Source organism: Marinobacterium sedimentorum (genome assembly GCF_024267675.1).
Classification (GTDB): Bacteria; Pseudomonadota; Gammaproteobacteria; order Pseudomonadales; family Balneatricaceae; genus Marinobacterium_A; species Marinobacterium_A sedimentorum.
In genome coordinates this window covers 1-57,671 of sequence record NZ_JALDYX010000013.1, presented here as the reverse complement: position 1 = coordinate 57,671, position 57,671 = coordinate 1, and the positions used below count along the sequence as shown (strand labels likewise).

The window sequence follows — 57,671 nt, the reverse complement described above, 5'->3', positions numbered from 1 at the left end:
ATTCAGTTCGTCGATAAAGTGCAGGCTGCAGCCAAAACGTACGGTTGCTGCCGTGGTGCTGGCGGGCTCCAGAACCTGGGCTGTTTTCAGCCGCGCACGGTAGTAGCGCAGATCCCGCTCCAGGGCTGGCAGTCGGGTACTGGCGGCCCAGTCATCGCCGGCCTTTAGGGCCGTGATTTCCTGTTCGCACCGCTGCAGCGAGGCCTGCATGTGGCGGTGGCCTTCGACAGTCATATAGTTGGGGTGCTCGCTCAGCGGCCGATCCGGCAGGCGCTCCGGCTGGTCACTGTCTTCTTTTACAAAGGCTCGGCTCATGGCAGGCTTCACTGGGTTAAAACCTTAAGCTAAATCCTGGCTGCTCTGTTGGCCAGTCGCAAAGTACCGCAGGGCGCGATTGGTTACTTTGATGTCGCTCTTTAACCGTAACCTGGCGCCCCTGAGATTGAGCGCTGGAAACCTTTGGACTGAACGCATGAAAAAATGGTTGTTGCTGGTGCTGCTGGCAGTGGGTGGATTCAGCGTGCTGGAGCGCATGGCTCCGACCGGTGCTGTGGCTGAATCTGCTGCTGTCTCGAACGCGGCTCTGATGCAGGTGATCGCCAGGCGGCAAAGCGATACGCAGGTGCAAGGCAGCGGCCGGGTGTCGCGGCTGCTGGCGGATGATCTTAAGGGCAGCCGGCACCAGCGTTTTATCCTGGATCTGCCCGGTGGCGGCACCCTGCTGATTGCCCACAATATCGACCTTGCGCCGCGTATCGACAGCCTGAGAGAAGGTGATGAGGTGGAGTTTTACGGCGAGTATGAGTGGAATGACCGCGGTGGCGTGGTGCACTGGACGCACCATGATCCAAGGGGAAATCATGCAAGCGGCTGGCTGCGCCACAAGGGCCGGCGCTACGAGTAAATACCCAACGCGTATCACTTATAGCTTACAGCCTGCAGGGCAGGTCACTGGTCCCAGCATCGGGCTGCAACTGGTTCTTCGGCTACCCGAGCCCTGATCGTTATAGTATTAGCCCTCTGCTGGCCGGATGCCCGCTTTTGCGGTGCTACCCGGTTGGGGCCTTCACTCCTAACAAGAACAACTTTCGGGAGCCAGCCCAATGACCTGTAAACCTGTTGCCTGTCTACAGGCGGACCTTCGTGTCCGCCGTATCAGACGTTTTCGCATCATCCAGCCCCTCGGGCTGCTGCTACTGCTACTGGCGCCTCTGTGCCGGGCCCAAGGGCTGGATGCCCAGGTCAATGCACTGCTTGCGCCGCTGAGCGAGCTGTTTTCCAGCCTGGTGTTCTACAGTGTTGAGCTGCTGGGCGTGCAACTGCCGCTGGTGGTGCTTTGGCTGGTGGCCGGAACTCTGTTCTGTACCCTCTATCTGGGCTTTATCAACCTGCGAGGCTTGCCCCATGCGCTGCGACTGGTGCGTGGTGATTTCTCTACCCCCGGTGACGCGGGGGAGGTATCCCATTTTCAGGCATTGGCAACGGCACTGTCCGGCACCGTAGGTATAGGCAATATCGGTGGTGTGGCGGTGGCGATTGCCATTGGTGGCCCGGGCGCTGTCTTCTGGATGCTGGTGGCGGGCTTTCTCGGCATGTCCACCAAGTTTGTCGAATGCACCCTGGCGGTGATGTTTCGCCAGCACAATAAGGACGGCTCAATTTCCGGTGGCCCCATGTATTACCTGCGTGATGGCCTGGCCCGCCGGGGCTTGCTGCGCATGGGGCGGCTGATGGGGCTGCTCTATGCCTGGGGCATCGTTATCGGTGCCATGGGAATCGGCAATATGTTTCAGTCCAACCAGGCATTCGAGCAATTTGTGGCGGCCACCGGTGGCCAGGAGCAGAGCTGGTTCAGTGACAAGGGCTGGCTCTTCGGTGTGGTCACGGCCGCGGTGGTGGGATATGTGATCATCGGCGGCATTCGCAGCATCGTGAAGGTCACCGAGAAGGTGGTGCCCTTTATGGCCGTGCTCTATGTGGGGCTGGCGCTGTTGCTCATTCTGCTGAACCGTGAAGCTCTGCCCTTTGCGCTGCAGGCCATCTGGGACGGCGCTTTCACCTCGACAGGCGTTTCCGGCGGCGCCCTGGGCGCCATGATCGTCGGTTTTCAGCGCGCCGTGTTTTCCAACGAGGCGGGCCTGGGGTCGGCGGCCATCGCCCACTCGGCGGTGCGCACCCGAGAGCCTGCGACCGAGGGCTACGTGGCCCTGCTTGAACCCTTTATCGATACGATCGTGATCTGCAGCCTCACGGCGCTGGTCATCATCACCACGCTCTATTACCAGCCGGGCCTGACCGACATAGAGGGCGGCGTGGCCATGACCTCGGCGGCGTTTGAGCGCCAGCTGAGCTGGTCGCCACCGCTGCTGGCCTTTGCCGCCATGCTGTTTGCGTTCTCGACCATGATTTCCTGGTCCTATTATGGCCTCAAGGGCTGGACCTACATCGTGGGGGAAAAACCAGGGGCGGATCTGGGCTTCAAACTGGTGTTCTGCATTTTTGCGGCGCTGGGCTGCATGATCCAGCTGGAGGCCGTACTGAGCTTCTCCGATGCCATGGTGTTTCTGATCTGTGTGCCCAATGTGCTGGGAATTTACCTGCTTGCACCGCTGGTACGGCGGGAACTGCGGGCCTACCGGAGCCGGTTGCAGCAGCCGGCCGCGGAGCCTGCACAGAGCGCGGAATCGGCTGTGCCATTAGCAAAACTGCGTTAGGTACCGGACTTTAGCTGCGCCAGCGGCCGGTCGGACTTCACACTGATCTACCCGGCTCGGGCATCCTGCTGCGCCCTGGCTGCTGTATCCATGCCGTCGTGCGCAAGGGCCGATTCTCCTGGGCAAAGAGGGGGGCATTTTCCAGGCTCTTTTTATACTTTTTATAGAAGCACTATTCGCAAGCGGCATCCTTGTAGCTTGCTAGGTGTAAATCGGCGATACTGCCGATTTATCGCTTTAAAAGAGCTTAAAAACTGGCGCACATCGGTCTTTCCCTCGCCAGGTTCGGTCAAGCCAGACAGGCTGCCAGGGCCGCGGGGTGTCGCATTTGCGCGCTGGTAATTAGGCGATGCCGCCGTCGGTCATAGAGTGCTCTCTTCTGTCTGGCAGGGTAACGCAAGGGTAAACAGGGCGCCTTTGCCCGGTCCATCGCTGTGGGCCTTCAGGCTGCCCCCCATCTCCATTGCCGCCACCGCGCAACTGTGCAGGCCGAAGCCGTGGCCATCTTTGCGGGTGCTGAATCCATGGGTAAAGATGCGAGTCAGGTTGTCCGGCTCAATGCCTTCGCCATCGTCCTGTACGCCGATCTGCAGTGTGTCCGTATCGACCATGGTCACGCTCAGGGTCAGTGTGCGGGCATGCTCGGCCAGGTCGGCCATCGCGTTCTTGGCATTACTGATCAGGTTGATCAGGATCAGCAGTAGTCGGTGCTTATCCAGTAACAGTACCGGCACCTCGGAAAATTGCTTGACCACGGTGACCTGATGGCGGTCGAGCGCGCTGTTGTTCATGCGCAGGGCATCCTCGATCAGGCTGCCTATCTGCAGGGGTTCGACCAGGTTGGCGGCGCCGGCATAGGCTTGCTGGGTGGAGACGATCTCCTTGATGTGATCGACACTGCGGGATAACTGCCCAAGCTCGTCGAGGATGCTTTGCTGTTCGGTCTGCAGCGCCTCGGCCAGCTGATTCAGATATCCTGGCAACAGTTTGCCCTTGTCGTCATGGGTGATGAAGTCGCCCAGATCCGTGGCGTGCTGATTCAGCATCTGCATGGCCCTGGCCAGGCCCTGGACCTTGGATGTGCGCACCTGGCGCATGGTCAGCTCGGCCGAGATGTTCACGCTGTTGAGCACATTCCCCACGTTATGCAGCACATTGGTGGCGATTTCCGCCATGCCTGCCTGGCGTGCGGAGTCCACCAGCTTGCCCTGTGCCTGCTGAAGTTCGAGGGTACGCTCCTGCACCCGCTGTTCCAGGCTGTCATTGGCCGTCTGGAGCTGCTGATTGACCCGGTTGATCACCGCATAGCTGCGTACCAGCCGGCTGGCCACGTAGAGCAGCAGGCCCGCCAGTATGGCGGAGAGGAAGAGCAGGTACTGCCGGTACTGCAGGGTGCGTGCCGCGGCCTGCTGCTGTTCCTGGCTGAGCAGGTACTCGAGATCGTCAATGTGTGCCGCGACCGGCACCGAAGTAATACCGCTCAGGAGCCCGTTAACCCGTTTTTTCTCGTCTATGAGGGTACGTACATGGGCCATGAAAATTTCCAGCCCGGAAACGATGGCGGGGGGCAGGGACCCAGACACAGCGGCCAGCTCATCCAGCTCCGTGATGATTTCCGACACCTTGCCTTCGGTGTCGGCCTGGCTGAAGACCAGGCTGCTCAGCAGCACGCTGTCTACCTGCGCCGCTATGTGCTCCAGTGCCTCCCGCTTGCCGCCTTGCTCCTGGTGGGCCAAATGGTAAATAGCATCCTGAACATCGCTTGCAGCTGTGGGTAAAAAAGCCAGGGAGTTGCGTAACACGGCATTATGGGTTTTGAAGCCTTCTATCAGGCTGGTTTTGTGTTCGGTGATGTCCTGGTAGGCGCCGAAACTGCGGTTCCAGTCGGCGGCTGTGCCCTGAAGTTGCTGGATGCCGAGCCTGTTCACTTGCTCGCGCAGTCTGTCCAGCTCGCTGAGCGGGTTGACCAGCGGGTCGTAGCTGGTGTTTACGCCGATCTTCGATTTCAGTGCGTCGAGCTCCCAGCGGGCATCCAGCTGCTTGATCTGGCGCAGCAACGCGATGCTTTCGAAGTAGGCTGTTGCGTCATACGCCGGGTTTTTGATGTACAAAAACACCAGGAGCGCCGCGAATACCAGCCCCAGGCTGGCCGTACGAAGCTGTAGGGGCATTTTCATTGCAGGCTAGTCTCCTGTACACCGGTGAGCGTTTTGAGAAATCGGATGATCGACCCCTTGTCTTCCGGTGATGCGGCACGGCCCAGCTGGTACCTGAACATCACATCGACGGCGTCCTCCAGCGTCTTGGCCGATGCATCGTGAAAATAGGGCGCAGTGAGTGCAACATTGCGCAGGCTTGGTACCTTGAAAACGTGCCTGTCTTCTTCGTCCCGGGTGACCAGAAATCGGCCCAGATCGGCGTCGGTCGGGTTACCGCGTTGCTTGAAGTAGTCCCCCATGACGCCAAATTTCTGGTACATGTTGCCGCCGATGTTCACCCCCTGATGGCAGGCAACACAGCCGTACTGCTTGAACTTGAGATAGCCGGCCTTCTCGTCGGCGCTGATGGCGTCGGTATCACCCAGCAGATAGCGGTCGAAGGGCGAGTTTGGAGTGAGCAGCGTACGCTCGAACGTAGCGATCGCATTGCGGATATTTGCCTGAGTTACCCCGTCGGGGTAAGCCTCGGTGAAGCCCGTCTTGTAGCTGGCGTCCTGTGCCACCTTGGCGACCACGTCCGGCCATGTTGAGCCCATCTCGTCGGGGTTCTCGATCACGGCGTCAATCTGGGCCTCCAGCGAGTCTGCGCGGCCATTCCAGAACTGCCTGAAGTTCAGCGCCGCATTGAACACGGTCGGGGTATTCACGGCCGTTGGCTTGCCACTGATGCCCAGCGAATGGGCCCGGCTGTCGGCGCCACCGTGGGTCAGATCATGACAGCTAACGCACGCCACACGGTTGTTGGCAGACAGGCGAACATCGTGAAACAGTCGGCTACCCAGCTCGGTTCGCGCCGGATCTGCGGTTCGAGTCAAGGATATCGGCTTGATCGGTTCATTGCGCGGGGACGCGTCCAACGGACACGGCAGTGCGAGCAGTAAGGCGAGGCTAAATGACAGAGGGCGCATGGGCATTCGGATTCTTCCTTGCTCCTGGCCAAACATGAATGGCGGGTTTGTGTTCATTAGCCCACTGCCGTCGCAAGGGACGGCCCCGGCCCGGTTCGATACCGCCTGGAAATACCCCTGTTGATGGAGTTTACCCACCAGCGGGCCGCCCTAAACGTCCGCCCCCACTATAATGCCGCCTGCCAGCAGCGCGGCAAATGCCTCAGCGGTAACCGCCCGGCTAAAGTAATAGCCTTGGCCTTCTTCGCATTGGCGGGCCTGAAGAAAGTCCAGCTGTTCCCGTGTTTCGACGCCCTCGGCGATGATTTTAAACCTGAGACTTTGGCCCATGCTGATAATGGCGCTGACGATGGCATCACTGTCCGATTTGCCTATATCTTTCACAAACGACTGGTCGATTTTCAGTACATCGACTGGAAACTGCTTCAGATAACTCAAGCTTGAATAGCCGGTGCCAAAGTCATCAATCGCCATCCGCACGCCCAGGTCTTTGAGTGCCAGCAGGATCGAGACTGTAAACTCGACATTTTGAATCAGCGCACTTTCAGTGAGCTCGAGCTCGAACAGGCGAGGCTCCAGCTGGGTTTCCTCTAAGACCGTACGAATACTGTCCAGGAAATCCGGCTGTCGAAACTCGACGGCGGAAATATTGACCGCCATGATCAGTTGCGGTAATCCGGCCTGCCGCCAGGCTCTGGCCTGGCGGCAGGCTTCGTGCAGTACCCAGCGACTGATGGGTATAATCTGGCCACTGTACTCGGCAACGGGGATGAACTGGCCGGGGGGCACGGATCCCCGCTCCGGATGCTGCCAGCGGATCAGTGCCTCGACTCCGGTAATAGTTCCGGTTTTGAGATTCAGCTTCGGCTGGTAGTGCAGTATGAATTCCTGCCTTTCCAGGGCCTTGTGCAGCCCGGCTTCGATTGATTGCTGCTCGCGGGCACGCCGGTTTATGTCCGGGCTGTAAAACTGGAAATTATCGCGTCCATTTTCTTTGGCATTGTGCATCGCGGTTTCCGCGTTCGCGACCATGGTTTCCGCGTTCGCGACCGGGGTATCCGCGTGCTTACCTGTGTTCGTATAGGTACTGATACCCAGGCTGGCGGTGATGTTGAGGTTCTGCCCATCGATAGATTGTGGCTTTCTGAGTGTGGTCAGTAGCTTGTTTGCAATAGAAATGGCTTGTTGCGGGAGTCTCAAATCGGGCAGCACAATCACGAATTCGTCCCCGCTGTTGCGAAAAACGGAGTCGGATTTGCGCACCGTTGCCACCAGACATGCAGCAACCGATGTGAGCAAAAGATCACCGGACGTGTGCCCCAGAGCATTGTTGATGAGTTTGAAGCGATCCAGACCGATGTACATCACTGCCAGGCTTTTACGCTGACGGCAGGCGATGGCCACGGCCTGTGCCATGCGATCCTGCAGCAATACGGCATTTGGCAAGCCGGTGAGGTCGTCGTAGTGGAACAAATGGACCAGCTCCTGCAACTCGCAAGCGCTTTGCGCAACGGTTTTCTCAAGGCTGTCGATCTTCAGAGCCGCCTTTTGTGCCATCTGCCACTTTGCCACCAGCGCGCTGGCCATTTGGCGAATCTCGATCGATTCGAATGGCTTTTTCAGGATGAGCAGCCGGTCACCCAGGTCGAGGCGCTCCGTCATATCTTCCCAGGAATAATCGGAATGGGCGGTGCAGAGGGCAACCTGCAGCAGCGGCTGGACCCGCCAGAGGTGCTCCAGGGTCTCGACGCCATCCCATCCGGGCGGCATGCGCATGTCGATAAATGCCATGGCATAGGGCCTGTTGTCCTGCAGCGCGCGCTCGACCATGTTCAGCGCCTCTTGCCCCTGAAATGCAAAATCGAGTTCATAGGTCGGGCGCGTAACGCGGGTCGTGCCGAACAGGGCCGCTTCGGTTGAGGCGAGCGCCTCATCTTTATCGAAACCCGGATCGAGTATCTTGCGAAAATCCCGGTGAATGGCGGGGTTGTCATCGATCACCAGGATGCGGCGGTTGCCTGCGTGGGCCTGGATATTCATGGGAATACCTTTGGCGGCGCTTTCGGCCTGCTGGCGGAGCGCCCACCCAGCTCAGTTGGCAGGATGCTACCAAACTGGAGAAGTTCGCTGGCGCGGGCGCTGTCTACCGCTGCACTGAAGTAGAAGCCTTGCGCCTGGGTTGTGGCACCTGCCGAGATCAGGAGGGCGCGCTGTTCCTGGGTTTCGACGCCTTCGGCGATGATGCCGATGCCAAGTTCGCGGGCAAAGTTGATAATGGCGCGGACCGTCGTGGCGCTGTCGGCGTCGTCGGTGGCCGCGTTAAGAAAGCTCTGGGCAATCTTGAGGTGGTTTACGCGATAGGTTTTGAGGTAATCGAACGAAGAGTATTCGGTGCCGAAATTGTCTATGGCGATCTTTACGCCAAGCTCGTGCAGTTGCGGCAGCACGTCATTATGTGTCCATTTGGTTTGGGCCAGCGTGGCTTCGGTCACGTCAAACTTCAGATCGGATGGCTGCAGCCCCCATTTGGCAAGGGTGGTGGAGACATCCCGTACCAGCTCGTTACCGCTTTTGATCTGTGCCAGCGACAGATTTACGGTGATCACCGGCGGCGCCGTGCCCTGGTTGCGCCACAGATGCATTTGCTGGCACGCCTGTTCGAGTACCCAATGACCGAGCGCCACTATGGCGCCGGTTTTCTCGGCAATGGGGATAAACGCATCTGCGTCCAGCAGGCCGTGCTCGGGGTGGTTCCAGCGCGCCAGTGCCTCCATGCCGAGGATTTTTCCGGTCGACAGCTCCACCTCTGGCTGGTAATAGAGTTCCAGCTCGTTCTGTTCGATCGCTGTGCGCAAATCGTTCGCCAGGGTCATCCGATCGAACACTTCCTGGTCGAGATCTTCGGAATGGAAATGGTACTGATTGCGGCCCTCTCCCTTGGAGCGGTAAAGCGCCAGGTCGGCCTGTGCCAGCATGGCGTCCGCTGCAGTGCTGCTGGGCACATACGGGCATATACCGATGCTGGCCGAGATGCGGACATCGTTGCCGTTAAGCAGGTAGGGTAGCGCCAGCGTGGTTTGCAGTTTGGCCGCCAGTGCGGCGGCGTTCGCAGGTTCAATCATGTCCATTTGCAGTATGGCGAACTCGTCACCGCCCAGGCGCGCAATTACATCATCCTTGCGGGTGCAGTTGCTTAGGCGCACCGACACTTCCTGCAGCAGCAAGTCACCCACGGGATGGCCAAGGGTGTCGTTAACCTGCTTGAAATGATCGAGATCCAGGTAAAAGATTGCGAAAGACGCAGCCCCGCGTTTGCTGGCGGCGAAGGCCTGGCTGAGGCGTTCGAGAAAGGTCGCCCGGTTAGCCAGGCCGGTGAGTCCGTCGGTGCGGGCGAGCAGCGCGATTTTCTCCTCCGCGACCTTGCGCTCGGTGATATCGAGGATGATGCCTTCGACCTCAATCAACCGGCCGTCCTTGTCACGTACCGGAATATAGCGGTTCTCGACCCAGCGGTGATCTCCATCGCCGGTGCGCAGGCGAAATTCGATCGAGGCGCCCTCGGCGTCTTTATCCAGTACTCGTGCCATGGCCGTATCGACCATGGCCAGATCGTCGGGATTGATCAGTGCTTGCGCCCAGTCGGGTGATGCCACCAGTTCGGCGGCATCGTGGCCGAATTTGGTGATGTTGTGGGAGATGTACATGAGCGGAAAGGAGGGTTCGCCACGCAGGCGATAAAGAATCGTTGGGCTGTTCTGAACGATGATGTTGGCGTCCGACAGCTCCCTGGTTCGCTCCTCGACGGCCTGTTCCAAAGAGCTCATCTTGAAGGCTGCATCCTGGGTCATTTGCCACTTCACGGTCAGTGCGCAGGCCATCTGGCGGATCTCGATGGAGTCAAACGGCTTCTTCAGAATCAGCAGTCGGTCACCCAGCTCCAGGCGTTCCGCCATCTGTTCCCAGGAGTAATCGGAGTGGGCGGTACAGAGGGCGACCTGCAGTCGAGGGTCGACCTGCCAGAGGCGCCCAATGGTTTCCAGACCGTCCCAGCCGGGAGGCATGCGCATGTCGATGAAGGCCATGGCATAGGGCCGCTTTTGCTCCAGCGCGGAGGTGACCCTGGTCAGGGCCTCCTGTCCCTGAAATGCCGAGTCGAGCTCGAAGCACTGCCGCTGTACGGCAACATCGCCGAACAGCGCCGCCTCGGCCGAAGCCAGTGCCTCCTGAGTATCCGGGCTATCGCCGAGTATCTTTTGGAAGTCCTGGTGAATCAACAGGGTATCGTCGACCACCAGAATGCGCTGGTTGCAGCTAGTCGGCGGTCGATTCACAGGATTAGCTCCCGGCACAGACGGAGTATTTCCTGTCGATGGGATCTATTCGAATTGACGTCGGCTCTATTGAACCGGTATTGCAGCCATACAGAGTGTCTATGCCCAGACAGAGGCTGTTCGGGTTTGATTCCTGAGGCCGCAGGGCTTGGATCACTGATGCGGTGAGCTGTGCTTCCATTGGGCAGGGCTTGGTTACTCTTTTCCCATGAAGAAAAGGCGGCCGCTATCGCGTCTTCGCGTGGCAAAAAACGTAAAGATTTGATGCTGGAATTTTTGCGCTCGCAGCTCCTGTCCCTTACCTGGGTAACAACGTGCATCCTGCAAGTCCCTTTGGTTTGGTAGGTCGAAATAGCTTTGTAGTACTAAACTTCATGCTTTTAGTTAAGCACAACAGTATGGGTTGCTCCATTATGGGCCAATATATGATGGATCGCGTTTGCGCCCGGTAAAAGGCATAAGCATCATTCGGCTATTCTGCACACTTGGGTGGTCATATCAGACAAACTGCTGCAGCTGTCGGTCCTGCATCCGCGACAGCGTCAGCAGTGCGGTAATGGCCCCGATCAGCGCCATGAGCATGTCGGACTGGGTATCCCAAACGTATCCCTGGGTACCCAGAAAAGAGTCGGCGGCTTCTTCGCTCAGCAGAGCGACCCACCATTCGATCAGCTCGTAAAAGGCGCTAAACGCGAGACAGAAACAGACGATCAGAAAGGCGCGCCAGTAGTTTCCATTGACGACGTCCCGACGCAGCAGAATCTCCCGCGCGGCAATGGCCGGTACAAAGCCCTGGGCGAAATGTCCGACCTTGTCGTAGTTGTTGCGTGAACTGCCGCTCCATTGCGCAATCTGATCGAATAACGGCACCTCGGCATATGTATAATGCCCCCCTACCATCAGGATGATGCAATGTAGCAGGATCAGGCCGTAACACAGCGGCGTGAGGGGGAAGCGTTGCCGTGTGGCGGCGAGCAGGGCCAGGGCGGCCAGCGCCGGCATGACCTCCAGCCACCAGGTCAGGCGGTCCTTGGGCTCAATGCCGGACCACAGCAGCACGGCGCCAAACACCAGCAGCCACAGCAGTGCCGCGGTCTTGCGTTCAGTAACGGTATGCATAGGCGGCTCCTTGGCAACGAGCTCATAACATGAGGGTGCGAACATGATAGCAGTCAATGGCGATATGGCCCGGCGTGTCCATATCCACACAGACGCGGAGCCCTGGCTGCCAAGCCCCGGGGGCGAAGTACTGCGCAAGCGGCTGCATCTGGTGGGTACGGCCGAGGGCGGAGAGGTGACATCCCTGGTGCGTTATCCCGCGGGGGCAGAATTTCCGCTGCACTCCCATCCGGATGGGGAAGAAATCCTGGTGCTGGAGGGCGTCTTTACCGACCAGGAAGGCGACTGGCCCGCGGGCAGCTACCTGCTCAGCCCGGCGGGCTTTGAGCATGCGCCCTCATCGAAGGAGGGTTGCCTGCTGTTCGTCAAATTACGGCAGTACGCAGGATCTCGGCACCATTTTTCGGTCATCACCAAGGCGCTCGACTGGCAGCCGAGGGAGGCTGGCGTGGAGTTCAAGATGCTGTATAAGGAGCAAGATTATGCCGAAACCATGCGGCTGGAGCGCTGGAGCCCGGACACTCTGCTGGCGCCACGCGTCTATCCCGGCGGCGTTGAAATACTGGTGATCGAAGGCAGTTTTAACGACGACCAGAGTGACTATCAGTGCCATGACTGGTTGCGTCTGCCGGCCGGGGCCAAGCACCGCCCGGCCAGCAAGACCGGCTGCAAGTTGTATATCAAGGAAGCGGGCCTGGCGGCGCTGCGCTCGGTGTCGGCGGCGGATTAAAAGCGCAGGTTTAACTTTCAAGCAGGAAGGTGACGGGGCCATCGTTGGTCAGTGTGACCTTCATGTCTGCACCAAAGCGGCCGCAGGCCACCTCGGGGTGGCGCTGACGCGCCTGCTGTACAAAGTAATCGTACAGCTGCTCGCCCAGTGCAGGGCTGGCGCCGGAGGAAAAACCGGGGCGCAGACCCTTGCGGGTATCCGCCACCAGGGTGAACTGGGATACAACCAGCAGGCCACCACCGGACTGGGGCAAATTCAGGTTCATCTTGCCGTCTTCGTCGCCGAAAATACGATATCCCAGTACCTTGCTCAGCAATTTGTCGGCCGCTGCCGGGTCATCGTTGCGCTCGACGCCCAGCAGCAGCAGAATGCCGGCGCCTATGCGCCCGGTGCATTCGTCACCCACCATCACCTGGGCCTGACTGACCCGCTGTATCAAAGCCTTCATTATTGTCATCCCGGAATAAAAATAGGGCATGCTAAGGGTGCCGATGTGCCAGAACAAGTGGGAGCCCGGTCTCCGGGCGAATGGCTTCGGTACCGCCAGCAGCCTGTCGGACTTGACCGGTTGTAGCGAGGGAAAGTTCGTTTTGAGTCAGTTTTTGAGAGATTTTGCGGCGAATAGTGGTTCTATTTAACAATAAAACGCTCAAAAAATGGCCAAAATCGGCTTTTCCGCAGTAGAGCAGTGTTAAGTCCTACAGGCTGCGAGGGTGCCCGAATGATTCGCTCACAGAGTGAGCTCCCACAGGCAGCTCCGCTCAAGCGAGGCTGCGGGCGAAGTCGTCGGTGGCTTCCACCAGGTTGCTGATGATACCGGGCTCGAACGCCGAGTGACCGGCGTCGCGCACCAGGTGCAGTTCGGCCTGGGGCAGCGCCTTGTGCAGGGCGTGGGCCTGCTCCGGCGGGCAGACCACATCGTAGCGGCCTTGCACGATAACGGTGGGAATATCGCGGATTATGTGGGCATCCCGCAGAATCTGGTCGGGCTCAAGGAAAGCCTGATTGACGAAGTAATGTGCCTCGATACGGGCCATGGCCAGGGCAACGTGCGGATCACCGCAGTGATCGACAACCTGGCTGTTGGGGTCCAGCGTCGAGCAGCGGCCTTCCCAGATGGACCAGGCCTTGGCGGCGGACAAGCGGCCAATTTCGTTGTCTGCGGTCAGTCGGCGGTGATAGGCCTTCAGCATGTCGCCGCGCTCTGCCGGCGGAATCGGTTGCTCGAACTGCGCCCAGTAGTCCGGGAACAGGGCATTGGCGCCGCGCTGATAAAACCACTGTAAATCCTGATCGCGGCACAGAAAAATGCCGCGCAGTATCAGGCCGCACACTCTTTCGGGGTGTGTCTGTGCATAAACAAGGCTGAGAGTAGATCCCCAGGAACCGCCAAACAGCAGCCAGCGATCGATGCCCAGGTGTTGGCGAATCTGTTCCATGTCGACCACCAGATGCCAGGTGGTGTTGGCTTCAAGGGAGGCGTGGGGCCTGGAGCGGCCGCAGCCGCGCTGGTCGAACAGAATGATGCGGTACTTGGTGGGATCAAAGAAGCGCCTTTGGGACGCACTGCAGCCGCCCCCCGGCCCGCCGTGCACGAACAGCACTGGAATCCCCTGGGGATTGCCGCTCTCTTCCACATACAGATTGTGGATTTCGTCTACCTGCAGACGGTGTTCTGCATGGGGTGGAAAGTCGGGATACAGGGTGCGCATTCTGATGCCTTTTTACCTAGCAAGGGGCGATGGTGTCGCTCAAGTATAAGACCGGCAGCCCTATCCTGCATGGGGCTGGCGGCGTCATTCGTTGCAACGCTCAATAATGCTGCGTACCGCCAGTGTCTCGGCCTCGCTGGCACCGGCGATCAGACCTTCCTCGATCAGGCTGTTGATGCGCTCCTTGTGCAGCGAGAACAGGTCGTGCAGTGAGCGGGTGATTTCGAGGCGCTGCTCTGGATAGAGTTCGACCAGCAGCCGCATCAGGTGGCCCGATTGCTTGGGCAGTGTCAGTACCATCTTGGTAGCGACATCGCTGGGCTGCAGGTCGGCGTTATCCAGGGTGACGCGAATCAGTTCGGCCGGATCTCTGGGCTGCTGGCGCAGTGCCACCAGCAGCAGCTTGAGCGCCGGCTCTTCGATCTGGGCCAGGCTGTAGTCGATACCGGGGTCGAGTTTGGATGAGCCCAGCGAGGTGGGCTGGGTGGTAACCCGGTAGGGCGCACTGGCGCTCAGGCGCTCCGTGCGGATAAAGAACTTGCGTACCAGCAGGAAGATGATCACGGCGGCATGGACAGCGATCAGGTAATAGTACAGCCAGATGCTCTCGAAGGCGCTCATGAGAAAGCCCGCGACAATCGGGCCTATGACGCCACCTATCCCCAGCAGGATCTGCAGCGTGCTGGTGGCCGGCATGGCGTCTTTGAGGTCGATGTGATCGAACACCTGAGTGACCGCCAGCGGGAACAGCGCCACGCCGGAGCCACCCGATGCGAGGAACACCAGCACCAGCAGTCCGGTGGGCATACCGACAAAATAATCGAATACAATCAGCAGGTTACTGGTGATTCCCAAGGCCATCAGTCCGGCTGCCACGGAGCGTTTGTCATAGCGGTCGGCAAGCCAGCCGGTGGGGTACTGGGTTAGCAGGCCGCCGAGCTGATAGGAGCCCAGAATCAAGGAAAGCCAGACGCCGGTGAAGCCGCGCTCATAGGCATAGAGCGAGATCAGCGACACGCTGGCGGCGCTGATGAGGCCGGCACAGAAGCTCGACAGGGTGCCGGACGGGGAATAGGCCCAGAGTGTTTTGAGCGACATGGCGCGGGCGCGCTCGGTGGCTTCCGGTACCGGAATGCGACTCATGGACATGATGATCAGTGAAATGCACAGGAATATGCTGATGACGCCGAACAGGCGCGGGTCGCTGTCAACCGACAGGTTCAGCAGAAAGGGCGCGCTGCCAAAACCCAGGGCGATGCAGATCTGATAGATGCTGAAAATCTTGCCGCGGTTGGTACTGTCGCTCAGCACGTTGAGCCAGCTTTCCAATGTAATAAAGCCGGTTACAAAGCTGAAACCGGCTAGCAGGCGCAGCAGTCCGGTGAGCCAGATATTGGTCAGGTAACTGTGGGCAACCGCGATGATGGCCAGGGTCGCGGCCATGCTGGCGAAGGCGCGAATATGCCCGACCCGGTGCACCGCCCGTGAGGCGAAAAGCCCCGCCAGTACGGCGCCGGCGGCATACATACTCATGGCGATGCCGATTTCCGAGGTGGCTATGCCCTGGTCATTCATGCGAATGGGCAACAGCACGAAGAACAGGTTAAGGCTGGCGGCGTAGGCGGTGATGGCGAACAGAATGGGGCTGATACGGTACAGAAGCTTTTGCTGCATGGGTTTAATCCTTTTCGACGCTGAACACCCGCCAGACAGCCCTCTACGATACGCGAGAACCCCTGGTGAGCGTAGCCCTCAGTGCCGCTGTACCCTCGCAAATTAAAGCGGAGTCGCTCAGTCCTTCAGATGGCTGCAGCGCAGTACCTCATGGCAGGCGCCCATGCTGTGGTAGTCGCACTTGCCGCCGGGCGGGCTCTTGATATCGTCATGGCGCTGATTGTCGGCATCCAGCAGGCGGTACCAGGCGCCGTGGCGGTGATCGATCATGTGCTGCCAGCTGTAGTCCCACAGGCGTTCGTACCAGCGCCAGTAGCTGGCGTCACCGGTACGGTCGGCCAGCAGGGCGGCGGCGGCCATGGATTCGGCCTGTACCCAGAAGTACTTGTCGTCATCGCAGATGCTGCCATCGGGGGCAAAGCCGTAGTAGATACCACCGCGCGCTTGATCCCAGGCGGTGGCCAGCGCCACATCGAACAGCCGCCGGGCGCAGGGCAGCAGCCAGTCTGCCGGCTGGTGACGCTCGAGCATCAGCAGCAGCTTGGCCCACTCGGTGAGGTGGCCGGGCTGGAAGCCCCAGGGGCGGTAAAGGTTTTTGGGATCTTCCCTGTTGTAGTTCCAGTCGACCTGCCAGCTGGCATCGTAGTGCTCCCAGATCAGACCATCGGCCAGCGATGCCTGGCGCTGACAGATATTCTGCGCCAGGGTCAGGGCGCGTTCGAGGTATCTGGAGTCCTGCGTCGCCTCGAAGGCGGCGATCATGGCTTCGCAGCTGTGCATATTGGCATTCTGGCCGCGATAGGGCGCAACGGTGTTCCAGTCGGCGCTGATCTCGTCGCGATACAGGCCGTATTCGGCATCCCAGAAGTGCTGCTCCATCAGCACGAAGGTCTCTTCGATCCAGGGGGCGGCCTCCTGGATGCCGGCTTTCAGAGCACTGGCGTAGGCCAGCAGCACGAAGGCCAGGCCATAGCAGTGATTAGTGTCATCTGCCGTAGTTTCACCGTTGAGCACCCAGCGGTACCCGCCGGTGACCGGATTCAGGTGCTTTTCCCGCACAAAGGCGAGGCCATGGCGCACCGCATCCAGATACTCGGGCTCCTCGAACTCGATGGCGGCCATCGCATAGTTGAAAATCATGCGGGTGCTGCTGACCAGATGACGGCTCTGGGTATCGTAAATGCTGCCGTCGTCGCGGTAGGCCTGGTAAAACCCGCCCAGGTCGTTATCGATGCACTGCGGGTGATAGAAGCCCATGATCTCGTGGATATGCGTTTGCAGAAAGCGGCGTGAACGAAAGTCACCTTCAACGGAGGGTGCTGTATGGAAGCTCTGATTTTGCATGGTGTCTCGTAATAGCTTAGGTACGACACCCACGAGTATAGGTGCGCCGGGCTGCTTTCGAGTGGCCACCGCCCAAGGCTCAATAGTGGCTGGCGAATTGTGCATAGCAAGAAAGTGAAGTTTTGTGCGGTATAACGAAATAGATCAAGCGCTGAATTGAGTGCAATCTATCTGGCCGACCTAATCAGCCGGTCGTTTTCTATGTTTCTAGTTTATTGAAAGTGAAATGATATTTATAAATTTTTACTCTGGACGGGGGCTTTTAACCTGCTTTTTGATGGCCCGATTTCAGGGTAAGAGAGAACAAGAATACAAAGGCAGCAGGGCGCCTGGTTTGGTTAAATATGGGTTGTTCAAGCGACATAGGGTAGCTGCTTCACGCCAGGTTTATTCAGCGAATCCGGACTGTTGTTGCAACCTGTCGCATCTGTGCAGACATCATGTTTACCCCTTCCGAGGCACGATAATGAGTATAAAAATTTCCAGTGCACCCTGCTGCTGGGGCGTCGACGACCCCAGGAATCCCTATCTGCCGCCCTGGGAAAAGGTGCTCGATGAAGCGGCCGCCGCCGGTTACAAGGGCCTTGAGCTGGGCCCCTATGGCTACCTGCCGCTGGATATCGAGACGGTGAGCGCAGTCTGGTGGCCGGTCATCCCGACGAAGCGCCGCGCCTGAGCCCACAGCGCTGGGCTCAAACCATGGGTCATATCCGCGCCATTGCCGAACTGGCCCGTGACGAGTACGGCATCCGCGCCGTGGTGCACCCCCATGCCGGTGGCTATATCGAGTTCGCGGACGAAACTCTCAGGCTGCTGGCCGACATTCCGTACGAAGTCGCGGACCTATGCCTGGATACCGGGCACCTGTACTACTCGAAAATGGATCCGGTCGAATGGATTCGCGAGCACCAGGATCGCATCGACTACCTGCATTTCAAGGACATCGAGCCGTCGGTGTACACCGAGGTCATGCAGCACCCCATCGACTTCTTCGCCGCCTGTGCCCAGGGGGTCATGTGCCCCATCGGCCAGGGTGTGGTGGATTTGTGTGAAGTGATGCTGCCCGAGCTGAAAATCAGCCGGCTGATGTGCAGCCGGCAGAGCTTCGTCAAGAGCCGGGCGCCGCTGGAAGACAACGCCTATGTCGTGATGGAGTACGAAGGCGGGGCGATCGGCACGCTCTGGGCATCGGCCGTCAATGCCGGTTCCATGCACGGTCAGAAAATCCGGGTTATCGGCTCCAAGGCCAGCCTGGAGTGGTGGGACGAGCAGCCCAACCAGCTGAGGTACGAAGTGCAGGGAAGGCCGGTGCAGGTGCTGGAGCGGGGCATGGATTACCTTCATCCCGACGCGCTGGAGGACGACCGTATCGGCGGCGGCCATCCCGAAGGCCTGTTCGAGGCCTGGTCCAATCTGTATTACCGTTTTGCCCTGGCCATGGAGGCCATGGACAAGGGCGACAAGACGATAGCCCGCACGCTGGGCATTCCGGATATCGACGCCGGATGCGAGGGCGTGCGCTGGGTCGAGAACGGTGTGCGTTCCGCCGAACTGGGGGCCGCCTGGATCGACTACGCATAATGTCCTGCCGCATAGGGCGTTGCCGGTCCGTATGGACCTGAGCACAGCACAGTTGCGTCACCCCCGGGGCTCTGCGAGCCTGAGTGCAGGCGGCATAGCACCACCGCCTGCGCCGGCAGCGTCCCCGGCCATGACCTTCAGCCCTGGCATTGCGGAGACAGGCCATATGATGCAGCGGTTCGTAAACCGGAAATCCCTCAGCCGGCTGGAGATCGAAAGACGGGCCGAGCTGATGTACATGTGCGAAGCCGACGCCAGCCATACCCGGCTTCCGCGTGCTATGCACCGGCACGAGGATTGTATCGAGATCGTGTTTATCCGCGAGGGCAGCGGCTCCCACATTATCGATGGGCGCCTGTACCAGACTCACAAAGGCGATGTCCTTATCTATAACAGCGGCGTGCTGCGTGACGAGTCCGCCACGCCCTATGCCGACATGAGCGTCTACTGCTGCGCCTTCAAAAACCTGAAGCTCAGGGGCCTGCCCAGGAACACCCTGACGCAGCCCGACGAACGCGTTGTGCTGCAAAGTGGCGAACTTTACCCGGAGTTCGACCAGCTGTTGCAGATGCTCTATACCCGGGTCAGCTCGGAACACCGATACGCGGCCGAGTTTTGCAACCAGCTGCTGCAGGCATTGATCGTCCTGATCGTCAGCCTGAGCCGTGACAATGAAACCGCCACCCAGGTGCAACGCTTCGATATCGGCCAGCAGGTCAAAAACTACATCGACGAGCACTACCGCGAAACCATCGATTTGAAATCCATGGCGCAGGATTTGCGCATCAGCCACTACTACCTGGCGCACAAGTTCAAGCATGCCGTTGGCTGCTCGCCCATCCAGTACCTGATCAGACGGCGCATAGGCGAAGCCCAGTCACTCCTGATCAATACGGACCTGAGCGTAACCGAAGTCGCGACCCGGGTTGGATATGACAATTCCAATTACTTCAATATGGCCTTCAAAAAAGTGGTTGGCCTTACGCCAAATGTTTATAGAACGCAGTGCGTTAAGTAGAGCATCAATCCGGCAGCGCAATGACAGCATAAAAAAAGGAGCGCCTTGCGGCACTCCTTTTTTGTAGCAACGGTCGCTGCTGTTGCAGCGAAGGCAGCTTACTTCTTGTTGCGCTTGCGCTCGTTTTCTTTCAGCAGCTTCTTGCGAATACGCAGGCCTTTGGGAGTCACTTCCACCAGCTCGTCGTCTTCGATGAAGTCCAGCGCCTGCTCCAGAGTGAAGCGGATCGCCGGTGTCAGCTGAATGTTTTCGTCGGTGCCGGAGGCACGAACGTTGGTCAGCTGCTTGCCTTTGGTCGGGTTCACGGCCAGATCGTTGGTACGGCTGTGGATGCCCAGGATCATGCCTTCGTAGACATCGGTGTTGGGCTCGATGCACAGACGGCCACGTTCCTGCAGGTTCCACAGGGCATAGCCCAGGGCCTTGCCGGTGACCATGGTGACCAGTACGCCGTTCATGCGCGAGGTGACTTCGCCTTCCTTGATCGGACCGTAGTGGTCGAAGGTCGAGGTCAGGATGCCGGTGCCGGACGTCATGGTCAGGAAGATGGAGCGGAAGCCGATCAGACCACGGGACGGAATCATGAAGGTCAGGCGCACGCGGCCCTTGCCATCCACTTCCATGTTGGTCATGTCGCCCTTGCGCTTGCCCAGCTCTTCGATAACCGAACCCTGGTGCTGCTCTTCAACGTCCAGCATGACCAGTTCGTACGGCTCTTCCACCTTGCCGTCGACGACCTTCTGGATAACTTCGGGGCGGGACACACCCAGCTCGAAGCCTTCGCGACGCATGGTTTCGATCAGTACCGACAGATGCAGCTCACCACGACCGGAGACCTTGAACTTCTCCGGTGATTCGCCCTGTTCAACGCGCAGTGCCACGTTGTGAATCAGTTCGCGCTCGAGGCGGTCCTTGATGTTGCGGCTGGTGACGAACTTGCCGTCCTGGCCTGCGAACGGCGAATCGTTGACCTGGAAGGTCATGGAAACGGTGGGTTCGTCGACGCTCAGCGGCGGCAGGGCTTCTACCTGGGACGGATCGCACAAGGTATCGGAGATGTTGAGTCCATCGATGCCGGTGATGCAGATGATGTCGCCGGCCTTGGCCTGCGGCACTTCAACGCGTTCCAGACCCATGTAACCCATGATCTTGAGGACCTTGCCGCTACGGACCTTGCCTTCGTGGTCGATAACCTTGACCTGGGCATTGACGGCGATCCTGCCGCGCTTGACGCGACCGACACCGATGACGCCAACATAGCTGTTGTAGTCCAGTGCGGAGATCTGCATCTGCAGCGGGCCATCCATGTCGACATCCGGCGGGCTGACGTGCTCGACCACGGCTTCGAACAGCGGTGTCATGTCTTCGGCCATCTGATCGACTTCAAGACCCGCGATGCCGTTGAGGGCAGAGGCGTACACGATCGGGAAGTCGAGCTGCTCGTCGGTGGCACCCAGGTTATCGAACAGGTCGAAGACCTGATCTACAACCCAGTCCGGGCGCGCGCCCGGGCGGTCAACCTTGTTGATGACCACGATCGGGCGCAGGCCCTGGGCGAAAGCTTTCTGGGTTACAAAGCGCGTCTGTGGCATCGGGCCGTCAACGGCGTCAACCAGCAGCAGTACGGAGTCAACCATGGACAGAACGCGTTCCACTTCGCCACCGAAGTCGGCGTGCCCCGGGGTGTCGACGATATTGATCCGGTAACCGTTCCATTCAATGGCGGTGTTTTTCGCCAGAATGGTAATACCGCGCTCACGCTCCTGATCGTTGGAGTCCATGATGCGCTCAGCGCCTTCATCGCGACGGCCCAGGGTGCCGGACTGCTGCAGCAACTTGTCGACCAGTGTGGTTTTACCGTGGTCAACGTGCGCGATGATGGCAATGTTTCTAAGCTTCTCGATCACCAGTTCTTACCTTCAAGAAAATCGGAAAGCCGGCATTATACGGGAGCGGAGCCTAACAAGCGATCTGGATATGATCAAAATGTGGCCAGTTGGGTAACTGTTTCTGTTTGCAGGGGGCTGGGCATGAAAAATAGCCTGGGGCTCCTTTTTGAGGCAGACAGCTTTGGAAAGGTTGCAGTATGATTGGGCTCGCAGATGCCCGCGTGGGCAGAATAAAGCTGCAAATGACCTAGTGTGGTGCGTTGTTGTGCCTTTGTGCGCTATCTTGGTGCGCCATGGGGGCTTTACCGGGTCTGGATTGACCGGAAATGAAGCACTTAGGGCTCTTGTAGTGCTGGCACGGAGATTGCTCTTGCTACAGCCATGAGGTTGTAGGCCGTTTTTAGCAGGACTGCAGAACCACGGATCTGACAGTTTCAACAGAGTGGAGAAAGGCAAATGTCAGAGAATACTCTGAATCTGATTAAAGAAAGCGAAGCTCGCTGGATCGACATGCGCTTTACCGATTTCAAAGGTAAAGAGCAGCATCTCACCATTCCGGTTTCGGACATGGGTGATGAATTCTTCGAAGACGGCAAAATGTTCGATGGTTCTTCCATCGCAGGCTGGAAGGGAATCAACGAATCCGACATGATCCTGATGCCGGATGACAGCGCTTCCGTGCTGGATCCCTTTGCTGAAGACGCTACTGTTATCGTACGTTGCAACATCGTTGAGCCTATGACTGGCCAGGGTTACGACCGTGACCCGCGTTCTGTTGCATCCCGCGCTGAAGAATATCTGAAGTCTACCGGCATTGCCGACAGCTGCATGCTCGGCCCAGAGCCGGAATTCTTCGTCTTCGATTCTGTTGAATGGCACGCCGGTATCGGCGGTTGCGGTTACAGCATCGGTTCTGAAGAAGCGTCCTGGTCGTCCGACAAGCAGTTCGAAGGCGGTCGTAACACCGGTCACCGTCCGCGCGTTAAAGGCGGTTACTTCCCGGTTCCGCCAATCGATTCCCTGCACGACCTGCGCGCCGCCATGTGCGATGCCATGGAAGCCATGGGCCTGACCATTGAAGTTCACCACCACGAAGTTGCGACTGCCGGCCAGTGCGAAATTGGCGTGCGCGGTAACAGCCTGGTGAAAAAGGCGGACGAAGTTCAGATCCTGAAGTACTGCGTGCACAACGTGGCTCACAGCTACGGCAAGACGGCGACCTTCATGCCCAAGCCGCTGGTGGGTGACAACGGTTCCGGTATGCACGTGCATCTGTCCATGAGCAAGGATGGCGTCAACATCTTCGCTGGCGACGGCTACGGTGGTCTGAGCGAAACCGCACTGTTCTACATTGGCGGTATCGTCAAGCACGCGAAAGCGCTGAACGCGATCTGCAACCCGGCTACCAACTCCTACAAGCGTCTGGTCCCGGGCTTCGAAGCGCCGGTTATGCTGGCATACTCTGCCCGCAACCGTTCCGCGTCGCTGCGTATTCCTTACACTACCAGCCCCAAAGGCCGTCGTGTGGAAGCACGCTTCCCGGATCCAGCTGCCAACCCTTACCTGTGCTTCGCGGCACTGCTGATGGCGGGTATCGACGGTATCAAGAACAAGATTCACCCTGGCGACCCGGCTGACAAAGACTTGTACGACCTGCCGCCGGAAGAAGCGAAGCTGATCCCGACCGTTGCCGAGAGCCTCGACGAAGCGCTGCTGGCGCTGGAAGCGGATCGTGAGTTCCTGACCGCTGGCGGAGTCTTCTCCGACGACATGCTGGATGCCTACATCCGCCTGAAGCGTGAAGAACTGGCGCGCGTCAACATGACGACTCACCCGGTAGAATTCGACCTCTACTACTCCGTGTAAGAAAGGCGCCGCTGCGGCGGCACCGATCTGACGGAACGCAAAAAACCTCCTTCGGGAGGTTTTTTTGTGCCTTCTTTTCGCCGTTGCTTTGTATCCGGCGGCCCAGTTCATTTTCTTGTCCCTTGTCCCTTGCCCCCCTTCTTATCTTGCGTCCTTGCGCCGTGCAGCTTCAGTGTGCGGACCTATGAGGCTGTCCGACAATACTCAGCCTACTGCGAACCACCTGAGTTTGGCTGTTTTTTGTGCTGTTTTTCGTTAAATAGAACCACTATTCGCCTTGAAACACCGCAAAAAACCGCTCAAATCAGCCGGCTCTCGCTACGGCCAGCATTCTCGGACAGCCTCCTGGTGTTGTTGTGGAGCGTCATTGTGGGGCGTCATTGCGGGGGTGGATGGCTGTTGTAGTGCCGCGGGCTGTTGTTGAATAAGGCAGTGCACCATAATGGTGCAATCTCCCGCCCGCGACTAAACTGTATTAGGGCACAGGGTTGCCCCGTTATGGCGCCGGCTAAGGCATTCAGCCGGTTTTAGCGCTATCAGCAAGTTGGCGCCGATCTTGCTACTACTTATTCAGTCCAGAAACAGAGTTCATTATGTTCAGGTCATCCCAGCACAAGCAGATACTCGATAACCTCAGCAAGGCTGTGATCATGCTCGACGGCGCGCTGCGCATCGTTTACATGAATCCGGCGGCCGAGATGCTGTTCGAGGCCACCATGCGCAGGCTCAAGGGCATGCGGGCGGATGAATGGCTGGCGGCAAGCCCGTCCGAACTGCGGGTATTGCAGGACTCAATGGCGTCGGGACATCCCTATACCAAGCGCGAGGCGCGCATGGTCACCATGAGCGGGCATGAGCTGACCGTCGATTACAGTGTGAATACCATTCCCCAGTCCGGCGGTGGCCGCACTCTGCTGGTGGAAGTGGAAGCACGGGATCGCCTGATGCGCATCGAGCGCGAAGAAGAGCTGCTGGCCCGTCATGCTGCGGCGCGCAATCTGGTACGGGGCCTGGCCCATGAGATCAAGAATCCACTGGGCGGCATTCGCGGGGCCGCACAATTGCTGGAGCGCGAACTGAACGACGCCGATTTGCACGAATATACCCGTGTCATCATCGAAGAGGCTGATCGCCTGCGCAATCTGGTGGACCGGTTGCTGGGGCCGCGCAAGCTGCCGCAAATGTCGGATGTGAATATTCACGCCATCCTTGAACGGGTCTGCAGCCTGGTGCACGCCGAGAGTGGCGGCTGGATCAACATGCAGCGGGACTACGACCCCAGTATTCCCGAATTTACCGGTGACTCGGAGCAGCTGATTCAGGCGGTGCTGAACATAGTACGCAACGGCATGCAGGCGCTGCAGCGTGCCGGCACGCCGCAGCCGATGTTGCAGTTGCGCACCCGCGCCATGCGCCAGGTTACCCTGGGCACGGAACGTCATCGCCTGGTGTGCTGTGTGATGATCAGCGACAACGGCCCGGGCATACCTACGGAAATATTCAACAACATCTTCTACCCCATGGTCACCGGACATGCCGATGGCACGGGTCTGGGGCTGTCCATTGCCCAGTCGATCATTAATCAGCACCAGGGGCTGATCGAGTGCGTGACTGAGCCGGGCGAAACCCAATTCAAACTCTTTATACCGTTGGAGCTACACCATGAGAATCTCAGGTAACGTCTGGATCGTGGACGATGACCGGTCGATCCGCTGGGTGCTGGAAAAGGCGCTGGATCAGGCCGGACTTGAGACCCAGTCGTTCGACAACGCCGACGATCTGCTGCGCCGCCTGACGCGTGACTGTCCCGATGCCATCATCAGCGACATCCGCATGCCCGGCACCGATGGTCTGGCCATGCTGGATAAGGTGCAGGAAAGCCACCCCGAGCTGCCCATCATCATCATGACGGCGCACTCGGATCTGGAAAGCGCCGTTGCATCCTATCAGGGCGGAGCCTTTGAGTATCTGCCCAAGCCCTTTGATGTGGATGATGCCGTGGCACTGGCGCGCAGGGCCGTGGCCCACGCGCGGGAACAGCAGCAGGGCTCGGTAATCGAGCCCGTGGTGGTGCGTGCCACCGAGATTATCGGCGAGGCGCCGGCGATGCAGGAAGTCTTCCGCGCTATTGGTCGGCTGTCGCAGTCCAATATCACGGTGCTGATCAATGGCGAGTCCGGCACCGGCAAGGAACTGGTGGCCCATGCGCTGCACAAGCACAGCCCCCGCGCCAGTCAGTCGTTTATTCCGCTTAACATGGCGGCCATTCCCAAGGATCTGATCGAATCCGAATTGTTCGGGCACGAGAAGGGCGCATTTACTGGCGCGGCGTCTGCGCGCCGTGGGCGTTTCGAACAGGCCGACGGTGGCACTCTGTTTCTGGATGAAATCGGTGACATGCCGGCGGATACCCAGACCCGCCTGCTGCGCGTGCTGGCAGAAGGCGAATTCTACCGCGTGGGCGGTCATACGCCGGTGCAGGTGGATGTGCGCATTATCGCCGCGACCCATCAGAATCTTGAAAAACTGGTGGCTGACGGGCGCTTTCGTGAAGACCTGTTCCATCGCCTCAATGTAATTCGTATTCATATACCCAAGCTGTCGGAGCGGCGCGAGGACATTCCGCGTCTGGCGCAGCACTTTCTCGCCAGCTCGGCCAAGGAGCTGAGTGTCGAGCCCAAGGTGCTGAAGGCGGAAACTGAAAAATTCATGAGTCACCTGGCCTGGCAGGGTAATGTGCGCCAGCTGGAAAACACCTGTCGCTGGCTCACCGTGATGGCGTCGGGCCGCGAGGTGCTGATCGAAGATTTGCCGCCGGAATTGCTGGAGCAGCAGGATCAGGGCACCACCGTCAGTTCCAACTGGGAGCAGGCATTGCGACTCTGGACCGATCAGCAGCTGGGGTCTGGTCGCCAGGGAATTCTGGAGGAGGCGGTGCCGGCGTTCGAGCGCATCATGATCGAAACCGCGCTCAAGCATACTGCCGGGCGCCGGCGTGATGCCGCGCTGTTGCTGGGCTGGGGACGCAATACCCTGACCCGCAAGATCAAGGAGCTGGGCATGGACAGCGATACCGAGACCGACGAAGACGAGTAACTGAGGCGTGGGTTGCATGCAGACTTTTCACTGTGAATAGCGCCACCTATCAGCGTGCTGTTTCTGGTGGCCTATTTCTCCATGCTATGGGCAATCTTTGCGGTTGAAATCAGTGACGACATGAACATGCGTAGCGGGGAGAATTCGCTGATGGATCAGCTGCAGATCCTGTTTGGCGTGCTGACCGCCGGCGTGGTGCAGATACTGAGTTACTGGTTTGGCGGCGTGCTGGGGAAAAAGCCGGCCTGAGTCTGGCGGGCCGCCTTTGGTATGTCGGCCATCGGTGCTGCATGCCGGGTGAGCGTAAAACCGAAGAACGCAGTGTTACTGCTCAGCGGCACGCTGGGCCACGGACTTTTATGCGACGCTGTAGGTGTATGTAGAACCCATTTGTTCGCCAGGTCGATAGCGTGCGGGCTTTCTGCCCCGCATGAGGGCGACCGGTTAATTCTGATTGGGCAGGAAAGCGATGAACAAAAAAGGCCCCGGTTTGTATCGAAACCGGGGCCAAGGCTATGTTCTGTGGTTGCGCGCTATGGCAGCGAGTTCAGCTTATGCGGGTAGCATGGTGCGCATCAGAATAAACAGCATCGAGGGGCCCAGCAGGCAGCCAAGGGCGGTATAGAAGGCCGCGGTCAGGCAGCCATAGGGAACCAGCTTCGGGTCTGTTGCCGCCAGACCGGCCGCAACGCCGCTGGAGGTCCCCATGAGGCCGCCGAAGATGACGGCGGTACGCGGATTATTCAGGCCGATCAGGGGGGCAACGAAAGGCGTGACAACCATCACCAGGATGGATTTCACCAGCCCTGCCGCAATGGACAGGGCCATGACCTCCGAACTTGCACCGATGGCCGCACCGGTAACGGGACCGACTATATAGGTAACAGCGCCGGCACCTATGGTGGTGATGCTGACGGCATCGGTATAGCCGAAGGCCATGGCGATCGCCGCTCCCACGGCGAAGGAAGACAGGATGCCAAGGAACAAGGCGGTGACGCCGGCCGTACCAGCCCGTTTTATTTCCTCGATATTGACCCCGAAGCCAGTCGCGACAATGGCGAAATCACGCAGCATGGTGCCACCGAGAAGGCCGATGCCCGACAGCAGCGGTATGTCCACGACGCCCTTGCTGCCGCCGGTGAACAAGCCACTGGCGTAGGCCATGGTCAGGCCGAGAAGGATGGCAATGGCCGAACCGTGGACCCGGCCCCGGGTCAACCTGGCGGACAACCAGTACGAAAACCACATGGTGAAGCCGATAACGGCAAAGCCGGTGATCAGGCTGTATTTGGTGCTGACGAGAAGCAGAGATTCGTACATATTATCCCCCTACACGCTTGGTTTGAGATGCGGGGCTATCCATTGGGCTTCTGCCCATGCGGTCAATGACCGGCACCAGCGCAAAGGCGGCGGCCACGGCACTGACTCCGGCCAGAATGGCCATGGGGCCGCCGGACAGGGCGCCAAATACATTCTGCTTGGCGGCCATGGCGACAACCACGGGTATATAAATAGCGCTCCAGAATTCGATACCCTGTTCGGTCTTGACGTCGATCAAGCCGCGCTTGTGCAAATAGCTGCCGGCCAGTATCAGCAGAATCATGGCGATACCAACGCCGCCCACGTTCGCAGGTACGCCTATCAGACTCCCCAGTATTTGCCCGATACTTATGCCGATAAGCGTGCATGTCGCGAGCAGGGCCACACCGTAAATAATCATGTTGTCTCTCCCGTGTACCTGTTTATTTTTGTCGTTGGGTGCTGCTTTTCTTGTATGCCGAGTTGATGTTGGCTCTTGTGATCCTCCCTCTACTTTACTGTTCTTAATCAGGTAAACCTGTCTTTATGTGCGGTTGCCATGGAGCAACGTGGCAAGTTGAGTGGATGCCACCGCATAACACTGGCCACCGGGCAGTACGCGGCGAAACAGGCCGGTGAGCGTGCTGCCCGGCGGGACTTCGATCACCCGCCGGATGCCCCGTTCGGCCAGCATCTGGCTGCTGTCATGCCAGTGCACTTGCCGCGCCATGTTCAGTGCCAGGTCTTCCCGGATCGCCTGTGGCTGATACAGTACCCGGGCTCTGGCGGCACTGACGTAGCCACAGCCAGGAGGCTGAAATTCGATGGCGTTGCAGGCATCCAGCATCTGCTCGGCCTGGCGCGCTAGCAGCGGACAGTGCGAGGGCACGGCCACGTCCAGCAGCGTGCTGGAGCAGGCGCCCTGGGCGCGAATCAGGCCGACGGCTTGCTGCAGCCCCTGGTGCTCGCCCGCCAGTACGAACTGGTATTCGGCATTGATATTGGCCAGATAGACAGGCAGTTGCAGAGCCTGGCAGCGGGCTACGGCAGCCTCGACACAGCGGCGTGCGGTGCCGGTGACGGCCAGCATGCCGTAGCCCGACGGATAGGCCTCGCGCATCAGCCGGCCGCGCAGGTCGACCAGCGTCAGTGCATCGGCTAAGCTCAGGCTGCCAGCTATCACGGCCGCCGGATAGGCCCCAATGGACAGCCCCAGGACATAGTCCGGGGTGCAACCGAGCGTCTGCAGGTAGCGGCCCCAGGCGACACCGCAGATCAGCAGCGCGAGCTGCACATTGCGGGTATCCGTCAGCGCACTCGGGGTGTCCAGCATACCCAGGCTCTGGTCCAGCACCCTTTGTGCTTCTACAAGGCTGTGCCGCACGACCGGATGCGATGGCAGCTGCTGCAGCATGCCGGCGTACTGTGTGCCCTGACCCGGAAATGTAAAGGCTGTCATCATCGGCATACGCGCTCGTCAGTTCGTTGCTGGCTGCCAGGGTTCGGCGCTCAGGCGCGGCCCCTCGGCAGTACGGATCATGACCCGGGGGCTGCGGCCGGCCCATTCCGCCAGGGCGATGGCACCGTCCGGAGTTTCCAGCTGTATATCCAGCCGACAGGTGCTATTGCCGAGCTGTGTCAGCAATGCCGCGGCCTCGCAACGCGTGAGGGGATTCGGCGCGCGGATAATCAGATCGAGGTCACTTTCCGGGCGCAACTGGCTTTCACCGGTTGCAAACTCGTACCCCAGGCTGCCGGTAATGCCCCAGTGCAGATCCTTTGCATCGAGTCGTGGAGCCAGGTCCGCCAGTGTTTGCAGCACCGGATGGCTGGTGCGCAACGGATGGCGTAGCCAGGGGCGTGATGCCGCCAGTTCGTACGGGGTCAGGCCTGTCGCCACCGAGCGCCGCGCTATGTAGGCGGCCTGGCGTTCCGATTTCTGCTGCCCGCGCACGCCAACGGCGATCATGCCGCGGGTCGGCACGCGCTCGCGGCGTACGACCACCGGACCCTGGCCGTCGCGTACCCAGCGCGGCAGCAGGGTATCGCTGTCGTCTGGCGCGCATTGCAGATCCGTGCGCGTAACCCAGAGCAGGTCATGCGGGCACCAGTTCATCAGGCGTCGGCCTCGTTGTGCCACTGCTCCCTCAGCCGCGCACGTACGTGGCGCGATGCCGCACGATTGGGCCCTAGCAGGCGCCGTGCAAGGTCGGTACTGCCGTTCAGCGCGCCCAGGGCGTCGGCCAGGATCTGGCGTACCGACTGGATATCCTCCGGCGCCGGCGCATCCGCGCAGGTAACATCGATCAGTTTTTCCACCAGGCCCAGAGAGGCGTAACTTTGCAGGTCGTACGCCATGGGGGGGATGTCCGCGGCCAGGCGGTCCAGTTCCTCTTCCGTGCGCTGAGTTACCCGGGCGGCTGCGGCCTTGCCCATGGCATGGACCAGAACCGCCTCGTCATTCAGTGCAAAGATGAAGTTCGCCTGGTAGCCGTGGGCCAGAAAGGCCCCCGACATGGCTTTGCCAACCAGCAGGGCCAGTACCGGATGTCCGGCCTGGCGGGCACGGGCATAGGCGGATACCGCCGCCGCCAGCGCCTGGTGAATACCCAGGGCTTCCTCACGGCGACCATAGGCCTGGCTTGGCACATCGACAATGGCGACTATCGCCCGTTTGATCCCTTGCTGGGCATCGGCACGGATAACCTCGTTAATGGTACTGGCAAGCGCCCAGCCTTCCAGCAGTCCCACTTCGCCACTGCGCGCGCGCGGGTAACGATTGCCGGGGTCCGGTTGCACCAGCACGATACGGCAGGGCCGTCCGGCCAGTTCGCCGTCTGCGCTGCGTACCGAGGGTACCGCGTTCGCCTGGGCGGTCATGCCCGCTGTCAGCGCATCGAACCAGGTGCGGCCCCGCTGACTTGGTCCGGATGTTTGGGTGTCCGTTGACATCGGGTTCATGATGGCTGCTCCTGCGTCAGAATGGCTCGGGCTCGGGTCGCATCGATCTGGTGCTCTGTGTCGACCTGGCCAAGTGTGGCAAGCGAGGCTTCGATGGTGTCACTGCGAAACTGCTCCGGTACTCCCTGCTGCAGGCAGTCCAGTACCGCTGCGCGCACCTGGGACAGGCTCTGGCCCATAAAGGCATCGACAAGACCGGTGGCGTAGCGTTGCTCGCCCCCGGTAAGGCTCCAGATAAAGGGGCGGTCGCGGGAGTCGTATTCGCCGACGCCGGCTTCCTGTTCAATGACCAGTGGACCGTTCAGGCCGAGCCGGCCTTCACGGGTCATCAGCAGGTAGCTGCACAGCCCGGCGGTGATCGACATGCCGCCAAAGCAGCCAACGGGGCCGGTGATCAGGCCTATGACCGGCTGGTGCTGGCGCAGGGCGACTATGGCAGACTGAATTTCGGCGATGGCCGCCAGACCCAGATTGGCCTCCTGCAGCCGCACGCCGCCGCTTTCAAGCACCAATATCGCTGCGGTCGGCGTGCCGAGCTGGCATGCCTCCAGTGCGAGTTCCAGGATGCCGGCAATCTTGGCCCCGGCCACCTCACCGAGGCTGCCGCCCTGAAAGCTGCCTTCGATGGCGGCAACCACCACGGGGTGGGCGTTCAGTGTGCCTTTGGCGACGACCACACCATCATCGAACTGCGGCACGACACCCTGCTGCTCCAGCCAGGGGGAGGTCATGCGATCAAAGGGGCTGAGCAGTTCGCGCATGGAGCCGGGGTCCAGCATCCCCTCAACGCGCTGACGGGCGCTTTGTTCGACGAAGCTGGGGATCAGCCGTGCATCTGTCTGGTCAGTCATGGGTATTTCCTCGGTTATCCAGCGCCAGCTCCAGGGCCTGTTCGATACGCAGCCGGATGACACCTGGCGTTGCGGCAAAGTCGTGAATGTCCATGCGCATGGCCGGCAGGGGATGGTCGACTTCCATGCGCTCGATCAACTGCTGCCAGCGCGCTTCGCTTCCCTGCGTGGAGGTACGGATATGAATTTCGGCCTGGTGGCCGTCGGTGCGATCGATCATGACCTCAAGATCGCCGGAGCCGACGTAACCCACCAGCGTGCGGTTGAGGGGCACGGCACGGGCCGGGCGTAGAAAAAGTAAGGTATCCATTGCAGCTCCTGGTTTTCAGTAGGCATCTGACCACAGGGTGGCCTGCTCGCCTGTCAGGCGGTCGACAAATAAAGTGGCGGCGAGCAGGTCTGCAGCACCGCCCGGGGAGGCGTTCAGCGCCAGTAACTGTTGATCCAGCTGCGCCAGCGCACGCCGGCCGCCAAGGGTGCCGGCGCCGCCGGCGGCGAGTACGGCCGCAGCGCCCTGTTGCATGGCATGGAGCCCGGCGAGACCGGCTCTGGACAGCACGCAGGTGTCAGTCAGGGCAGACATGATTGCCAGCAGGGCATTGAGCCTGGCGGTAACTTCCGAGTCGCCATTGGCACGGCTGCTGTGCAGCGCCGGCAATCCGCGCTGGCGCAGGTGCGGGAAACCCTGCTGCGCCTGCTCCCGGGCGCCAGGCAGGCGGTAATCGAGGCTCGCTTGCTGACCCTTGCTCCGATGGGGGCTGGCGGGGCAGGCGGTATCCGGCAGCCGGGCCAGCTGGGCGGCGCGCTCCAGCAACGTGGCTGTCTTGTGTGTCGCACATGCAGCGGCGGCGACCAGCAATCCCAGTGCCCAGATGGCACCGCGGTGGGTGTTTATTCCCCCGGTCACGCTCAGCATCCGGGCTTCAGCCTCGCGCCCGATCCGTCCCAATTGCTGGCGTAGCAGGGGGGGCGCCGATTGCGCCACTGCCGCGCTGGCCATCTGACCGAAATAGGGTTTGAGACAGCGGGCCGACGCCAGCATCAAGGCCAAATTCATATCGCCGTGGGCGCCGGAGCCCCGGCTATCCACCAGGGCTGGCTTGGGGCTCAGCGTGGCTTCCTGCTCAAGCGCCCAGCAGGCGATCTCAGCCAGGCGATCGGCCCGGTTCAGGGACTCGGGGGTGCGGTTGACCAGCACCCCGGCGGTGTGAGTATGCGACATGGCTACCAGCTCCTGAATTTGGCCGGGGGCTGATAGAGTCCGCCGGACCAGTCCTGGAGGTCGGAGATGCTGCGTGCGGCGAGCAGATCGCGACTGGCATCACTGCGGCGGATGCCCAGATCTTCCGGGTAGGCGACCAGCCCTGCGGCACGCAGCCTGGCGGTTTCCTGAGGGTCCTGTTGCAGCCCCAGCGGTGTAACACCGGCCACCGCGGCGATCATGGCACGGCGCTGTTCCAGTGACTGGGCCTTGTACAGGTAGGCGATGCCTTCTTCGGTCAGCACATGGGTCACGTCCCTGGCATAGATCATCACCGGTGCCAGGGGCATCTTGTAATCCCGGGCCATGGCCAGCGCATCCAGCTCTTCCACCAGGGTGGGCTTGTTGCTGTCCTGGAAGGTTTCGACCATCTGCACCACCAGCTTGCGGCCCTTGCCGAGTAGCGAGTCATCCTGTTTCATGTCGAGCCAGGCGGGGGAGGCATGGCGCCGCCCGCCGGGGTCATGGCCCATGTTGGGGGCACCGCCAAAGCCTGCCAGGCGGCCGCGCGTCACCGTGGATGAGTTGCCGTCGCCATCCACCTGCAAGGTGGAGCCGATAAACATGTCCACGGCGTACTGGCCGGCGAGCTGGCAGAAAGCGCGGTTGGACCTCAGCGAGCCATCCTTGCCGGTGAAGAACACATCCGGTCGCGCCGCGATATAGTCTTCCATGCCCAGCTCAGTGCCAAAACAGTGCACACTTTCGACCCAGCCGGACTCGATGGCCGGGATCAGCGTGGGGTGCGGGTTAAGCGTCCAGTGGCGGCAGATCTTGCCCTTCAGGCCCAGGGATTCACCGTAGGTGGGCAGCAGCAGCTCAATGGCTGCGGTGTTAAAACCGATGCCGTGATTCAGTGACTGCACCTGATGTCGTTCGTAGATGCCGCGTATGGCCATCATGCCCATCAGTACATGTACCGGGGTGATGAGGCGTGGATCGCGCGTAAACAGCGGTTCGATAAAGAACGGCTGGTCGGCTTGAACGATATAGTCGACCCAGGATGCAGGTATGTCGACCCGGGGCAGGTCCGTGACATCATCGACAATTTCATTGACCTGGAAGATGACGATGCCATCACGAAAGGCCGTGGCTTCGACCAGCGCCGGGGTATCTTCGGTGCTGGCGCCGGTATAGATGTTGCCGGCGCGGTCAGCCTTGAAACCGGCGAGCAGGGCGACACGCGGGTTCAGATCCACGAAGAGCCTTGCGTAGAGTTCGATGTAGGTGTGAATGGCACCCACTTCGAGCAGGCCGTCTTCCATCAGCTGACCGATGCGCAGGCTTTGCGGGCCGGAGAACGAGAAATCCAGTTTGCGGGCGATGCCCTTTTCGAACAGATCCAGATGCTCGGGTCGGCCGACACTGGGCATGATCATGTGCAGATTGTTGATCTTTTGCGGATCGACGCCGGCCAGGGAACGGGACAGGAAATCGGCCTGTTTCTGGTTGTTGCCCTCCATGACCACCTTGTCGCCGGGGTGTAGCAGTCGCTCAAGCGCTGCCTTGATATCGGCGGTGGGAATAACGGAGCCACGGGCCAGATCATTCAGTGCTGCCATCCGGCGGTGTTTGTCCTGACGGCGGCTGTGCCAGTTGACCTTGGGTTGTGCGGTTGCCTGCATGATGGGTCTTCCTGTCCGGTGTGTAGTGGTTACCTTAAGGCGGGTTATCTAACCCATCAATCAAGCTCATTGACTAACCATTACCTTCAGGTTAATGATTGCTGGCGGCGCTCTATTGGGGGCGCAGGACCGAAGAGTGCGAATGGAAGGCTGCGTTGTGTTTGATGAAATGATCACGCTGAAAAAGCTCGAAATATTCCTGGCCTTCATGAAAGCCGGAACCCTGGCGGAAGCGGCTGAAAAACTGCAGCTCAGCGCGGTAAGCGTGCACCGTGCCATTCATTCGCTGGAGGAGGGGCTTAAATGCCCGCTGTTTCGACAGGACGGCCGGGTGCTGGTACCGCTGCCCAGCGCCAGGGTGCTGGAAGAGCGGGCGGGCCAGGCCATTGCCGAGCTTAACGAGGCCATGAAGGCGACCCGTGAAATGGCGGGTGTTTACTCCAATCAATTCAAATTGGGATCACTCTACTCACTCACGCTGAACACGGTGCCAAAGCTCATTGCCGGGCTGAAACTGCGCAAGGGGGAGCTTAATATTGAGCTGATTCTGGACTCTAACAGCGTGCTCTTCAGCAAGCTTCGGGCGCTGGAACTGGATGTCATTCTGGTCTCGCTGGGGCCGGATTTTCAGGACACGAACTATATTGTGCTGCCCTTGTTCGTCGATGATGTGCTGCTGGCGGTGCCCGCCGACTCGGCGCTGGCGGCGTCAGCTGATGTGCTGCTGTCGGACTTTAAAGAGGCAACCTTTGTCACCCTGGGCGCGGGGTTTGCCACCTCTGGTGATAGCGCCGAGGCCTTTAAGCGTTCGGGGTTTACGCCTAATGTGGTGATGGAGGTCGGTGATATTTTCTCGCTGATCAGCATGGTCAGTGCGGGTGTGGGTTATGCGATATTGCCCCGTCGCGTGGAAACGGTGTTTGAAAACAAGATCCGGCTTATTCCGCTACGGGGACTGAGTGATATAAAGCAGAGTATCGCCATGGTATGTCTTGCGAGCAGGGAGAGGGATCCGCGCATTTTGAGTTGTATTGCCGAGTGCAGAGCCTATGCCCGGCAACGGCAGACATCCTGATAGCGCTGGTGGCTATCTCGTCCAAATGCACAGGCGCTGCCTGGGTGGTTTCGCAACGCCTTTCCCTGCACGGGCCTGGCTGCTATAAACAGCGTTCATCAATGCAAAATGGCTTGAGTAGGCAGACAACAGAACGAGGAAAAACGAATGCGATTGCAGGGACGCATCACGCGCTGGAAAGATGACCAGGGCTTTGGCTTTATCACTCCGGATGGCGGCGGCGAACCGGTGTTCGTGCATATCTCGGCGTTTGCCAGCCGGCGCTTGCGCCCCTCTGTGCAGGATGTTGTGACCTATACCCCGGGCACCGGTGAGCGCGGCCGACCCCAGGCGCTGAAGGTCAGCTACCCCGGTGATAGGCGCCAAGCCAGTAAGCCCAGGCGCTCAAGTGGCAACGGGACCCTGGGGCTGCTGTTTGCCGGTGTCTTTCTGGGCTTTGTCGCCGTTGCGGCCATGCTGGGCAAGCTGCCGCTGCTGCTGGCCGGTCTCTATGCACTGGTCAGCCTGGTGACCTTTATTGCCTACGCCCTGGACAAGTCCGCCGCGCAGAAAGGGCAGTGGCGTACCCAGGAAAGCACGCTGCATTTTTTTGCCTTGCTGGGCGGCTGGCCGGGTGCCATGGCAGCCCAGCAGATCCTGCGTCACAAGTCCATCAAGGGCTCCTTTCGGTTTGTGTTCTGGCTGAGCGTTATCGCCAACTGCGCCCTGCTGGGCTGGCTGCTGTCGCCGGCGGGCGCCCCCCTGATGAATCTGATTTCTGCTTAGGCTCCTGTCTGCTGACACACTGATCTCATAGGCTCTCTCTTGTGTTGACCGATACTTTGCTGCATGTTGCACGACTGCCGCGGTGGCGGTGTTGCAAATAATAAGCATAAGAATGCGGGGCGGCTGTGATGCGGGTGGGGGCTATTCCGGGGTTGAAACGGCTCGGTATTGGTGGGCGGCTGTTTCTGGCCTTTGTGCTGATTTCGTCCATTACGGTGCTGGCCAGCGGCCTGGCCACCAATACCTATCTGGATCTGAGCGCGCGGCTGCTGGCGCTGAAAGAGCAGGATATTCCTGGGCTGGATGCGGCTGCGCGACTGAATAATACGAGCCGGCTGGTGGTGGCCACGGCGCCCCTGCTGGTGACCAGCGACTCCAACCTGGCACGCCAGCAGGCGATGGATGAACTGCGCGGGGCTATCCTCGATATGGACCAGCTGATGCGCAATCTGCCGGATTATAACCGCTACTTCAGCGAACTGATCGTGCAGATCGAGAACAGTCTGGTGCTGCTGAATCAGAGCGTGGAGCGACGTGAGCAGATCCGCCGGGAGCTGGCGCTGGAGTCGAACCGGGTGTTTCCGCTGTTTTCGCAGTTTATCCACCGGCTGGAGGCATCGCAGCATGTTCTATCCGGCGGCGCCCTGGGGGCGGTGATCAGCCGGTTGTATTATTTTTCCGGCATGGTTGAAAAAGTGCGCAATGATGCCTCCTTCAACGATCTGGATTACACATTCTTGCGGCTGGAGCTGCTGGGTGCAGAGATTCGACAGCAGTTGCAGGGCATTGCCGCCGATACCATCCAACCCGAGCTGATCGACGATCTGCATGAGCTGCTGCGCATCGGTTCGCGCGCCGGTGCGCTCTTTGCGCTCAAGAATGAAGAGCTGGATCTGCTTTATCAGCAGAGCTTCTTTCTGGAAAACAGCCAGCAGCATATTCACCAGCTGGCCACCCAGATCAATCACCATACCAACCAGACCAACGCCAGTATCAGTGACTCGCTGCAGGCGGCCATAGTGTCGATCAATGTCAGTATTCGCAGCATTCTGCTGCTGTCGCTGATCAGTCTGATGGTGGCCTGCGCGATCTCCTGGTTTTATGTGCGGCGCAACGTGCTGCAGCGCATTATCGAGCTGCAGCAGAATATGCGTGCCATCGCCTCGGCGCAGCTGGATACCCCCATCCGGATTCTGGGGGATGACGAGGTGTCGGCCATGGCGCGGGATCTGAAGCATTTTCAGAAAACCGCCATTGAAGTGGAGCGCACCAACCAGCGTCTGGCCGCCGAGATCGACGAGCGCATCACCGCCGAAGCGCAGCTCAAGGCGGCTCAGAACGAACTGATACAGGCCGGTAAACTGGCGGCGCTGGGTCAGCTGAGTGTCGGTATTACCCACGAAATCAATCAGCCGCTGACCGCCATTGCCAGTCATCTGCATAGCGCCGGGCGACGGCTCGACCGGCAGCAGCCGGAGCAGGCGCGCCTGAGTCTGAACAAGATTCGCCAGCTGCTGGACAAGATCGCCAGCATTACCCGCCATCTAAAGGCTTTTGCCCGCGAGGCCGGCACTGAGCTGAGTCCGGTGGATCTGGACGGCGTTATCCGAGAGTCGCTGGAGCTGATGTCGGCGCGGCTGGCGGATGTGGACTGCGAGCTCTGTTATGAACCGGGCCCCGCGGGGCTTAAGGTCGAGGCGGAGCCGATTCGGCTCGAGCAGGTGCTGGTCAATCTGCTGAGTAATGCCATCGATGCGATGAAAGGCAGCGAGGTTCGCAGTCTGAATATTCGGGTAGGGCAGGCGGCCGATGCGGTCATGGTGGAGGTGCAGGACAGTGGCATCGGCATTGCGGCAGATCAGCTAGGGCAGATTTTTGATCCGTTTTTTACCGGTAAGGAGGTCGGCGAAGGCCTGGGTCTGGGCTTGTCGATCAGCTACAACATAGTGCAGGATTTTGGCGGGCATATTCGGGTGCAGTCCCGCCAGGGGCACGGCAGCACCTTTATTCTGGTACTCAAAAGGGCGGAGCAGCATGCATAGCGATATCCAGGTTGTCATCATCGACGATGATGCAGAAATCACCGAAGCCCTGACCGAAATGCTGGAGCTGGATGACTTCTGCGTGCAGGCCTTTGCGCAACCCGAGAAGGCACTGGCGTCCCTGCACGCGGATAGTCCTGTGGTGGTGCTGAGTGACGTGCGGATGCCAAGGCTCAACGGCCTCGATCTGCTTGCCCGCCTGCAGCAACTGGATGCGGCGATCCCGGTGCTGCTGATGAGCGGCCATGGCGATATTCCCATGGCCATCGAGGCCATGAAGGAGGGCGCCTACGACTTTTTGGAAAAGCCGCTGCAGCCCGAGCATCTGCTATCGCGCCTGCACCGTGCCATCGACAAGCGGCGTTTGGTACTGGAAAACCGCAGCCTGAAGCAGAACCTTGAGACGCGCTGCGGGCTGGAAGCCACAATCATTGGTGAGTCTGCGGCCATCAAGGGGATTCGCCAGCAGGTGCTGACCCTGGCTCAGGCCAATGTGGATACCATCATTTACGGTGATACTGGCAGCGGCAAGGATGTGGTGGCCCGGGCGCTGCATCAGTGCAGCGCCCGGCGTGACAAGCGTTTCGTGGCTATCAATTGCGGTGGTATGAGTGAAAGCCTGATTGAAAGCGAGCTGTTCGGTCACGAGGCCGGTTCATTCACCGGCGCCAGCAAACGCCATATAGGCAAGATTGAAGTGGCTAATGGCGGCACCCTGTTTCTGGATGAAATCGAATCCATGCCGCTGTCATTGCAGGTCAAGCTGTTGCGGGTGCTGCAGGATCGCACCATCGAGCGGGTCGGCAGCAGCACGCCGATTCCGGTGTCGCTCACAGTGCTGGCGGCCAGCAAGGACGATCTGGCCCAGCTGGGGGACGAGGGGCGCTTTCGCAAGGACCTGTATTACCGCCTCAGTGTGGCCAGCCTGAGCATTCCGGCGCTGCGTGACAGGCCCGAAGATGTGCTGCCGCTGTTCCATCATTATGCCCGGCGGGCCAGCGAGCATTTCGCGCGGCCCCTGCCTGAACTCAGTGCGACAGAAAGCACCCGTCTGCTGCAGCACGACTGGCCTGGCAATGTGCGCGAACTCAAAAATGCCGCCGACCGCTTTGTGCTGGGCATCGGCGAGAGCGCCATGTCCACTGACGAGGCGCCGGGCGGCTATGAGGAGCGCATGGATCATTACGAGCGGCATATTATCCGCGAAGAGCTCAAGGCGGCGCAGGGGCAACTCAATGCGGCGGCGCAGCGTCTTAACCTGTCGCGCAAGACACTGTACCGCAAGATGAAGAAGCACCGGCTGGACAAACAGCTGTTCAAGGTTGGCGAGGATGATGGGTCATAGCTGTCCTTTCTGGTTGGCTTGGCGGGTCTGAAGTGTCCCGTTTTGGTCGATACTTGATCCGGTGGTTAAATATAACCATATGTAAAACAACGACTTTTAATTTTTGGTTCTGATCTTGCTATCTATCCTGTCGACTAAGCCTGGCTACGCCTGGGCTGCGTAGCATCGCCGCCGCAGGATATCGGGCGGCGCCAACACGATAAGCGACAAGGATAAAAACAATGCTGAGAAAATCCCTTACCGGCCTGCTTCTGACGGCTTCCCTGCTACTGGGTGCGGGCATCGCCAACGCCGATGAGTGCAGCAACCGTGGCGTGCTGGACGACAAGTTCTGCGACGAGAACAAAGATCTGGTGGCGGATTCGCCCAAGGATGCGTCCGAGTGGCGTGATCCCAGTACCCTGGTGTTCACCTACACCCCGGTGGAAGACCCGGCCGTGTACAAGGATGCGTTCAAGGAGTTTCAGCAGCATCTGAGTGAAGCCACCGGCAAAAAAGTGATCTATTACACCGTGCATTCCAATGCCGCTGAAGTGGAAGCCATTCGCTCCGGTCGGTTGCATATTGCTGGATTCTCCACCGGCCCGACCGGTTACGCCGTCAACCTCGGCGGTTATGTTCCCATTGCCGTGAAGGGCACCGCCGATTCCTTTCAGGGCTATAACCTGATTACCATCGTGCGCAAGGACAGCAGCATTCAGACTATGGCAGACCTGAAAGGCAAGCTGGTGGCGCACACATCCGCGTCGTCCAACTCCGGTAATCTGGCACCTCGGGCACTGTTCCCGGCGCTGGGCATTACGCCGGACACAGACTACACCGTTAAATATTCCGGCAAGCACGATCAGTCGATCATGGGCGTGCTGAGCGGTGACTACGATGCCGCTCCTGTGGCCTCCGATGTGTTCGACCGCATGGTGTCGGCCGAGCGCATCAAGCAGGATGACTTCCGTATTATCTATACCAGCCCGCGTTTCCCGACGTCGGCCTTTGGCTACGCCCACGACCTGCATCCGGAATTGGTCGAGAAGATCAAACAGGCGTTCGCCAGCTTCCGCTTCTCCGAGCAAATGACCGAAACCTTTAATGGTGCCGATCGTTTTTACCCTGTGACCTATCAGGAAGACTGGAAGGTTATCCGCGATATCGCCCACGCCACCGGTACTGCCTATTCCAAGGCGGGCCTCAAGGCGCTGGCTGAAAAGGATGCTGCCAAGGCTGCCAAGAAGCGGGCCGAGCAGGTCGCCGCTGAAGCCGCCAAGACAAGCAGCTGAGGTTCACCCGCCAGGCAGGCCCGGCGTGCTGCTGAAGCACGGGTGACCGGCGCCGGACTTTGTCGGCCCCGGTCACCTTTAAATGCAACATCGCAGCCGTACGCTTGTCCCCGGCCCTGCGGGCCCGGGGAACGCCGTCTAGCGGGGGAGCCCCGATTCTGTGGGCGCTGCTGCAGCCTGTGGTGGCGCCCGAACTCCTTGATTCGCATAACCGCAGGTCTCCGTTGTACGGAAACCTGCTAAGGATGAACAATGAAAAAACTGACCAAAAGCCTGCATGCCCTGGCGGGCATGACCCTGCTGGCGGGCATGGCCGGTGGCGCCTTTGCCGCCACGGCCACCGAGGCGGGTGCCAAAGCCGAGATGGCGGCGGCGCAGCTGGGACCACGGCCTTTCTTCCTGATCGATGCGATGCAGGACAGCCCGTTGAAAGCACGCCTCAGTGCCTGCAAGGATCAGAGCTTCCCCCGCTCTGACCTGTCCATCGGCCACCGTGGTGCGCCACTGCAGTTCCCCGAGCATACCCGTGAATCCTACGTTGCTGCGGCACGCATGGGGGCCGGCATCGTGGAATGCGATGTGACCTTTACCAAGGACCGGGAACTGGTATGCCGCCATTCCCAGAGCGATCTGCATACCACCACCAATATCCTGGCGGTGCCGGAGCTGGCGGAAAAATGCACCGTGGCACCGGACTACAGCAGCGACACACCCTTCAAGGATGTGGAGTGCCGCACCAGCGATGTGACGCTGGATGAATTCCTGTCGCTCAAGGGCAAGATGGACGCGGGCAACAAGGAGGCGAAAACGCTGGAGGAATACATGAACTCCACCGCCGCCTATCGCACCGATCTGTATGCCGGCAACGGCACCCTGATGAGCCACCGCCAGAGCATCGAGCTGTTCCAGCAGCTGGGTGTGAAAATGACGCCGGAGCTCAAGGGCGCCGCGGTGCAGATGCCGTTTCAGGGCGACTATAGCCAACACGACTACGCTCAGCAGATGATCAATGATTACAAAGAGATGGGCGTGGATCCGGCTGATGTATTCCCACAATCCTTCAACCTGGAGGACGTGAAATACTGGTTGGCGAATGAACCTGCCTTTGGTGCCCAGGCGGTCTATCTGGATGATCGCTATGACATCGAAGGCTTTGACTACAGTAATCCCGCCACCTGGTCGCCCAGCATGGGCGAGTTGCAGGAGATGGGCGTCAGGATCATAGCGCCGCCGTTGTGGATGCTGGTCACAGCCGAAAACGGCAAGATCGTGCCCTCGGTCTATGCCAGGGCTGCGAAGGCTGCCGGGCTCGATATCATTACCTGGAGCCTTGAGCGATCCGGTCCGCTGAACGGCGGCGGTGGCTGGTATTACCAGAGCATCAACAATATCACCACCAATGACGGCAATACCTTCGATTTGCTGGATGTGCTGGTGCAGGACGTGGGTGTGATTGGCGTCTTCTCCGACTGGCCCGCCACTGTAACCTACTACGCCGGCTGCTCCGGCTAAGGGTCCCGGTTTTAAAAGCGACGCCGGGGCATCTGTAGGCCCCGGTTTTGTCATCCCTGCAAGACCCCTGTGCCTGTGCCCTGACTGGAGCTTTTTGCTTCCTGCGCATTCGTGCACCTAATTTTCATGTTTACAGGATTTGGCTATGTCTTCTGCTCAGGCGTTTCTTGAGATTAAAGGCCTTAAAAAAGAATATGTTAGTGGCAACCCTATACTCAAGGGCATTGATATTACGATCACTGAACCCGGTATTATCGCCATTATAGGCCCCTCCGGTACCGGCAAAAGTACGCTGCTGCGCTGTATTAACCGCCTGATCGAGCCCACCGCCGGGCAGATCATGTTTGACCAGGCTGATCTGTGCGATGCCAGGGGTGGCGAGCTGCGCAAATTGCGCCGCCATGTCGGCATGGTGTTCCAGGAGTACAACCTGGTGGAGCGCCTGAGCGTGATCGAAAACGTGCTCACCGGGCGGCTGGGCTATATGTCGGCCTGGCGTGCCTGGCGGCGCAATTTCAGTCAGCAGGATATCAATACGGCCTTCGAACTGCTGGATGCGGTGGGCCTGAGCGCCCACGCCACCCAACGTGCCGACAGCCTCTCCGGCGGCCAGCGCCAGCGTGTCGGCATTGCCCGGGCGGTCATGCAGGATCCGCGCATTCTGCTGGCGGATGAGCCGACCTCCTCGCTGGACCCCAAGACCGCAGTGGAAATTATGGAATTGCTGGAACGCTTTGCGCAGGAAAAAAATATTCCGGCGCTGGTGAATATCCACGACGTAACCCTGGCCCGGCGCTTTGCCAAGCGCATGATCGGCATGGCCGGCGGCAAGGTGGTGTATGACGGCAGCCCGGAAGGCATTTCCGATGCGCATTTGAAACTGATTTATGGAGGTGAATCATGGCTGGCGTAGATTCCGTTACCCCTGCCCCTGCTGCGCGGCCCAATCCGTTTGCCCGCAACTGGTTCGTCACCGTTATCTGGCTGTTGCTGGCGGGTTACCTGGTGTATTCGATCAATGCGCTGGGGCTGAGCTGGGAGCGTATCAGTACAGGCATGGGCTATGCCGGCAATCTGCTGGACAAGATGTTTCCGCCCAACTTCAGCCGCTGGGAACTGCTGCTCGGCGGCCTGGTAGAAAGCCTGGAAATTGCCGTGATTGCCAGCTTTGTCGGCATAGTAGTGTCGCTGTTTCTGGGGCTCTTTGCGGCGCGCAATTTGATGAGTGGCTGGATTAGCAGTCCGGTGCGGGCGCTGATTGCGCTCTGTCGTACCTTTCATCCGGTGATTATCGCCATCCTGTTCGTCAAGAGCGTGGGTTTCGGTGCTCTGGCCGGCATTTTGACCCTGGTGGTCGCTTCCATTGGCTTTATCGCCAAGCTGTTTGCCGAAGCCATAGAGGAAATCTCGCTTAAGCAGGTCGAGGCCATTCGTGCCACCGGCGCCAGCTTTGTCAGTGTCGTCCTCTTCGCGGTGATGCCACAGGTGTTTTCACGCTTTCTGGGCTTTTCTACCTACCAGCTGGACTCCAATCTGCGCAACTCCACCATGGTGGGTATCGTCGGTGCAGGCGGCCTGGGGGGGACGCTATTTTCGGCTTTTCAGCGCTTTGACTACGATTTCGTCGCCGCCATCCTGATCGTCATTATTGCCCTGATCATGTTTGGTGAGTTTATTTCCAATCTGGTGCGCAGGATCTTCAAATGAAAACATCGACCGCGACACCCCAGACCGCCATCGATCATCACTGGCAGCGCTTTACCCTGAGTCAGAAACTGTCGCGTTATGCGGTTTATCTGGTGCTGATCATGGCACTGGTGCTCTCGATGCAGACGGTGGAAGTGATTCCTGAGTTTTTCTATGATGCGCCCGAACAGATGGCCGACATGTTCAGCCGCATGTGGCCGATAGACTTCGCCTACTATCCGGTTTCGGTGCACGATGCCATGCTCGAAACGCTTAATATCGCGACCCTGGGTACGCTGCTGACGCTGATCTTTGCCATTCCGCTGGCGCTGATGAATGCCAGCAATGTGGTGGCATCGCCCTGGTGCCACTGGATAGCGCGCTTTTTCCTGGTATCGTCCCGTTCGGTCAACTCCCTGGTGTGGGCGTTGCTGTTTGTGGCCATCTTCGGTCCGTCGGTGATCGCAGGTGTGCTGGCCATCGCCTTTCGTTCGGTAGGTTTTGTCGGCAAGCTGCTGGGGGAGGCCATCGAAGAGATCAATATGGGCCCCATCGAAGCCCTGACGGCGACAGGTGCGTCATGGACCGCGATTCTGCTCAAGGGGTACTGGCCACAGATTCTGCCAGCGTTTTTCAGCATAGTGCTGTTTCGATGGGACATTAATGTCCGTGAGTCGGCGGTGCTTGGCCTGGTGGGGGCTGGCGGTATTGGCGTTGTACTCAGCGACGCCATGAACCTGTTCGAATGGCAGCGTGTGGCCATGGCGTTGCTGGCGATTTTCGTCGTGGTGATACTGGCGGAAATTCTGGTGGTGAATATCCGCAAGCGACTTCTCTGATTTCGGCCAGAGGCCGGGTTATTCAGGACTTTTTTGGGGGGCAGCAGCGGCCATGACGCAATTTAGAAATAGCTATTACCTGATGCGCCATGGCCAGAGTGAGGCTAATGTGGCCGGGATCATCGTCAGTGCGCCGTCTATTGGCACGACCGCCTATGGCCTGACCGCCGAAGGTGAGCGTCAGGTACGGGCGTCGCTGGCGCACTTTGATGGCCCGCGGCCGGCGCGGGTCATCAGCTCCGATTTCCTGCGCGCACGGCAAACGGCGGCGCTGGCCGCACGCCATTTTGAGCTGCCATCGCCTGAACTGGATGCCGGCCTGCGGGAGCGCTTTTTCGGGCGCTGGGAAGGCCTGGCGGACAGCGGCTACGGGCAGGTGTGGCAGCAGGATGAAGCCGACACTGATGGCTGCATGGATAACGCGAGACAGGATGCAGGGAACCGGGGAGAGGGGAGCGTCGAACCGGTATCCTGCGTCCTGCAGCGTGGGCTTGATACGCTACGGGCGCTGGAAACGCGCCATGCCGGAGAAGTGTTGTTGCTGGTGTCCCACGGTGACTGGGTGCAAATACTGCAAACCGCCTTTGTCGGGCTGGCCGCCTGTGCCCACCGGCGGATATCCCATCACCAGACCGCCGAAATAAGGCCTCTGGTGAGCCGGGGTCAATCCTGGCCGTCAGGCTTCCTGATCCGTTAGTGTCTGACAATCACCGCGCATACCGGTTAATTCAAATGCCCATGTATAATGGCTGCCTTTACGGCTGACAGTGGCTGGCGTTGCATGTTTCATATCGCACTTTATGAGCCGAGGGTCCCACCCAATACCGGCAATATTATTCGTTTGGCGGCCAATAATGGCTGCACGCTGCATCTGATTGAGCCCTTGGGGTTTGATCTGGAGGAAAAGAATCTGCGTCGGGCGGGGCTGGATTACCATGATCTTGCCCCTGTGCACCGGTATAAAGACTACGGCGCCTTTATAATCGCCATGCAGGGCCGGCGTATTCTGGCCTGTACCACCAAGGCCACTCAGCCCCACGACCAGATTGAATACAGGCCCGATGATGTGCTTTTGTTTGGCTCTGAAACCAGTGGTTTACCGGATGCGGTCATGCAAAGTATTGCGCCGGATCACCGGCTTCGTATTCCCATGATGCCCAATAACCGCTCGCTGAATCTGTCCAATGCCGTGGCGATTATCAGTTATGAGGCCTGGCGGCAGCAGGGGTTCAGCGGCGGAGTCTGATTCGTACATTGGGCGTTTTCCAGTGTTGAAAACGCAAAAAAGCGCTGATCCCTGGGGATGCAGCGCTTTTTAATAGCAGTTCGTTTAAAGCCGGTATTAACCGGCCTTAACGCCTGATTACTTCTGAATCAGGAAATCTTCTTTCTTGGCGCCTTTTTCAAAACGCTCCAGGAAGACACGCGGGGTACGGCCACGGCCGGACCATTCGTGCGGCTTGCCATCAGCGTCGATCAGGCGGTACTTGGCCGGTACAGAAGCCTTCTTGGTGGCAGCGGCGCCGCCAGCGGAGAGATCATCGGCGGACAGACCAAGTTCGGCCATCTGAGCCTGGATCTTTTTAACGGCTTCCAGGCGAGTTGCATCAGCGGCTGCGCGTTCTTCTTCTGCAGCAACTTTTTCGTCGCGGATTTCCTGAAGGTCGGAAAGAACTTTTTCCAGTTCTGCGACGGAGATTTCAGTCACGGCTTTACGCAGGGAGTTTTTGCGCAGCAGTGTAGAAGTGAACTCGTTTTCGCTCATTTAATAGTCACCTGTGTCATGTTGAGATCGTGCTGGATTCTACAGAATAAATTTATATTAGCAAATTAAATGCAGAGGTAAAGTTTCAAGTCAATCTGGATTGCAGAGTAGCTGAGCGAATAGCCTAAGGGAAGGCACAGGTTTTAGTCCTTGGTTGAAACGGGCGTTTGTCTGTTTTAAATATCGTAGCTTCCTGCCTTGCCGGAAATGCCGCTGTGCTTTGTAATGCCGATACGACGAAGGCCGATGGAACTTTCGGAGCCAGTAGTGAGTCAGTGACTTTTGGCTTTAACGATGCTGTGCGCTGTGGCGGGGGGCGTTAAGACTGAATTATCGTCGCAAGGGGGCGATTCAGGCCGTCTGTTTGTCAAACGGCCTGAGTGTAGGGGTTATTTAGCAGGGCTGGCCGATAAAGAGTTCGTCGAACAGAGCATAGGTCTTTTTAATCCAGACGCGGGTGCGCTGGCGTTCCATCAGGCTGAGGTGCTCAAGGTTTTTGTCCTTGATGTTTTCAGCGCCCCAGAAACTGAAACTCAGCTCGTCTATCTTGCGCATGGTTTCACGGTGCAGGGCGGGTAGCGCCGCATGCCGGGTGCTGCCGCCGGTTGTCGCAGGAGTGTTGTGCAGTATGGCATCGATGGTGGCAAAGTTAGTGCCGCGGCCCTCGTTTTTGATAACGGCGATATTCATCCGGCTGCCGTATTTGGCCAGAAAGGTTTCCAGCAGCGCGACTGAATCGAGACCGTCATCGACGATATACCAGTACAGCAGCGGAATCTGCAATTCGGCGCACATGTCGAGCACGCCGTTCTCATCAATCCAGCGATCCAGAAAACGCTCACTCTGGGCCGGCAGGTCTATCAGGATCTGCTGCTCGCCTTCAGTGGCGAACTCCATGATCTGGTCGATACTGTCGTATGAGTCCAGGTTGACCGGGCGTGTGTACTGCGGATAAAAACGACTCAGCGTGGCATGGGACTGATCGGCGTCCAGTCCGAGGTAGAGTTGGCCGCGGTCGAGAAAGTACTGCGACAGCAAGCGTGAAAGCACTGATTTGCCTACGCCGCCTTTCTCCCCGCCAATAAAATGGATACTGCTCATCAATAACAATCCTCGTTAATGTCAATCTACAGTTACGATCATAATTACAGTGGCTACAGCGTACAGATCCCTGGCGCTGTATCGATCAAGGGGAACCCAAGCCGTGGGCCCTGATGCCCCGCAACGGTTATCCCGCAGCGGCAAAGCCTCGTTTGCACCGTCTTGGTGCGGCTTTGCCCTCTGCCCGTTGCCGCCAGCTCCGACACTACACCTGCTTTGTTTCGGCGGCTAGCATCCCGCCGCTCAGGGGGGTAAGACGCTGACGCCCCAGCCCTTGTGCGATCGGGTGGGTGATGCAGTAATCGCACCAATCAGGCGGTAAGGCGCCGTTGAGTCTCAGTTGTTCGAGCTAGCGTTATCGAACGGGTCTTGCGCCTTGCTCGGTAGCATCAGATGACAAATGCGATTGGGCGCATTTGTATCAGTGTCGCCGAGGTCGGTATGTTCGCGCCAGCAGGCTGCTGCGAATGAGGTGATTTCATTTTATATGGGCCGGATTTTCCGGGTACTGTTTGAAGGAGCCTCTAACAGGCTGTTCCTGGGGTTATTTTTGTTTGAATGTTGCCGGGTCGATTAATTTCATTCAGGCGTTCGGCTTTTGTCCCGCGCTAGTGTGAAACGGGCTTCGACTACAGGTTGACGTACGCGTAAACCCTTATTAGTATGTCTCGACTTCGCGTCTCACAAGGACGCGATGCTGGAAATCAAAAAAAGCCGGTCGGGGACAAGCCCGCCGGACAATAACAACAAGATTTGCTGCCTTGCCGTGATCCGGCCAGGGACGAGGATTTTACATGATTATCTGGCAACACCTGCTCAAGGCGCGCCGTTGTGCGCACCTCTCCACCGGCGGCCCGGCCCGCATATCTGCTTCACCATCACTGACTTCAGGCGCAGCGCCACGGTTCTGATTCCGTAGCATCGCGCATTTCCATTTTTGGCAGTTGATCGTCTGTAACACCGGCCCCGTCACGGGCGCAGGTTGCTGCAGGCTCAGGGTGAATCTGTATGAGTCATGACATCAGTCTCAATGACAAATGGGAGCTGGACGCAGGTCGCGTCTATCTCACCGGCAGTCAGGCGCTGGCACGCCTGCCCATGTTGCAGGCACAGCGGGACCAGGCCGCGGGCCTGAATACCGCGGGTTTCATTTCCGGTTATCGCGGCTCTCCGCTGGGGAATTTCGACAAAACGCTGTGGGAGGCGAAGGACTATCTCGCCCGGCATCGTATTCATTTTCAGCCCGGTATCAATGAAGACCTCGGCGCCACCGCAGTCTGGGGTTCGCAGCAGGTGAACCTGTTCCAGGGCGCCAAGTACGACGGCGTCTTCGGGCTCTGGTACGGCAAGGGGCCGGGTGTTGATCGCACCGGTGATGTACTCAAGCACGCCAATGCGGCTGGCAGCTCCCGCTTTGGCGGCGTACTGGCGGTGGCCGGCGATGATCATGCCTGCAAGTCCTCCACCCTGCCGCACCAGAGCGACTATGCCTTCAGTGATGCGATGATGCCGGTGCTGCATCCCAGCGGTATTCAGGAAATGCTGGATTACGGCCTCTATGGCTGGGCCATGTCCCGTTTCAGCGGTTGCTGGGTGGGTTTCAAGGCGCTGGCCGAGGTGCTGGATTCCTCCATCTCCGCCGACCTGGACCCGCACCGGGTGCAGATCAGCCTGCCGCAGGATTTCCCCATGCCGGACGAGGGCCTTAATGCCCGCTGGCCCGACAAACCGCTGCAGCAGGAAGAGCGCCTGCACCGCTACAAGCTCGACGCTGCCAAAGCCTTCTGTCGCGCCAACCGGCTGGATCGGGTGATCTTTTCCACCAGTGATGCGCGCTTTGGCATCATTACCACCGGCAAATCCTACCTGGATGTGGTGCAGGCGCTGACGGATCTGGGCCTGGGTGAAGCCGAATGTGCCGCCATCGGTTTGCGGCTCTACAAGGTGGCGATGCCCTGGCCGCTGGAGCCTGAAGGCGTGCGGGAATTTGCCGCCGGTCTCGATGAGGTACTGGTGGTCGAGGAAAAACGTGGCCTGATCGAGGAGCAGCTTAAAGAACAGCTCTACGGCACTGACAAGGCGCCGCGCATCGTCGGCAAACGTGACGAGCAGGGCGTCGAACTGCTGCCCTCCATCGCCGAACTGACGCCAGCCATGGTGGCCCGGGTTATAGCCGCGCGCATTCAGAGCCGCTACAGCAGCGTCCGCTTGAACGAGCGGCTGAGCTTTCTGACCGACAAGGAAACGAGCCTGGCCGAACCGCGGGAGTTGCTGGAGCGCACGCCGCATTTCTGTTCCGGCTGTCCGCACAATACGTCCACTGTGGTACCCGAAGGCAGCCGCGCGCTGGGCGGTATTGGCTGCCATTACATGGCCACCTGGATGGACCGCGAAACCGATACCTTTACCCAGATGGGCGGCGAGGGCGCCACCTGGATCGGCCAGTCACCGTTCACCCATGAGAAACACGTATTCCAGAACCTGGGTGACGGCACCTATTTCCATTCCGGTCTGCTGGCTATCCGCGCCGCTATCGCCTCGGGCGCCAACATTACCTACAAGGTGCTGTACAACGATGCCGTGGCAATGACCGGCGGCCAGCCGGTGGACGGCATGCTCACGGTGCAGCAGATCAGCCACCAGCTCTATGGCGAGGGTGTGCGCCGTATTGCCGTGGTCAGCGACGATATCGGCAAGTACCCGTCGCGGGCCGACTTTGCCGATCGCACCAGCTTCCACCCGCGGGAAGATCTGGATGCGGTGCAGCGCGAGATGCGCGAAATCGAAGGCTGCTCGGTGATGATTTACGACCAGACCTGTGCCGCCGAAAAACGCCGCCGGCGCAAGCGCGGCACCCTGCCGGACCCGGCCAAGCGGGTGCTGATTAACCCTGCGGTCTGTGAAGGCTGCGGCGATTGCGGCGTGCAGTCCAACTGCCTGTCGGTGCTGCCGCTGGAGACCGAACGCGGGCGCAAGCGCACCATTGATCAGTCGGCCTGCAACAAGGATTTCAGCTGCGTGCGCGGTTTCTGCCCGAGCTTTGTCACCGTCAAGGGTGGTTCCTTGCGCAAACCCGCCGGCATCGGCACCGAGGTGGCCTTTGCCGAGCTGCCGGAGCCGGTGTTCGCCGGCCAGAACAACCCCTATGGCATTCTGCTCACAGGCGTTGGCGGCACCGGTGTGGTGACGGTCAGTGCGCTGCTGGGCATGGCGGCCCATATAGAGGGCAAGGGCGTGGCGGTGCTGGATCAGGCGGGCCTGGCGCAGAAATTCGGTGCCGTGGTGAGTCATGTACGTATTGCCGATCGCCAGCAGGACATTCAGGCGGTACGCATTCCGGCGGGGGAGGCGGATCTGATGATCGCCTTCGATCTGATGGTGGGGGCGAGCCTGGATGCGCTGGCCAAGCTCGACAGCCGTTTCTCCCGCGCCGTGGTCAATACCCAGAAAGCCATGCCGGCGGCCTTTACCCGTGAACCGGATCTGCAGTTCCCGGGGGCGGCGATGGAGCGCAGCATTCGCGAATCCTGCCGCGAGGATGGCAGCTTCTTCCTCGATGCCTCGGATCTGGCGCTGGCGCTGATGGGGGATGCCATGGCGGTGAACCTGTTCACCCTGGGCTTTGCCTGGCAGCAGGGTCTGTTGCCGCTTGAAGCCGCGTCTATCGAAAAAGCCATCGAACTGAATGGCGCCGCGGTGAGCAAGAACAAGCAGGCATTTCTGTGGGGCCGCCGTGCGGCCCATGATCTGGAACGGGTGCGCGAGCTGGCGCATCCCACGGCGGTACCGCTGAAAATTATTGAAACGCCGGAGCAGCTGATTGCACGGGAAAAGGCCCACCTGAGGGACTATCAGAATACGGCCCTGGCACGGCGGTACGAGACGCAGCTGCGCAAGGTTGAGGCGCGTGTTGCGGCGATGGGCAGCAGCGACAGCTCGCTGCTGCGGGCCCTGGCCGAGAGCTATTCCAAACTGCTGGCCTACAAGGATGAGTACGAAGTGGCGCGGCTGTACAGCGATGGCAGCTTCCGCACGTTGCTGGCAGAGCAGTTCGAAGGTGAGGTGGAGCTGGAGTTTAATCTGGCGCCGCCACTGCTGGACGGCCGCTTTCTGGGCTCTCTGTTCGGTAAAAAACAGCCGGCCGGGCGTCCGCGCAAGCGCACCTTTGGCCCCTGGATGGAAACGGCCTTTGGGCTGCTGGCCAAGGCCAGAGTGCTGCGTGGCACACCACTGGATTTGTTTGGCTACAGCGCCGACCGACGCCTGGAGCGGGAACTGATCCGCGAGTACGAAGCCGATATTGCCTGGATTATCGAGCATCTGAGCGCTGAGAACCTGAGCGCCGCCAGAGCTCTGGCCAGCCTGCCACAGCAGGTGCGTGGCTATGGTCCGGTAAAAGAGGCCGCCTGGGAAAAGGTGCAGCCAGAGCGCGAGCGTCTGCGCGGCCTGCTGTGCGCCCCGGTACGCTCTGTTGAGCCCCAGATTATAGATGCCGTGACCGGCGCTGCCGTTTGAACATCGAATCCCCTATTCAAGGAAAAAACACCATGTCCGTATTTAGTCACCCGGAATTTGATAACCATCAGCACCTGTCATTTGTCAGTGACGAAGAAACCGGCCTGCGGGCCATAGTTGCGGTGCATAACAGCAACCGCGGGCCGGCGCTCGGCGGCTGCCGCATGTTCCCTTACGCCAGTGACGAAGCCGCATTGCGCGATGTATTGCGCCTGTCCAGGGGCATGACCTACAAGTCGGCGCTGGCCAACCTGGACCTGGGCGGCGGCAAGTCGGTGATTATCGGTGATCCCCGGGCCCACAAAAGTGAAGCGCTGCTCGAAGCCATGGGGCGTTTTCTGGAACAGCTGGGCGGCCTCTATATCGCCGCCGAGGATTCCGGCACCAGTGTGGCTGATCTGCAGGTGATGGGGCGGCATACCCGCCATGTGGCCGGTGTTGCGGCGCGCCCTGGTTTCGATGGCCGGCCCAGCAACGGTGATCCGTCACCGGCCACGGCCTATGGCACCTTCGTTGGGCTCAAGGCGGCGGTGGCGCATCAACTGGGTCGCAGCGACCTTGAAGGACTCAAGGTGGCGGTACAGGGTATCGGCAATGTCGGTTATCGGCTGGCACAGTTGCTCAGCGATGCCGGCGCCAAACTCTGGGTGCATGATATTCACAGCGATGCGGTGGCCCGTGTGGTCGATGAGCTGGGCGCCACCGCCGTGGCGGGGGATGAAATCTTGAGCCTGAATGTCGATGTTGTCGCGCCCTGCGCCCTGGGTGCGGTGCTGAACGACCAGAGCATTGCCAGGCTGCAGGCCAGGGTGGTGGCCGGCGCTGCCAACAACCAGCTGGAACTGGCGCGCCACGATCAGGCCCTGAGTCAGCGCGGCATCCTGTACGCGCCGGATTTTGTCATCAACGCCGGCGGCATTATCGATGTCTGCTACGAGCGCAAGGGTCACGATGCCGAGGCCGTGCGCCGGCATGTCGAAACCATTGGCGATACGCTGAGCGAAATCTTTGCCAGGGCCGCGTTGAGCCAGCAGCCTACCGGCGTTATTGCCAACCGCCTGGCGGAAGAACGCTTCAAGCCGAGCAAGGAGCAGGGCGCGCGGCAGGTGGCCTGAACAACCGATTAGACAAGACACTGGTTGGGTGGAGGCCGCAGGCCTTAACCCAACCGACAAATCCGTAAAAACTCCTCCTTATAAAAACAGCAACACGGAGATTCACATGACTCAATCTGTCACCTCAGCCGCCGCGTCGGGCGCAGCGTCCAGCGCAAGCGGCGCAACCTCGCCCAAGCGGGCCTTCTGGTCATCACGCATGGCCTTTATCCTGGCCGCGACCGGCTCTGCCGTGGGCCTGGGCAACATCTGGAAATTCCCCTACATCACCGGTGAGAATGGCGGCGGTGCCTTTGTGCTGGTGTACCTGCTCTGTATCGCCATCGTCGGTATTCCCATCATGATGGCCGAGGTGCTGATCGGTCGGCGTGGCGGGCGCAGCCCCGTCAGCAGCATGGGCATCCTGTGTCAGCGAGACAAGCTGCACGCCCGCTGGCGCTGGTTGGCCGGCATCGGTGTGCTGGCGTCCTTCCTGATTCTGTCGTTCTACTCGGTGATCGGTGGCTGGGCGCTGTCCTATGTAGGCACTGCGGGTACGGGCCAGCTCAGTGGCCAGAGCAGCGAGAGCATTGGCGCCATCTTCTCGGGACTGCTGGCGGACCCCGGCACGCTGCTGATCTGGCATACGCTCTTTATGGCGCTGACCATGCTGGTGGTGGCCCGCGGCCTGCGCGGTGGCCTTGAGCGCGCAGTAACCATCCTGATGCCGGCGCTTTTCGTACTGCTGTTGCTGCTGGTGGGTTATGCCATGACCACCGGCTACTTCGGTCAGGCGGTGACCTTTCTGTTCCAGCCTGACTTTTCCAAGCTGAGCACCGAAGGCATTCTGGTGGCGCTCGGTCATGCCTTCTTTACCCTGAGTCTCGGCATGGGCGTGATGATGGCCTATGGCTCCTACCTGCCCAAGGGCGTGTCCATTGCCCGTACCTCCATTCTGGTATCCGTGATGGATACCGGCGTGGCCCTGCTGGCGGGGCTGGCGATCTTCCCGCTGGTATTTGCCAATGGGCTTGAACCCGGTGCCGGCCCCGGCCTCATCTTCCAGACCCTGCCGCTGGCTTTTGCCCAGATGCCCTTTGGCAGCCTGTTCGGTACCCTGTTCTTTGTGCTGCTGGTGTTTGCCGCCTGGACCTCGGCCATCTCGCTGCTGGAGCCGCTGGTGGAATGGCTCGAAGAGCGCCGTGGCCTGAACCGCATGATCAGCACCCTGGGCGCCGGCATCGCCGCCTGGCTGCTGGGCATCGGCTCCATACTGTCGCTGAATGAATGGTCGGGTTTTGCACCGCTGGGCATGTTCGCCGCCTTCGAAGGCAAGACCATCTTTGATCTGCTGGATTTCCTCACCGCCAACATCCTGTTGCCGCTGTGTGGTCTGCTGGTGGCGGTCTTCGTGGGTTGGTTCATGGCGCGCCAGGCGCTGGAAAACGAACTGTCGATGGGGGGGCGCAGCTTTGCGCTCTGGTACGGCGTACTGCGCTACGTGACCCCGATCGCGGTGGCCATCGTATTTATCTACAACCTGCTGTAAGGGCAGCGGTAAGCCGTGAGCTTTAAGCGCTAAGCGGCAATCTGCTGGATTTAAAGAGACAAAAAGAAAGTCAAAAGGCAGGGCGCCATCGCGCTCTGCCTTTTTGGTTCTATGTGGGAGCCCGCACTGCGAGCGAAGCTCGAAGGGGATAAAGGCCGTTCTGTTCATTCTGTACGGCGGAGCCTGATTCCCTGCACAAGCTTGCGGTAGTCGTAGGAGTCGCGCCCCGCGACGAAGCTTTTTCGCTGCGCTTTGAGTTCATTGTGCGGGCGCTATTTCCGCCAAGGTGCAGAGCGGAGCATCCTGTGCCTAATCTGCGGCTCGGCAGCTCATGCAATGCATATCTACATGCCCGTTTGGTTGCTGCTGGATAAGCCTCCGTTAAACCGGAATATATGTGGTTTTGGTGACGCACGTATTTCGCCTTTCGGCGACCTACTTTCCTTGTTACGCGACAAGGAAAGTAGGCAAAGGAAGCGCGCCCCAATGAAGCCTTTCCGCTGCGCTCTGACGCCATTGTGCGGGTGCAGCTAACGGAACATCCTGTTCCTAATCTGCAGCTCGACAGTCCCTGTCATCGCCCCTGCGGGCCTGATCGCCCAATGACGTCAGTGCTCGCCGGCTTCAAAAGGGGGGATGTAAGCCGTTCTGATGTATTGGTGCTAATGGAGTGGCGGGGCACGGGTTTTGGTAGGGTGCTAATGAACTTGCGAATTGCTCGGGGCGGCCTTCCGCGGGACGGCGTTCCGTCAGGCGCCGCACCGCCGTGCGGCGGTACGCCGCCATGACGCCATGACGAATCACGGCTGTTCCTTTTTCACCTTTCGCCTAGCCCCATGCTCCTCTCTCTAGCCCCTTGCTCCTTGCCCCTGCTTTCGGCATTATGCTGAAGGCACCGACGGAGTACTGGTGCCTGATTTTGATCGAAAATAAAGAACATCGTCAGCTGAGCATCGGAAGCCAGGCTGGGTGAACTCCCTCCCCAAGCTCTATCCCTCCGTTCTTCCTGGCTCTGCCTGCATCGCAGGACTGCATTTCGTTATCGTTAGGGCGGTAGCGTGGTTTCTGGCGCTTTCGGTCAATCCGGCCGGATAAACGGCCTTGGAGGCCAGTATCTAGGTATGCGGCTAAATATGTGCTAATACTTCTTTACGATCAAAAGGTTACGGATTGATGTGAAAATGTGGATATGAGGCTTGGTGATCACTTTGTCAGATTCAGTTCGATTGAACAGATGACTTGGAAGGCTGATGGTGCCTGGCTTTGAGCCCATTTTTTGGTGAAAAATCATCAGGAGATACTGGCCTCGGGCAAATCGGCCTCCGAGGCTACGATACAAATGTTAGGCTTCCAATATGAGAAACATCATCGCAATAATCATCTTTTCCTCGTTCAGTAATTTCTCTCAAGCTGAAAACGCTGACTATTGCACCGATGTTAACCGCTGGGCAACGAGCATAGCTTATACTCAATTGAAAAATTCCGGCTATGTCACCCCAGAGACAGTTGATTTTACTAAAACCAGTATTGAGCGTATCGCTCAAGAAAAAATTGGTGGGGACCTATTTAAGCAAGTGCATCATGTGATATTCACCTTGAAAGATGGTAGCACTATTAAAGTAATCACTGTAAACGATGCATCCTCCGAGGAGTGCTCAATGAGTGGTGTAGACATTTATGTTGTATCAAAACAATTATAATTTGGCACTAAAGCCTAACAAGGCGGTGTTGTCGCCTTCGGCTGGGACTGTCATTCCGCTGGCGCTCCATGTCAGCCCCAAACCGCGGCGTTAAATTTCTAATCAGGTGTGTGAATAAGTTAAACGGAGTGGTGACTTGCCAACATTAGCAAATATGATGATCCCCGCGCCAAGCGGCTGGGAAGAATTTGAGGGTATTGTAAAAAGTGCTCTGGAGCTCAGGTGGCGGACCTTTGACCTTACAATGCATGGGAGGCAAGGGCAAAAGCAAAATGGTGTAGATATATATGGGACTGACGATCTGGCGCGTTTAGTTGGTATTCAGTGCAAACTAACTACCAACTCAATTAACGAATCAATAATTGATGTTGAAGTCAATAACGCGGAAGGTTTTCAGCCGGCTATTACAACCTTGTTTATTGCTACAACATCTCCATCAGATGTAAAGTTGCAACAATATGTGCGCAGCTTGTCGATAGCTAGGGCGAAAGAAGGAAGGTTCTCAGTTGGCATCCTTTTTTGGAGCGATATTGTTCAGGACCTCACTAAAGACATAAATACAGTCCAGCGCCATTATCCTCAACTCTTCTCAAGCTCAGAGCAAAAACAGCCTTCTGGTCCAGACTTGAGGCAAAGAGATATATCCAACTTAAAAGGGTTGTTGGCGTATATCGATGTCGAAAGCATTCCTTATGCAACGCAAATGGCCCCAAAGTCGGTGGATTCAGATTTTCTTTGTGGGTCGGATTATTTCAATCCAATAAGGTACAACCCTTCCTTTTACATTCATGATGAAATTCTGAACCTAAAGTTAAATTCCTGGCTCGATAAGTGGTATGAGATAATTTGTAGCGGTCGTTTTGTATATGAGTATCAGGGGAATACAAATAATTTAATATTTCCTATGCCCATGGATGCTTGTAGAAACAAAAATGAAAATGATCTCTTTGATCACTTAGTAATACTTTATACGGAGTTTCAGGCGGCTCTTGACGGTTTTGCTCTATTCATCCATCAAAACTATCCTGAAATAGACCTTAAAGAGACAAGTGCGATTGCAAGGCGGTGGCATGCGCAGTTCGAAACTAACGAAATTTAACAAGCGCATGTTGTCGGACTGGTTTTCCGCTACGCTCCAAACCAGCCGCAAATGCGGGCGTTAGTGCGTCAAGCGAAGCTTGATGCATCTTGCAGGGTGAAAGTCCCTGTCG

The 57,671-nt window shown here is 59.0% G+C and carries 48 protein-coding genes (1 of these 48 running past the window's edge); 26 read left to right on the top strand and 22 right to left on the bottom strand.

Features of this window, described 5'->3' with window-relative positions; translation table 11 throughout:
- A protein-coding gene (locus tag MRS74_RS12660; RefSeq protein WP_254580659.1) for a GreA/GreB family elongation factor crosses the window boundary here: on the bottom strand, positions 1-315 show its 5' portion. The gene continues 186 nt to the left of window position 1, outside the view; only the first 315 of its 501 coding nucleotides appear in the window; its start codon is at positions 313-315; its stop codon lies beyond the left edge, outside the window.
- 157 nt (positions 316-472) lie between these two features.
- Here MRS74_RS12660 and MRS74_RS12655 point away from each other — a divergent pair, with 157 nt between their 5' ends.
- Both MRS74_RS12655 and MRS74_RS12650 read left to right on the top strand, forming a co-directional pair.
- Positions 473-904, top strand: a complete 432-nt coding sequence (locus MRS74_RS12655) for a DUF3465 domain-containing protein (protein ID WP_254580658.1) — start codon at positions 473-475, stop codon at positions 902-904.
- A gap of 199 nt (positions 905-1,103) precedes the next feature.
- Positions 1,104-2,714, top strand: coding sequence for an alanine/glycine:cation symporter family protein (locus MRS74_RS12650; protein WP_254580657.1), 1,611 nt, complete (start codon positions 1,104-1,106; stop codon positions 2,712-2,714).
- A gap of 362 nt (positions 2,715-3,076) precedes the next feature.
- Here the strand turns inward: MRS74_RS12650 and MRS74_RS12645 are convergent, their stop codons facing one another.
- From MRS74_RS12645 to MRS74_RS12625, 5 genes are all read right to left on the bottom strand, one after another.
- Positions 3,077-4,891, bottom strand: a complete 1,815-nt coding sequence (locus tag MRS74_RS12645) for a DAHL domain-containing protein (RefSeq protein ID WP_254580656.1) — start codon at positions 4,889-4,891, stop codon at positions 3,077-3,079.
- Positions 4,888-5,748: a cytochrome-c peroxidase gene (locus tag MRS74_RS12640; RefSeq protein ID WP_254580655.1), complete on the bottom strand. Its 861-nt coding sequence runs from the start codon at positions 5,746-5,748 to the stop codon at positions 4,888-4,890. The genes MRS74_RS12645 and MRS74_RS12640 overlap by 4 nt, the downstream gene beginning before the upstream one ends.
- Before the next feature lie 243 nt (positions 5,749-5,991).
- The gene (locus MRS74_RS12635) at positions 5,992-7,881 is read right to left on the bottom strand and encodes a putative bifunctional diguanylate cyclase/phosphodiesterase (RefSeq protein ID WP_254580654.1); all 1,890 of its coding nucleotides are present in this window, start codon (positions 7,879-7,881) and stop codon (positions 5,992-5,994) included.
- Positions 7,878-10,172 carry a putative bifunctional diguanylate cyclase/phosphodiesterase gene (locus MRS74_RS12630; RefSeq protein WP_254580653.1) on the bottom strand — a complete coding sequence of 765 codons (2,295 nt, stop codon included), beginning with the start codon at positions 10,170-10,172 and terminating at the stop codon, positions 7,878-7,880. Before MRS74_RS12630 ends, MRS74_RS12635 begins: the two co-directional genes overlap by 4 nt.
- Before the next feature lie 498 nt (positions 10,173-10,670).
- Entirely contained in the window at positions 10,671-11,291 is a 621-nt protein-coding gene (locus MRS74_RS12625) for a DUF2238 domain-containing protein (protein WP_254580652.1), read from the bottom strand.
- A 43-nt stretch (positions 11,292-11,334) separates the two neighbouring features.
- Here MRS74_RS12625 and MRS74_RS12620 point away from each other — a divergent pair, with 43 nt between their 5' ends.
- Positions 11,335-12,021 (top strand): cupin domain-containing protein, encoded by a 687-nt coding sequence (locus MRS74_RS12620; RefSeq protein ID WP_254580651.1) that lies wholly within the window; start codon positions 11,335-11,337, stop codon positions 12,019-12,021.
- Between the two features lie 10 nt (positions 12,022-12,031).
- Here MRS74_RS12620 and dtd read toward each other — a convergent pair whose 3' ends face one another.
- From dtd to MRS74_RS12600, 4 genes are all read right to left on the bottom strand, one after another.
- Positions 12,032-12,469, bottom strand: coding sequence for a D-aminoacyl-tRNA deacylase (dtd, locus tag MRS74_RS12615; RefSeq protein WP_254580650.1), 438 nt, complete (start codon positions 12,467-12,469; stop codon positions 12,032-12,034).
- Positions 12,470-12,782: 313 nt separating this feature from the next.
- A complete protein-coding gene (gene pip / locus MRS74_RS12610) occupies positions 12,783-13,733 on the bottom strand; it encodes a prolyl aminopeptidase (protein WP_254580649.1) in 951 nt (316 codons plus the stop codon).
- Between the two features lie 84 nt (positions 13,734-13,817).
- The gene (locus tag MRS74_RS12605; RefSeq protein ID WP_254580648.1) at positions 13,818-15,407 is read right to left on the bottom strand and encodes an MFS transporter; all 1,590 of its coding nucleotides are present in this window, start codon (positions 15,405-15,407) and stop codon (positions 13,818-13,820) included.
- A 117-nt stretch (positions 15,408-15,524) separates the two neighbouring features.
- A complete protein-coding gene (locus MRS74_RS12600) occupies positions 15,525-16,751 on the bottom strand; it encodes an AGE family epimerase/isomerase (RefSeq protein ID WP_254580647.1) in 1,227 nt (408 codons plus the stop codon).
- Positions 16,752-17,217: 466 nt separating this feature from the next.
- Here MRS74_RS12600 and MRS74_RS12595 point away from each other — a divergent pair, with 466 nt between their 5' ends.
- The 3 genes from MRS74_RS12595 (at position 17,218) to MRS74_RS12585 (ending at position 19,350) form a co-directional block, all read left to right on the top strand.
- Positions 17,218-17,427 (top strand): hypothetical protein, encoded by a 210-nt coding sequence (locus MRS74_RS12595; protein ID WP_254580646.1) that lies wholly within the window; start codon positions 17,218-17,220, stop codon positions 17,425-17,427.
- A complete protein-coding gene (locus MRS74_RS12590; RefSeq protein WP_254580645.1) occupies positions 17,394-18,332 on the top strand; it encodes a Gfo/Idh/MocA family oxidoreductase in 939 nt (312 codons plus the stop codon). The genes MRS74_RS12595 and MRS74_RS12590 overlap by 34 nt, the downstream gene beginning before the upstream one ends.
- A gap of 166 nt (positions 18,333-18,498) precedes the next feature.
- A complete protein-coding gene (locus tag MRS74_RS12585) occupies positions 18,499-19,350 on the top strand; it encodes an AraC family transcriptional regulator (RefSeq protein WP_254580644.1) in 852 nt (283 codons plus the stop codon).
- Between the two features lie 98 nt (positions 19,351-19,448).
- On the opposite strand, the gene typA is transcribed toward MRS74_RS12585, so the two are convergent.
- Positions 19,449-21,257 carry a translational GTPase TypA gene (gene typA / locus MRS74_RS12580; RefSeq protein ID WP_254580643.1) on the bottom strand — a complete coding sequence of 603 codons (1,809 nt, stop codon included), beginning with the start codon at positions 21,255-21,257 and terminating at the stop codon, positions 19,449-19,451.
- Positions 21,258-21,695: 438 nt separating this feature from the next.
- Here typA and glnA point away from each other — a divergent pair, with 438 nt between their 5' ends.
- The 4 genes from glnA to MRS74_RS12560 all read left to right on the top strand — a co-directional run bounded on the left by glnA (position 21,696) and on the right by MRS74_RS12560 (position 26,450).
- Positions 21,696-23,105, top strand: coding sequence for a glutamate--ammonia ligase (gene glnA, locus MRS74_RS12575; RefSeq protein WP_254580642.1), 1,410 nt, complete (start codon positions 21,696-21,698; stop codon positions 23,103-23,105).
- 593 nt (positions 23,106-23,698) lie between these two features.
- Positions 23,699-24,784: a nitrogen regulation protein NR(II) gene (glnL, locus tag MRS74_RS12570; RefSeq protein ID WP_254580641.1), complete on the top strand. Its 1,086-nt coding sequence runs from the start codon at positions 23,699-23,701 to the stop codon at positions 24,782-24,784.
- Positions 24,768-26,201, top strand: coding sequence for a nitrogen regulation protein NR(I) (gene glnG / locus MRS74_RS12565; RefSeq protein ID WP_254580640.1), 1,434 nt, complete (start codon positions 24,768-24,770; stop codon positions 26,199-26,201). Before glnL ends, glnG begins: the two co-directional genes overlap by 17 nt.
- An 81-nt stretch (positions 26,202-26,282) precedes the next feature.
- Positions 26,283-26,450, top strand: coding sequence for a hypothetical protein (locus MRS74_RS12560; protein ID WP_254580639.1), 168 nt, complete (start codon positions 26,283-26,285; stop codon positions 26,448-26,450).
- A 303-nt stretch (positions 26,451-26,753) separates the two neighbouring features.
- Here MRS74_RS12560 and madM read toward each other — a convergent pair whose 3' ends face one another.
- The 9 genes from madM to mdcA form a co-directional block, all read right to left on the bottom strand.
- Positions 26,754-27,521, bottom strand: a complete 768-nt coding sequence (gene madM / locus MRS74_RS12555) for a malonate transporter subunit MadM (RefSeq protein WP_254580638.1) — start codon at positions 27,519-27,521, stop codon at positions 26,754-26,756.
- Position 27,522: 1 nt separating this feature from the next.
- The gene (gene madL / locus MRS74_RS12550; protein WP_254580637.1) at positions 27,523-27,921 is read right to left on the bottom strand and encodes a malonate transporter subunit MadL; all 399 of its coding nucleotides are present in this window, start codon (positions 27,919-27,921) and stop codon (positions 27,523-27,525) included.
- A 123-nt stretch (positions 27,922-28,044) separates the two neighbouring features.
- Positions 28,045-28,968: a malonate decarboxylase subunit epsilon gene (gene mdcH / locus MRS74_RS12545; RefSeq protein WP_254580636.1), complete on the bottom strand. Its 924-nt coding sequence runs from the start codon at positions 28,966-28,968 to the stop codon at positions 28,045-28,047.
- 9 nt (positions 28,969-28,977) lie between these two features.
- Positions 28,978-29,616: a malonate decarboxylase holo-ACP synthase gene (locus tag MRS74_RS12540; protein ID WP_254580635.1), complete on the bottom strand. Its 639-nt coding sequence runs from the start codon at positions 29,614-29,616 to the stop codon at positions 28,978-28,980.
- Positions 29,616-30,461 (bottom strand): biotin-independent malonate decarboxylase subunit gamma, encoded by an 846-nt coding sequence (gene mdcE, locus MRS74_RS12535; protein WP_254580634.1) that lies wholly within the window; start codon positions 30,459-30,461, stop codon positions 29,616-29,618. Before mdcE ends, MRS74_RS12540 begins: the two co-directional genes overlap by 1 nt.
- The gene (locus MRS74_RS12530) at positions 30,458-31,312 is read right to left on the bottom strand and encodes a biotin-independent malonate decarboxylase subunit beta (protein ID WP_254580633.1); all 855 of its coding nucleotides are present in this window, start codon (positions 31,310-31,312) and stop codon (positions 30,458-30,460) included. The genes mdcE and MRS74_RS12530 overlap by 4 nt, the downstream gene beginning before the upstream one ends.
- The gene (gene mdcC, locus MRS74_RS12525; protein ID WP_254580632.1) at positions 31,305-31,622 is read right to left on the bottom strand and encodes a malonate decarboxylase acyl carrier protein; all 318 of its coding nucleotides are present in this window, start codon (positions 31,620-31,622) and stop codon (positions 31,305-31,307) included. Before mdcC ends, MRS74_RS12530 begins: the two co-directional genes overlap by 8 nt.
- Positions 31,623-31,637: 15 nt before the next feature.
- On the bottom strand, positions 31,638-32,534 hold the full coding sequence (locus MRS74_RS12520; RefSeq protein WP_254580631.1) for a triphosphoribosyl-dephospho-CoA synthase: 897 nt from the start codon (positions 32,532-32,534) through the stop codon (positions 31,638-31,640).
- A 2-nt stretch (positions 32,535-32,536) separates the two neighbouring features.
- Entirely contained in the window at positions 32,537-34,198 is a 1,662-nt protein-coding gene (gene mdcA, locus MRS74_RS12515; RefSeq protein WP_254580630.1) for a malonate decarboxylase subunit alpha, read from the bottom strand.
- Positions 34,199-34,340: 142 nt separating this feature from the next.
- On the opposite strand from mdcA, the gene MRS74_RS12510 reads away from it, so the two are divergent.
- From MRS74_RS12510 to MRS74_RS12460, 11 genes are all read left to right on the top strand, one after another.
- A complete protein-coding gene (locus tag MRS74_RS12510; RefSeq protein WP_254580629.1) occupies positions 34,341-35,273 on the top strand; it encodes a LysR family transcriptional regulator in 933 nt (310 codons plus the stop codon).
- A gap of 147 nt (positions 35,274-35,420) precedes the next feature.
- On the top strand, positions 35,421-36,038 hold the full coding sequence (locus tag MRS74_RS12505) for a DUF1294 domain-containing protein (RefSeq protein ID WP_254580628.1): 618 nt from the start codon (positions 35,421-35,423) through the stop codon (positions 36,036-36,038).
- Positions 36,039-36,166: 128 nt separating this feature from the next.
- The gene (locus tag MRS74_RS12500; RefSeq protein ID WP_254580627.1) at positions 36,167-38,080 is read left to right on the top strand and encodes an ATP-binding protein; all 1,914 of its coding nucleotides are present in this window, start codon (positions 36,167-36,169) and stop codon (positions 38,078-38,080) included.
- Entirely contained in the window at positions 38,073-39,425 is a 1,353-nt protein-coding gene (locus tag MRS74_RS12495; RefSeq protein ID WP_254580626.1) for a sigma-54-dependent transcriptional regulator, read from the top strand. Before MRS74_RS12500 ends, MRS74_RS12495 begins: the two co-directional genes overlap by 8 nt.
- Positions 39,426-39,646: 221 nt before the next feature.
- Entirely contained in the window at positions 39,647-40,699 is a 1,053-nt protein-coding gene (gene phnD / locus MRS74_RS12490; protein ID WP_254580625.1) for a phosphate/phosphite/phosphonate ABC transporter substrate-binding protein, read from the top strand.
- A 252-nt stretch (positions 40,700-40,951) separates the two neighbouring features.
- Positions 40,952-42,211 carry a glycerophosphodiester phosphodiesterase family protein gene (locus tag MRS74_RS12485; protein WP_254580624.1) on the top strand — a complete coding sequence of 420 codons (1,260 nt, stop codon included), beginning with the start codon at positions 40,952-40,954 and terminating at the stop codon, positions 42,209-42,211.
- A 145-nt stretch (positions 42,212-42,356) separates the two neighbouring features.
- Positions 42,357-43,124 (top strand): phosphonate ABC transporter ATP-binding protein, encoded by a 768-nt coding sequence (gene phnC, locus MRS74_RS12480; RefSeq protein ID WP_254580623.1) that lies wholly within the window; start codon positions 42,357-42,359, stop codon positions 43,122-43,124.
- Positions 43,112-43,918, top strand: coding sequence for a phosphonate ABC transporter, permease protein PhnE (gene phnE, locus MRS74_RS12475; protein WP_254580622.1), 807 nt, complete (start codon positions 43,112-43,114; stop codon positions 43,916-43,918). Before phnC ends, phnE (MRS74_RS12475) begins: the two co-directional genes overlap by 13 nt.
- Positions 43,915-44,736, top strand: coding sequence for a phosphonate ABC transporter, permease protein PhnE (gene phnE, locus MRS74_RS12470; protein WP_254580621.1), 822 nt, complete (start codon positions 43,915-43,917; stop codon positions 44,734-44,736). The genes phnE (MRS74_RS12475) and phnE (MRS74_RS12470) overlap by 4 nt, the downstream gene beginning before the upstream one ends.
- Before the next feature lie 52 nt (positions 44,737-44,788).
- Positions 44,789-45,433 carry a histidine phosphatase family protein gene (locus MRS74_RS12465; protein ID WP_254580620.1) on the top strand — a complete coding sequence of 215 codons (645 nt, stop codon included), beginning with the start codon at positions 44,789-44,791 and terminating at the stop codon, positions 45,431-45,433.
- 84 nt (positions 45,434-45,517) lie between these two features.
- Positions 45,518-45,982, top strand: a complete 465-nt coding sequence (locus MRS74_RS12460) for a tRNA (cytidine(34)-2'-O)-methyltransferase (RefSeq protein WP_254580619.1) — start codon at positions 45,518-45,520, stop codon at positions 45,980-45,982.
- Between the two features lie 117 nt (positions 45,983-46,099).
- Here the strand turns inward: MRS74_RS12460 and MRS74_RS12455 are convergent, their stop codons facing one another.
- Positions 46,100-46,501, bottom strand: a complete 402-nt coding sequence (locus tag MRS74_RS12455; RefSeq protein ID WP_254580618.1) for an H-NS histone family protein — start codon at positions 46,499-46,501, stop codon at positions 46,100-46,102.
- A 393-nt stretch (positions 46,502-46,894) separates the two neighbouring features.
- On the bottom strand, positions 46,895-47,602 hold the full coding sequence (locus MRS74_RS12450) for a P-loop NTPase family protein (protein ID WP_254580617.1): 708 nt from the start codon (positions 47,600-47,602) through the stop codon (positions 46,895-46,897).
- Between the two features lie 1,008 nt (positions 47,603-48,610).
- Between MRS74_RS12450 and MRS74_RS12445 the strand changes: the two genes are divergently transcribed.
- From MRS74_RS12445 to MRS74_RS12425, 5 genes are all read left to right on the top strand, one after another.
- Positions 48,611-52,117 (top strand): indolepyruvate ferredoxin oxidoreductase family protein, encoded by a 3,507-nt coding sequence (locus tag MRS74_RS12445; protein ID WP_254580616.1) that lies wholly within the window; start codon positions 48,611-48,613, stop codon positions 52,115-52,117.
- A 32-nt stretch (positions 52,118-52,149) separates the two neighbouring features.
- A complete protein-coding gene (locus tag MRS74_RS12440; protein ID WP_254580615.1) occupies positions 52,150-53,232 on the top strand; it encodes a Glu/Leu/Phe/Val family dehydrogenase in 1,083 nt (360 codons plus the stop codon).
- A 106-nt stretch (positions 53,233-53,338) separates the two neighbouring features.
- Complete coding sequence (locus MRS74_RS12435; protein WP_254580614.1) at positions 53,339-54,760, top strand: sodium-dependent transporter; 1,422 nt, start codon at positions 53,339-53,341, stop codon at positions 54,758-54,760.
- A 1,355-nt stretch (positions 54,761-56,115) separates the two neighbouring features.
- The gene (locus tag MRS74_RS12430) at positions 56,116-56,460 is read left to right on the top strand and encodes a hypothetical protein (protein WP_254580613.1); all 345 of its coding nucleotides are present in this window, start codon (positions 56,116-56,118) and stop codon (positions 56,458-56,460) included.
- Between the two features lie 136 nt (positions 56,461-56,596).
- The gene (locus MRS74_RS12425; RefSeq protein WP_254580612.1) at positions 56,597-57,559 is read left to right on the top strand and encodes a hypothetical protein; all 963 of its coding nucleotides are present in this window, start codon (positions 56,597-56,599) and stop codon (positions 57,557-57,559) included.
- Positions 57,560-57,671: the final 112 nt, after the last annotated feature.

Coding starts and splice junctions, on each gene's coding strand:
- MRS74_RS12655 (WP_254580658.1), top strand. CDS start 473: ATGAAAAAATGGTTGTTGCTGGTGCTGCTGGCAGTGGGTGGATTCAGC.
- MRS74_RS12650 (WP_254580657.1), top strand. CDS start 1,104: ATGACCTGTAAACCTGTTGCCTGTCTACAGGCGGACCTTCGTGTCCGC.
- MRS74_RS12645 (WP_254580656.1), bottom strand. CDS start 4,891: ATGAAAATGCCCCTACAGCTTCGTACGGCCAGCCTGGGGCTGGTATTC.
- MRS74_RS12635 (WP_254580654.1), bottom strand. CDS start 7,881: ATGAATATCCAGGCCCACGCAGGCAACCGCCGCATCCTGGTGATCGAT.
- MRS74_RS12625 (WP_254580652.1), bottom strand. CDS start 11,291: ATGCATACCGTTACTGAACGCAAGACCGCGGCACTGCTGTGGCTGCTG.
- MRS74_RS12620 (WP_254580651.1), top strand. CDS start 11,335: ATGATAGCAGTCAATGGCGATATGGCCCGGCGTGTCCATATCCACACA.
- dtd (WP_254580650.1), bottom strand. CDS start 12,469: ATGAAGGCTTTGATACAGCGGGTCAGTCAGGCCCAGGTGATGGTGGGT.
- pip (WP_254580649.1), bottom strand. CDS start 13,733: ATGCGCACCCTGTATCCCGACTTTCCACCCCATGCAGAACACCGTCTG.
- MRS74_RS12605 (WP_254580648.1), bottom strand. CDS start 15,407: ATGCAGCAAAAGCTTCTGTACCGTATCAGCCCCATTCTGTTCGCCATC.
- MRS74_RS12600 (WP_254580647.1), bottom strand. CDS start 16,751: ATGCAAAATCAGAGCTTCCATACAGCACCCTCCGTTGAAGGTGACTTT.
- MRS74_RS12595 (WP_254580646.1), top strand. CDS start 17,218: ATGAGTATAAAAATTTCCAGTGCACCCTGCTGCTGGGGCGTCGACGAC.
- MRS74_RS12585 (WP_254580644.1), top strand. CDS start 18,499: ATGATGCAGCGGTTCGTAAACCGGAAATCCCTCAGCCGGCTGGAGATC.
- glnA (WP_254580642.1), top strand. CDS start 21,696: ATGTCAGAGAATACTCTGAATCTGATTAAAGAAAGCGAAGCTCGCTGG.
- glnL (WP_254580641.1), top strand. CDS start 23,699: ATGTTCAGGTCATCCCAGCACAAGCAGATACTCGATAACCTCAGCAAG.
- glnG (WP_254580640.1), top strand. CDS start 24,768: ATGAGAATCTCAGGTAACGTCTGGATCGTGGACGATGACCGGTCGATC.
- MRS74_RS12560 (WP_254580639.1), top strand. CDS start 26,283: ATGCTATGGGCAATCTTTGCGGTTGAAATCAGTGACGACATGAACATG.
- madM (WP_254580638.1), bottom strand. CDS start 27,521: ATGTACGAATCTCTGCTTCTCGTCAGCACCAAATACAGCCTGATCACC.
- madL (WP_254580637.1), bottom strand. CDS start 27,921: ATGATTATTTACGGTGTGGCCCTGCTCGCGACATGCACGCTTATCGGC.
- mdcH (WP_254580636.1), bottom strand. CDS start 28,968: ATGCCGATGATGACAGCCTTTACATTTCCGGGTCAGGGCACACAGTAC.
- MRS74_RS12540 (WP_254580635.1), bottom strand. CDS start 29,616: ATGAACTGGTGCCCGCATGACCTGCTCTGGGTTACGCGCACGGATCTG.
- mdcE (WP_254580634.1), bottom strand. CDS start 30,461: ATGAACCCGATGTCAACGGACACCCAAACATCCGGACCAAGTCAGCGG.
- MRS74_RS12530 (WP_254580633.1), bottom strand. CDS start 31,312: ATGACTGACCAGACAGATGCACGGCTGATCCCCAGCTTCGTCGAACAA.
- mdcC (WP_254580632.1), bottom strand. CDS start 31,622: ATGGATACCTTACTTTTTCTACGCCCGGCCCGTGCCGTGCCCCTCAAC.
- MRS74_RS12520 (WP_254580631.1), bottom strand. CDS start 32,534: ATGTCGCATACTCACACCGCCGGGGTGCTGGTCAACCGCACCCCCGAG.
- mdcA (WP_254580630.1), bottom strand. CDS start 34,198: ATGCAGGCAACCGCACAACCCAAGGTCAACTGGCACAGCCGCCGTCAG.
- MRS74_RS12510 (WP_254580629.1), top strand. CDS start 34,341: ATGGAAGGCTGCGTTGTGTTTGATGAAATGATCACGCTGAAAAAGCTC.
- MRS74_RS12505 (WP_254580628.1), top strand. CDS start 35,421: ATGCGATTGCAGGGACGCATCACGCGCTGGAAAGATGACCAGGGCTTT.
- MRS74_RS12500 (WP_254580627.1), top strand. CDS start 36,167: ATGCGGGTGGGGGCTATTCCGGGGTTGAAACGGCTCGGTATTGGTGGG.
- MRS74_RS12495 (WP_254580626.1), top strand. CDS start 38,073: ATGCATAGCGATATCCAGGTTGTCATCATCGACGATGATGCAGAAATC.
- phnD (WP_254580625.1), top strand. CDS start 39,647: ATGCTGAGAAAATCCCTTACCGGCCTGCTTCTGACGGCTTCCCTGCTA.
- MRS74_RS12485 (WP_254580624.1), top strand. CDS start 40,952: ATGAAAAAACTGACCAAAAGCCTGCATGCCCTGGCGGGCATGACCCTG.
- phnC (WP_254580623.1), top strand. CDS start 42,357: ATGTCTTCTGCTCAGGCGTTTCTTGAGATTAAAGGCCTTAAAAAAGAA.
- phnE (WP_254580622.1), top strand. CDS start 43,112: ATGGCTGGCGTAGATTCCGTTACCCCTGCCCCTGCTGCGCGGCCCAAT.
- phnE (WP_254580621.1), top strand. CDS start 43,915: ATGAAAACATCGACCGCGACACCCCAGACCGCCATCGATCATCACTGG.
- MRS74_RS12465 (WP_254580620.1), top strand. CDS start 44,789: ATGACGCAATTTAGAAATAGCTATTACCTGATGCGCCATGGCCAGAGT.
- MRS74_RS12460 (WP_254580619.1), top strand. CDS start 45,518: ATGTTTCATATCGCACTTTATGAGCCGAGGGTCCCACCCAATACCGGC.
- MRS74_RS12455 (WP_254580618.1), bottom strand. CDS start 46,501: ATGAGCGAAAACGAGTTCACTTCTACACTGCTGCGCAAAAACTCCCTG.
- MRS74_RS12450 (WP_254580617.1), bottom strand. CDS start 47,602: ATGAGCAGTATCCATTTTATTGGCGGGGAGAAAGGCGGCGTAGGCAAA.
- MRS74_RS12445 (WP_254580616.1), top strand. CDS start 48,611: ATGAGTCATGACATCAGTCTCAATGACAAATGGGAGCTGGACGCAGGT.
- MRS74_RS12440 (WP_254580615.1), top strand. CDS start 52,150: ATGTCCGTATTTAGTCACCCGGAATTTGATAACCATCAGCACCTGTCA.
- MRS74_RS12435 (WP_254580614.1), top strand. CDS start 53,339: ATGACTCAATCTGTCACCTCAGCCGCCGCGTCGGGCGCAGCGTCCAGC.
- MRS74_RS12430 (WP_254580613.1), top strand. CDS start 56,116: ATGAGAAACATCATCGCAATAATCATCTTTTCCTCGTTCAGTAATTTC.